The sequence below is a fragment of the Actinotalea lenta genome, from assembly GCF_030586465.1.
Lineage (GTDB): Bacteria > Actinomycetota > Actinomycetes > Actinomycetales > Cellulomonadaceae > Actinotalea > Actinotalea lenta.
Map to the genome: position 1 here is coordinate 113,707 of NZ_JAUQYP010000001.1, position 55,685 is coordinate 169,391.

Here is a 55,685-nt window from a genome sequence, read left to right on the forward strand (position 1 = left end):
GTGGGCCGCGAGCACGGCGCGGGCCACCGGGTCGGGGCCGAGGTACCGCACCATCCCGGTGCCCGCGCCCTGCGCGCCTGCGACGCACAGCACCGCCGCGCCCGGGTAGCCCACCGACCCCGCGAGGACTCCGAGCACGCCGCGGCTGTACTTGTGGTCCGTCTCGCCCGGCACGGGCCAGAGCGCCGCGACGTCGGCCGCCTCGGGGCGGCGCACGGCAGGGCTCGCGCCGTGCACGGCGAGCATCGGGGTCAGACCCAGGTCCACGACGGTGGGCTGACCGGCCAGGTGGGCGGCGGGCGGCAGCAGCAGGCCGGGCTTGGCGACCCCGAACGACACCGTGCGGTCCGCCGGGAGCACCGGGCCGGGCAGCGCGCCGTCGTCCACCCCGATACCGCTGGGCACGTCGACCGCGATCACCGTGGGGCCACCCGTGCCGGCCTCGTCCAGCAGGCCGGTCAACAGCTCCACGAGCCCCGCGGCGGGCTCCCGCAGACCACCCCTGGCACCGATGCCCAGCAGCCCGTCCATCAGCACGTCGGCGGCGAACGCCTCGGCGACCGCGTCGCCGACCCACACCGGCTCACCGGGCGCGTCGTCGCCCACGGCGAGCACCCGGCCACCGGCCGCCCGCAGCGCGCCGACCCCGGCCTCGTGCACCGGCCCGAGCGCGACGGCCACGGCCGCGGCACCGCGCTGCGCCAGGGCGGCGAGGGCGAAGAGCGCGTCGCCCCCGTTGTTGCCGCGCCCGACCAGCGCCACGACGCTGCTGCCCGCGACCCGGACGCCTCGGGCCCGCAGCTCCTCGCGTACGACCCCGGCCAGCGCGGTCGCGGCGCGGTGCATGAGGCCGCCATGGAACCCCCGCTCGGCGGCGAGCAGCGGCTCCTCGGCGGCACGGACGTCGGCGGCGGTATAGGCGTCGATCACGGGTCCATCCTGCCGCGCACGTCGCGCGGGCGCCGTCTCGCGCACCGCACACCGGACACCGGCAGCACCCGGGCTCCGTAGCATGGGATGACCGGAGGGCGGGATGGCCCAGCCCTGCCCAGCCACGCACCCGAGGTGAGCACCATCACGAGCATCCGCGAAGCCGCCACGCAGCGCATCCTCGTCCTGGACGGCGCCTACGGCACGATGCTCCAGCACGAGAGCCTCACCGAGGACGACTTCCGGTTCGACGGCGCCGACCCCGACCGGTCCTACGCCGGCAACTTCGACCTCGTCCAGCTGACCCGGCCCGACGTTCTCGCGCGCATCCATGCCGAGTACCTCGCAGCGGGCGCCGACATCCTCAAGACCAACACCTTCAACGCCCAGGCGATCTCCCAGGCGGACTACGGCACGCAGGGGCTCGTGCGCGAGATGAACCTCGCTGCGGCCCGCCTGGCGCGCGAAGCCGTGGACGCGGCCGTGGCGCGCGACGGTCGTCCCCGCTGGGTCGCGGGTTCGGTGGGCCCCACCAACCGCACCGCGTCGCTGTCCCCCGATGTCGAGCGCCCCGGGTTCCGCGCGGTCACCTACGACGACCTCCTTGCGGCCTACCTCGAGCAGGTCACCGCGCTGCTCACCGGCGGCGTCGACGCACTCCTGGTGGAGACGGTGTTCGACACCCTCAACGCCAAGGCCGCGCTCGAGGCGTGCGCGGAGGCGTTCGAGGTGACCGGTCGGCGCGTGCCGATCATGCTCTCGGGCACCATCACCGACGCCAGCGGCCGCACACTGTCCGGGCAGACGCCCGAGGCCTTCGTGGTGTCGACCGAGCATGCGGACCTGTTCTCGGTGGGCCTGAACTGCGCGCTGGGCCCCGAGCCGATGCACCCGTACCTGCGGGAGATCGCCGAGGCCACGGGCACGCTCGTGTCCACGCACCCGAACGCGGGCCTGCCCAATGCGTTCGGCGAGTACGACGAGACGCCGGAGCAGATGGCCCGGGTGCTCGGCGGCTTCGCGCGCGAGGGCCTGCTCAACGTGGTGGGCGGCTGCTGCGGCACGACGCCCGAGCACATCGCGGCGTTCGTCGCGGCGGTGGACGGCATCGCGCCGCGCGCCACCCACCCGACCCCGGACCGCCTGCGCACCTCCGGTCTGGAGGTACTCGACCTGACCCCCGAGGTCGGGTTCATCAACGTCGGCGAGCGCACCAACGTCACGGGCAGCCCCCGCTTCAAGCGTGCGATCGTCGACGGCGACGACGCCGCAGCGGTCGCGATCGCCGCGCAGCAGGTCGCCGGCGGCGCACAGATGATCGACGTCAACGTGGACGAGGGCATGCTCGACGGCCCGTCGACCATGGCGCGGTTCCTGGACCTGCTGGCCGCCGAGCCGGACATCGCGCGTGTGCCGGTGATGATCGACTCCTCGGACTGGGCGGTCATCGAGACCGGCCTGCGGCACGTGCAGGGCAAGGCGGTGGTCAACTCGCTGTCGCTCAAGGACGGCGAGGAGACCTTCCTGGCTCGTGCCCGCACCGTGCGCCGCTACGGGGCCGCGGCCGTGGTCATGGCGTTCGACGAGCACGGCCAGGCCGACACGCTCGAGCGGCGGATCGCCGTGTGCGAGCGCGCCTACCGCCTGCTGGTCGACGAGGCGGGTTTCCCGCCGCACGACATCGTCTTCGACCCGAACGTGCTCACCGTCGGAACCGGGATCGAGGAGCACGCGACCTACGCGCGCGACTTCATCGAGGCCGTCCGCTGGATCAAGGCGCACCTGCCCGGGGCCCTGACGTCCGGCGGGATCTCCAACGTGTCCTTCGCGTTCCGGGGCAACAACACCGTGCGCGAGGCGATGCACGCGGTGTTCCTGTCCCACGCCATCGAGGCGGGGCTGGACATGGGCATCGTCAACGCCGGGATGCTCACGGTGGACGCGGACCTCGATCCGGAGCTGCGGGAGGCGGTCGAGGACGTGCTCCTGGCGCGCCGCCCCGACGCGACCGAGCGCCTGGTCACCCTGGCCGAACGGTTCACCGGCCAGGAGACCCAGACGGCCCGGACCGAGGCGTGGCGCGACCTGCCGGTGGCGGAGCGGCTGCGGCACGCGCTGGTGCACGGCATCGTCGAGCACGTCGTCGACGACGCCGAGGAGGCCTACCACGAGCTCGGCTCGCCTCTGGGGGTCATCGAGGGGCCGCTCATGGACGGCATGGGCGTGGTGGGCGACCTGTTCGGCGCCGGCAAGATGTTCCTCCCCCAGGTGGTCAAGTCGGCCCGCGTCATGAAGGTCGCCGTCGCGCACCTGACGCCCTACATCGAGGCCGAGCAGGCCGCGGCGGAGGCAGCCGGGGAGGTCGCCGCGTCCGGCAAGGGCACCGTGGTGCTCGCCACGGTCAAGGGCGATGTGCACGACATCGGCAAGAACATCGTCGGCGTCGTGCTGGGCTGCAACGGCTACGTCGTGCACGACCTGGGCGTCATGGTGCCGAGCGAGAAGGTCCTCGCGGCCGCGGCCGAGCTGGGCGCCGACGTGATCGGCGTCTCGGGCCTCATCACTCCCTCGCTGCACGAGATGGTCGCGCTCGCGGGTGAGATGACCCGGCGGGGCCTGACAACGCCGCTGCTGATCGGCGGCGCGACCACCAGCAAGGCGCACACCGCCGTCAAGATCGACCCCGCGTACACCGGGACCGTGGTGCACGTGCCCGACGCGTCGCGCGCCGTGGGGGTCGTGTCCGACCTGCTGGCCCGGCCGGCTGTCGTCGCCGAGCGCACGAGCGCGGACTACGACGCGGTGCGCGCGCGCCACACCGAGCGCAACCACGTCCTGGTGCCGTTGGCCGCGGCCCGCGAGCGCGGTCACGCCCTGTCCGGCCTGCCCGTGCCGGCGCCGCTCGCCCCGGGCCGGCACGTGCTCCGGCCGTCGATCGCCGAGCTCGTGGAGATCGTCGACTGGACGCCGCTGTTCACCGCGTGGGAGCTGCGCGGCACCTACCCGCAGATCCTGGACGACCCGCGCCAGGGCGAGCAGGCGCGGTCGCTCTTCGCCGACGCGCGTGCGCTGCTCGGCCAGGTGATCGCGGACGGGTCGCTGCGCGCCGAGGGCGTCGTCGGCCTGTGGCCCGCCCGGCGGCGCGGGGACGACGTCGACGTCCTGCGCGAGGGTCCGGACGGTGCGGCGGAGGTCGTGGCGACCCTGCACACCCTGCGCCAGCAGCGCGAACGCTCCGGCGAGTACCGCGCGTTGGCGGACTTCGTCGCCGAGCAGGGTGACCACCTGGGCGCGTTCGCGGTCGCCGTGCACGGCGCCGAGGAGCTCGCGGCCCGCTACCAGGCCGGGCACGACGACTACACGGCGATCCTGGTCAAGGCCCTCGCCGACCGGCTCGCCGAGGCGTTCGCCGAGTGGGCGCACCGCGAGGTCCGCACCCGGCTGTGGGGCTACGCGCCCGACGAGCAGCTGGAGGTGACCGACCTGATCCGCGAGCGCTACCAGGGGATCCGCCCGGCCCCCGGCTACCCCGCCCAGCCGGACCACACCGAGAAGGCCACTCTGGACGACCTGCTGGACCTCGCCGACGTCGGCATCACGCTCACCGAGTCCTTCGCCATGACACCAGGTTCCGCGGTCTCGGGACTGTACTTCGCACACCCGGACGCCACGTACCTCGCCGTCGGCCGGCTGGCGCGCGACCAGGTCGTCGACTACGCCGACCGCAAGGGCTGGACCCTGGCGCAGGCCGAGCGCTGGCTCGCACCCAACCTCGGGTACGACCCGGACTGAGCCGGAGCGGTCAGAGGGTTCAGTTGTCGCTCGCTCAGGCGAGGAACGCAGCCCGCACGCGGCAGGACGTATGCCTGCTGCCGCTCCACGTGCGGACGAAGGGCTCCCGGCTGCACCGCGCGTCTTGCCAGCAGTACCGTGTCGTCCTATGTTTGTACTGACCGGTCAGTCTAGAGAACCGAGAGCACCATGACCGCCCAGCAGCAGCCGACCCCTACCGCCGTGCGCGCCCGCGGCCTGAGCCTGCACGGCAAGCGCGGCGTCGTGTACGGACCCGTGGATCTCGACATCGAGGCCGGCGAGCTCGCCGTGGTGCACGGCCCCCAGGGCGGCGGGCGCTCGAGCCTCCTGCTGACCTTGGCGGGCCGGATGAAGCCGGACGCGGGTGCGGACCTGCTGGTGCTCGGCGAGCCGCTGCCCCGGTGCCGGCGCGCCGTGCAGCGCCGCGCAGCCATCGCGGGCTTCGCGGGCATCGACGACCTGGACGAGTCCGTCACGGTCGGCGTGCTGGTGCGCGAGCGGCTCGCCTGGCTCGCTCCGTGGTACCGGCGCGTGCCGCGCGTCACGCAGGCGACCTTCGAGCGCCTCGTCGGCCCGGTCTACGGGCCGCGCCCGGTGCCGCGCGTGGACTCCGTGGTGTGGGACCTCGACGAGGTCGACGTCATGCTGCTGCGGCTCGCGCTCGCGACCCTGCAGGCCCCCGAGCTCGTCGTGGTGGACGACGTCGACCAGGTGCACGACTCGGTGCGGCGCCAGCTGGTCTGGTCCCGGCTCGAGGCGCTGACCGGGGCCGGGACGACCGTCGTCGCATCCGTCGCGTCCCTCGACGAGGTCCGCCGGTTCACGTGGACCCGAGCGCCGCGCCAGGTGTTCCTGGCGACCGGGCCGCACGCCACCGCGGAGCTCGCCGCGCCCGACTCGGTGTCCGCCGCAACGCCTGCCCACGCCCGCTGACCCCTGCACCTTCGCCTCCGAACGGACCCACCATGCCCGCCCTGACCTCCACCGGCGCCGAGCTGCGCCGGTTCCGCCGTGGCCCGCTGCCGCGCGTCGCGATCCTCGCCCTCGTCCTCATCCCGCTGCTGTACGGCGCGCTGTACCTGTGGGCGTTCTGGGACCCGACCGGTCGGATGAACCACCTCCCCGTCGCGCTCGTCAACGCCGATCGCCCGGCGACGACCGCCGACGGGAGCACGCTCGCCGCGGGCGACCAGGTGACCGACCAGCTCGTCACCGACGGGAGCCTGGACTGGGTCACGACGTCCGCAGCCGACGCGGCCGCGGGCGTGCAGGACGGCACCTACTACTTCGCGGTCACCATCCCGACGGGCTTCTCCGCCGCGGTCGCGTCCGCCGGCGGGTCCGACCCGCACCAGGCCCGGATCGACGTCACCTACAACGACGCGAACTCGTTCCTGGCCTCCACGCTCGGGCACAGCGCGATGGTGCAGGTGGACGACGCGGTCCGCGCCACCATCGGCGACCGCGCGGTGGACTCCCTCCTGGTCGGGCTCGGCTCCGCGCGGGACGGCTTCGCGACCGCGGCGGACGGCGCCATGACGCTGCGGCAGGCCACCGAGCAGCTCGCCTCCGGTGCGGACCGGGTCGCCGCTGGGGCCGACTCGGCGCACGCCGGAGCAGCTCGGCTCGCCACCGGCGCGAGCACCGCGGCCGACGGCGCATCACGGCTCGCCACCGGCGCGACCACGACGGCCGACGGCGCGACGTCGCTCGCCGGCGGCGCGAAGCAGGCCGCGAGCGGCGCGGCCGGCCTGTCCAGCGGCGCCACCACGCTCGCGGCCGGGCTGTCCCGGGCCGCGGCCGGTGCCGCGACGCTGGACAGCGGCGCGACCACCCTCGCCTCGGGCGTCGACCAGGCGGTGGGTCAGGTCGACGCACTGTCGCAGGCGCTCGCCGCGGCGCCGGGCGCGCTGCAGGACGTCGCCACGTACCTCGGGGCCCGGGCGGCCGCCGGCGACACCGCAGCCCTCGCGCCGCTGCGGGAGGTGTCCGACCTGGCGACCTCCCTCGGCGACCTCGACCCGCGGGCGACGGCCACAAAGCTCGCCGCCCTCCAGGCGGGCGCGCACGACCTCGCCGACGGGGCCGCGACGTTGGACACCTCGATGGGCGCCGTGACCGGCGGCGCGTCCGACCTCGCCGACGGAGCCCACCGCCTCGCCGGCGGCACGGCAGCCGTCGCGGCCGGCGCGTCCCGGCTGGCGGGGGCGACCACCGACCTCGCGGACGGGGCGCACACCCTCGCCACCGGCACCGCGGCACTCGCGGACGGGGCCACCACCCTGGCGGCCGGCACCGCGACGCTCGCCGACGGTGCGCACGGCGTGGCCGACGGCAGCGCGAAGGTCGGCGACGGCACCGCGACGCTCGCCGCGGGCCTCACGGACGGAGCCGCCGCCATCCCCGTGGACGGCGCCGCCACCGCACGCGCCGACGTGATCGCCACCCCCGTCGCGCTCGACGAGCAGCACCTGACCGAGGCGCAGGGCTTCGGCGAGGGCTTCGCACCGTTCTTCATCTCGCTCGCGCTGTTCGTCGGCTCGCTGATCACCTGGCTGCTGCTGCGGCCGCTGCCGACCCGCGCCCTGGCGACACCCGCCGGCGGTCTGCGCGCGGCGCTCGCGGGCTACTGGCCCGCGGCGACCATCGGCCTGGCCCAGGTCCTCGTCATGCTGGGCGTCATCCACTGGGGCCTGGGCATGGACCTCGCCTCCGCCGTCGGCACGGCCGCGTTCACCGCCCTCGTCGCGCTGTCCTTCCTCGCCCTGCAGCAGATGCTCAACGCCGTCCTGGGCCCGGCTGCGGGCAAGGTCACGATCCTCGCCCTGCTCATGCTGCAGCTCGCGTCCTCCGGCGGCACCTACCCGGTGGAGACCACCCCGGCGTTCTTCCGCGCCGTACACCCGTTGCTGCCGATGAGCTACGCGGTCACGGGGCTGCGTGAGGTGATCACCGGCGGCGTCGACGCGCGGCTGTGGTCGAGCGTCGCGGTGCTCGCGACGCTCCTGGTCGGTTCCCTCGCGCTCACGGCGTGGCGCGCGGGGCGGATGCGGACGTGGACGCTGCGTCGGCTGCACCCGGCCCTGTCGATCTGACGGCCGGCCGCGCGTGGTCTCTGGGAGGCTGGTGCCATGAGCGAGCTGCCCGTCGGCGCCACCCGCCGCCAGATCATCGACGCGGCCGTGCGGCTCATCGCCGACCACGGGTTCTCCGCCACCTCGGTGGACCAGATCGCGGAGGCGGCGGGCGTCGCGAAGGGATCCGTCTACTACAACTTCGGGTCCAAGGCCGACCTGTTCACCTCGATCCTCACCGAGGGCATCACCCGGCTGACCGCCAACCTGCGCACGGCCTTGGAGACGGGCCCCGAGCCCACCCCGCTCGAGCGCCTCGTCACCGCGCTGCTCCGGCAGATCCGCGACAACCCCGCGTTCGCCAAGGTCGTCGCGGCCGAGGTGTTCCGCACCGGCCGGGACTGGCAGGAGTCGATCGGTCTCATCCACGACCAGGCGATGGCGGTGTTCGCCGAGGCGGTGGGGCTCGGCGACCCCGACCTCGACCCGCTCGACGCGCGCGTGATGGGCAGCGCAGCCTTCGGGGCGACCCTCGTCGCAGGCCTCGAGTGGCTCACGTACCAGCCGGACCGCAGCCCCACGGATGTCCTCGCCGCCATCCTGCGGATGGTGCGTCGGGCATAGGTTGGTCCGTATGCGATTCGGACTCTTCCTCCCGCAAGGCTGGCGACTCGACCTCGTCGGCATCGACCCCGCGGACCAGTGGTCCACCATGCACGGGCTGGCCCAGCACGCCGACGACGGCGACGTGTGGGAGTCGGTGTGGGTGTACGACCACTTCCACACCGTCCCCGAGCCCACCGAGGAGGCCACGCACGAGGCGTGGACCCTGATGGCCGCGCTGGCGTCCTCGACGAGCCGCGTGAGACTCGGCCAGATGTGCACGTGCATGGGCTACCGCAACCCCGCCTACCTCGCGAAGGTCGCCGCGACGGTCGACCTGATCTCGGGCGGTCGCGTCGAGATGGGCATCGGCGCCGGGTGGTACGAGCACGAGTGGAACGCCTACGGTTACGGCTTCCCCGCCGTCGGCGACCGGCTCGGCATGCTCGACGAGGGCGTGCAGATCATGGAGCAGGCCTGGCGGACCGGGTACGCGACCCTCGACGGGCGCTACTACCAGGTCGACGGTGCCCGGGTCTTCCCCAGGCCCCTCCAGGAGGGCGGCATCCCGATGTGGATCGCCGGCGGCGGCGAGAAGCGCACCCTGAAGTACGTCGCGCGCTCGGGCCGGTACGCCAACCTCGGCGGCGACCCGGAGACCTTCGCGCACAAGTCCGAGGTGCTGCGCGGCCACTGCGAGAACCTGGGCCGCGACTTCGACTCGATCACCCGCTCGGCCAACTACAACGTCGTCATCGGCGCTACCCAGGACGAGGTCGACGAGCGCATCGCGTGGATCGAGGAGCAGTACGCCAGGACGCTGCCCGACAAGGCCCCGCAGATCGCCGAGGAGTTCCGCAACGGTCCCCTGGTGGGCACGCCGGACCAGATCGTCGCGAAGCTGCGTGAGCTGGAGGAGCTGGGCATGACCTACGCGATCTGCTACTTCTCCGAGGCTGCGCACGACCGGTCCGGTATCGAGCTCTTCGAGCGCGAGGTGGCACCGGCCCTGCGCGGCTGACCGCCCCCGCGACGCCGGTCAGTCGCGCTCGGCGACCACCATCGCCGAGGCGATGCCGGCGTCGTGGGAGATCGACAGGTGGAACCGGTCGACGCCGAGCTCGGCCGCGCGCGCCGCGACGGTCCCCACGACCTCCACCTGCGGCGGGCCGCCCGTCACGCGATGCACGGTCGCGTCCTGCCAGCTCATGGTGCCCGGCGCGCCCAGGGCCTTGGCGATCGCCTCCTTGGCAGCGAACCGGGCAGCGAGCGAGGACGCCGGCAGGTCTCGCTCGACAGGCGTGAACAAGCGCTCGCGCAACCCGGGCGAGCGCCGCAGGGTGGCCATGAACCGCGCCACGTCGACCACGTCGATCCCGACCCCGACGATCATGCGACCACCCTAGGGTGCAGCGGAGCCCCGGCGGTCAGGCGAGCGCCGCGAGCAACCCGAAGTACCACGCGGCCACCACCGCCGCGGCGACGAGGGTGAGGTAACCCAGCACCAGGCCGGTGACCGCCAGGCCCCGACCGCGCTGTCCGGAGACCGCGATCCGGCGCAGGGCGACATGCCCCGCGATCACGCCGCCCAGGCACACGCCCAGGAGGCTGAGGACCAGGGACGCGATCGCCCAACGGTTCGTCCCGAGCAGCTGCCCCGGGAGGTAGCTGGGGGCGTACGCGGCCGCGGCATAGGCGTCCCCTGCGGCTTGCCCGCCGGCCGGGGCGACGTGTGGCGGTGTGGGCGCGAGCTGGCCCGAGAACGAGGGCGGCGCAGACAGGCCCGAGGGGGGTGGGCCCGGCTGGAAGGTGTCATGGCTGGTCACTGGGGGGACTCCTCGGGTTGGACCGTCATCGAGTCCCTCGGCTCAGGATCGCCGCGGCGTGAGCCCTCCCCTGGCCACGCCACCCGATCGGAGGAGGGTGAAAAGACCCCGCTCGGGCACGCAGCCCGTGACTCACTCCACGGTGACCGACTTGGCCAGGTTGCGCGGCTGGTCCACGTCCAGACCCTTGGCCGACGCCAGCTCGCACGCGAAGATCTGCAGCGGCACCACCGCCAGCAGCGGCGCCAGCAACGACGCGGTGCGCGGCACGAAGAACACCTGGTCCGCGAAGGGCAGCACGTCCTCGTCGCCTTCCTCGGCCACCACCAGGGTGCGGGCACCGCGGGCGCGGATCTCCTGGATGTTCGAGACCACCTTCGCGTGCAACGAGTCCCGACCCCTGGGGCTCGGCACGATGATGAAGACCGGTTGGTCGGTCTCGATCAGAGCGATGGGGCCGTGCTTGAGCTCTCCCGCGGCGAAGCCCTCGGCGTGGATGTAGGCGATCTCCTTGAGCTTGAGCGCGCCCTCCATGGCCACGGGGTAGCCCACGTGCCGACCCAGGAACAGCACGGACGGCACGTCCTTCATGGCGACAGCGACCTCCCGGATGGCCCCTGCCGCGTCGAGCACCGCCTGGATCTTGTCGGGGATCTCGCGCAGGTCGTCCAGGATCTCCGCGATCTCGTCCGGGTACTTGGTGCCGCGCAGCTGCGCGAGGTACAGCCCGAGGAGGTAGGCGGCGGTGATCTGGGCGAGGAACGCCTTGGTGGACGCCACCGCGACCTCCGGCCCGGCGTGCGTGTACAGCACCGCGTCGGACTCGCGCGGGATCGTCGACCCGTGCGTGTTGACGATCGCGAGCACCGTGGCGCCCTGCTCGCGGGCGTGCCGGACCGCCATGAGGGTGTCCATCGTCTCCCCGGACTGCGACACCGCGACCACGAGCGTCCTGGCGTCCACCACCGGGTCGCGGTACCGGAACTCGTGCGCGAGCTCGACCTCGACCGGGATCCGGCACCAGTGCTCGATCGCGTACTTCGCCACCTGCCCGGCGTACGCTGCGGTCCCGCACGCGACCACGATGATCTTGTCGACCCGTCGCAGCACCGCCTCGTCGACGCGGATCTCGTCCAGCACGAGGTGACCCGCAGTGTCCGTCCGCCCGAGCAGCGTGTCGGCGACCGCGTGCGGCTGGTCGTGGATCTCCTTGTCCATGAACGAGCGGAAGCCGCCCTTCTCGGCCGCGGAGGCGTCCCAGTCCACCGTGTAGCGCCGCGGCGAGACGGGGGCACCGTCGAAGTCCACGACGTGCACCGAGTCCGGCGTCAGGGTGACGACCTGGTCCTGGCCCAGCTCCATCGCCTCCCGGGTGTGCGCGATGAAGGCCGCCACGTCGGAGCCCAGGAAGTTCTCCCCGTCGCCCAGTCCGACGACCAACGGCGAGTCGTGGCGCGTGCCCACCACGACGTCCGGGGCGTCGGCGTGCACCGCGAGCAGGGTGAACGTGCCACGCAACCGCCGGGCCACAGCGCGCATCGCCGCGGTCAGGTCACCGTCGTAGGCACGGCCGAGCAGGTGCGCGACCACCTCGGTGTCGGTCTCGCTGCGCAATGCGACGCCGTCCTCGGTGAGCTCCCGACGCAGCTGCGCGAAGTTCTCGATGATGCCGTTGTGGATGACCGCGACCTGCTGGTCCGCGGACAGGTGCGGGTGTGCGTTGACGTCGGTCGGCGCCCCGTGCGTGGCCCAGCGGGTGTGGCCGATCGCGGCCGTGGCCGGGGGCAGCGGCGTGCGCTCGAGCTCACCGGCCAGGTTCGCGAGCTTGCCGGCCTTCTTGGCCGTCGCCAGACCGCCCGGCGTGACGAGCGCGACGCCCGCCGAGTCGTAGCCCCGGTACTCGAGCCGGGCCAGGCCACCCATCACCACGTCCAGCGGCCGAGCATTCGGCGACTGCGCCCCCACGTACCCCACGATTCCGCACATGGCCGCGAGTCTAGGTGGTGCCGCCCGGCGCATGCCCCGCACGGCCGCTCGAGCGGTCGGCGCACGAGCCCGGCAGGATCCGGCAGACTGGCCACCGTGCCGACGCTGGAGACGCCCACCCCGTACGTGGACCTGGACCGTCGCCAGTGGAGCCGACTGTCCGCGAGCACGCCGCTGCCCCTGACCAGCACGGACCTGGAGCGGCTGCGCGGGCTCGGAGACCCGATCGACCTCGCGGAGGTGGACGCGGTCTACCGGCCGATCTCCCGGCTCCTGGCGCTGTACGTGCAGGCCACCCGGCAGCTGCACTCGGCCTCCTCGACCTTCCTCGGCGAGGGCACGGCCCGCACGCCGTACGTGATCGGGATCGCGGGCTCGGTCGCCGTGGGCAAGTCCACCACCGCGCGCGTGCTGCGCGAGCTGCTGGCCCGCTGGCCCGAGACCCCGCGGGTCGAGCTGGTGACCACGGACGGGTTCCTGCTGCCCAACGCGGAGCTCGAGCGCCGCGGGCTGATGCAGCGCAAGGGCTTCCCGGAGTCCTACGACCGGCGCGCGCTGCTGCGGTTCCTGGCAGCGGTCAAGGCCGGTAGCGCGGAGGCGCACGCGCCGGTCTACTCGCACCAGTCCTACGACATCATCCCGGGTGCCCGCGTGACCGTGCACCGGCCCGACGTGCTCATCGTCGAGGGGCTCAACGTGCTCCAGCCCGCCCGACCGGCCGCCGCCGGCGAGTCCAGCCTCGCGGTGAGCGACTTCTTCGACTTCTCGATCTACGTCGACGCGCGCACCCGTGACGTGCGGCGCTGGTACGTGGACCGCTTCCTGTCGCTGCGCCACACGGCGTTCTCCCGACCGGACTCCTACTTCCACCGCTACGCGGCCCTCGACGACGCTGCTGCTACCGCGCGCGCCGAGGAGATCTGGGACGCCATCAACGAGCCGAACCTGGTGGCGAACATCCTGCCCACCCGGGGGCGGGCCACCCTGGTGCTGCGCAAGGGCCCGGACCACGCCGTCCAGCGGGTCCGGCTGCGCAAGCTCTGACGGCCGCCCGCCCCGGGCGAGGTGCGTCAGCCCGCCAGACCCCCGCGAGGTCCGTCGCACGGGTCGACCACGGCGGGGCCCTGCGAAGCGATCGGCGGCACGGACGGGTCCACCGGCTCAGGAGCCGCCTGCGGGGTCACCGTGGTCCACCCCAGGCGACGCCCCAAGCGGGACAGCAGGGGGTCGGCGGCCATGCCCAGCAGCACACCACCGGCCACACCCACGAACACCGCGATCCACGGGGTGTCCCGGAAGAGCACCCCTGCGGTCGAGCCGAGCGCGACGGTGTAGACGGCCCAGGAGACGCCGGCGACCGCCGCGAACGCTGTGAACCGCGCCCGTGGGTAGCGCAGGCCACCCGCGGTCATGTTCACGGCGACGCGCCCCACCGGGATGTAGCGCGCCGCGATGATGAAGACCGCGCCCCGCTCGTGCAAGGCGCGCTCCGCCCACGCCATGGCCTCCTGAGCACGGCGGCCGCGCACGAACCGGCGCCGGCGCAGGTCGGCACGCTTGCCGATCGAGTAGGCGACCTGGTCCCCCGTGAAGGCGCCGAGTGCCGCGACGATCGCGACCAGCCACCACGCGGGCGACCCGGTCGAGACCGCGAGCGAGGCGAGCGCGATCACCACGGTCTCGCTCGGTACGGGCGGGAAGAAGCCGTCGATGACCGCGAGCGCCCACAGCGCGAGGAAGACCCACGGCGTCCCCGTCAGGCCGAGCACCCAGTCCCCGAGTGTGCTCACCCAGCCACCCATGCAGCCTCCTCCATCGGCCTGACCACCGTACGGTCACGTCGACCCGGCCGGTATCGGGGATCACCCTGAGGCTCCCATGGTCATCGTGCCGTGTCGCAGGGCCCGCGCGCATCATCCGTGAGGCGGACGTGAGACGGCCGAAGGTCAGGGCAGCGGGAAGCCGAGCTCGGTGGCGGCGCGCGCCGGGGTGGGGTCGCCGAGGTAGCGCGTGGCCTCGCTCGGCGCGACCAGGGACCGCAGCTCTGCCCCGTCGAGGTACAGGCGACCGTTCAGGTGATCGGTCTCGTGCTGCACGATCCGGGCCGGCCAGCCGGTGAGCACCTCGTCCAGCGCCGCCCCGGTCTCGTCCTGCCCGGTCAGTCGCACCGCGTGCCAGCGCGGCGTGACGGCCTGGTAGCCGGCGACGCTCAGGCAGCCTTCGAAGAACGCGACCCGCCGCTCGCCGACCGGCTCGTAGCGCGGGTTGACCAGGACGCGGAACGGCAGTGCGGTGCGCTCCCGCGCCTCGGCGATCGCGCCTGCGACCCAGGTGTCCTCCAGCACGGCCAGGGCCAGGGACAACCCGACCTGCGGGGCCGCGAGGCCCACCCCCGGAGCGGCGTGCATCGTCTCGCGCATGGCCTCGATGAGCTCACCCAGCAGTGGCCCCGGGAGCTGGCCCGTCCACGGCTCGGCCACGCGCCGGAGCACGGGGTGGCCGGCCTGGACGATCGGCAACGGCCGCGGTCCGGCCAGGAGCTCGCCGACCTGATCGGCGAGCGTCACAGCGCCAGCCGCTCGCGCACCACTCCCGCGAGCCGGTCCGCGAGGCGCTCGGCCTCGACGAGCGCGGCGGCCTCGACCATGACCCGCACCAGGGGCTCGGTCCCGGAAGGCCGCAGCAGCACCCGTCCCGTGCGCCCGAGCTCGCTCTCCGCAGCGGCCACCGCGGCCTGCACGGCGGGGTCGGCCACCCTGTTGCGATCCACGCCGGCGACGTTCACCAGGACCTGCGGAAGGCGCGGCACGGCCGCCGCCAGCTCAGCCAGCGGACGGCCTGCGGCGGCGACCGTCGCGGCCAGGTGCAACGCGGTCAGCGTGCCGTCCCCGGTCGTCGCGTACCGCGACATGATCACGTGCCCGGACTGCTCGCCGCCCAGGCCGAAGCCGCGTGCGCGCATCTCCTCCAGGACGTACCGGTCGCCGACGGCCGTCTGCACCGTGGCGATCCCGGCCTCGGCCATCGCGAGCTGCAGGCCGAGGTTGCTCATGACGGTGGTCACCAGGGTGTCCCCCGGCAGCTCGCCGCGGTCCCGCAGCGCGACCGCGAGGATGCCCATGATCTGGTCGCCGTCCACGAGCGACCCGGCGGCGTCCACGGCCAGGCACCGGTCGGCGTCCCCGTCGAACGCCACGCCGAGGTCCGCCTCCGCGGCCACCACGGACGCCTGGAGCTGCTCGGGGTGCGTGGAGCCGCACTTCTCGTTGATGTTGCGCCCGTCCGGAGAGGCGTTGATGACCACGACATCAGCGCCGGCGGCCCGCAGCGCAGCAGGTCCGACCTCGCTGGCGGCGCCGTTCGCACAGTCCACCACCACGCGCAGCCCACCCAACGGGGAGTCGCCGGCACCCGGCACCGTGCTGACCAGATGGTCGACGTACCGGTCGGCCGCCAGACCCAGGTCGCTGGACACCCGGCCCACGGCCGCCCCCACCGGCCGCTCCCAGGACTCGCCCATCTGTCGCTCGATGGCGTCCTCGAGCTCGTCGGCGAGCTTGTGCCCGCCGCGCGCGAAGAACTTGATGCCGTTGTCCGGCATCGGGTTGTGGGAGGCGGAGAGCATCACGCCCAGGTCCACGGCCAGCGCCCCGGTCAGGTGCGCCACCCCTGGGGTGGGCAGCACCCCGAGGTCGACGACGTCGACGCCGGCACTCGCCAGGCCGGCCATGACGGCGGATGCGAGGAACTCCCCCGACGCGCGCGGATCGCGGCCGACCACAGCGCGCGGGCGGTGCCCCTCGAACTCTCCGATGGACCCCAGCACGTGCGCTGCCGCCACGGACAGGTCCAGCGCCAGCTCAGCCGTGACCTCCCGGTTCGCGAGCCCCCGTACGCCGTCGGTTCCGAACAGCCGACCCATCTGACCTCCTCGTCCTGCCCCGACACTGCCACATCCGCCTGGCCGCTCCCGCATCGCGCTGCGCGCGTCAGGGGCGATACACCCGCTCGCCGGGCCGGCGAGCACGACGGCCCCGATGGAGACCATCGGGGCCGTCGGAGCGACTGGGTCAGCGCTTGGAGTACTGAGGGGCCTTGCGGGCCTTCTTCAGGCCGGCCTTCTTGCGCTCGACGGTGCGAGCGTCACGCGTGAGGAAACCGGCCTTCTTGAGCGCCGGACGGTTGTGCTCGGCGTCGATCGCGTTGAGCGCACGGGCGATGCCCAGTCGCAGCGCACCGGCCTGCCCGCTCACGCCGCCACCGGAGATCCGGGCGATCACGTCGAAGCGCCCCTCGACGTCGACGAGGGCCAGCGGCGAGTTCACCAGCTGCTGGTGCACCTTGTTGGGGAAGTAGTCCTCCAGGGTGCGGCCGTTGATGGTCCACGTCCCGGTGCCCGGCACGAGGCGGACGCGGGCGATGGCCTCCTTGCGGCGGCCGAGCGCCTGGCCGGGAGCCGTCAGGCTCTGGCCGCGGCCGGTGGGGGCCGCGCTCTCGGAGGTGTAGCTGGTGGGCGTCTCGCCCTCGAACTCGGTGGTCTCTGCCACGGGTGCTGTCCTTCGCGGTGGGTGGGCTGAGGGAGCCGGCGCTACTGCGCGACCTGGCTGATCTCGAACGGCTGGGGCTGCTGGGCGGCGTGCGGGTGCTCGGCGCCGGCGTAGACCTTGAGCTTGCGCAGCTGCTGCCGCGCGAGGGAGGTCTTGGGGAGCATGCCGCGCACGGCCTTCTCCACGGCGCGCTCGGGCCGCGTGGAGAGCAGCTGCTCGTAGGAGACCGACCGGAGGCCGCCCGGGTAGCCGGAGTGCCGGTAGGCCAGCTTCTGCTCGCGCTTGGCACCCGTGAGGACGACCTTGTCGGCGTTGATCACGATGACGAAGTCGCCCGTGTCCACGTGGGGGGCGAAGGTCGCCTTGTGCTTGCCGCGCAGCAGCGTCGCGACCTGGGTGGCCAGGCGGCCCAGGACGACGCCGTCGGCGTCGATGACGTGCCAGGTCCGCTGGACGTCGCCGGGCTTCGGGGTGTACGTGCGCACGGTCGTACCTTCGTCTCGCTCGGTGAGGTGTCGACCCCCACGCGGTACCGTGAGGGCCGGGTCGGCGTCGTGGCGTGCCGGGGCACGACGATGACGCACAACGACGTATCAGGGTACCTGGGCAGGTGCGCCACGGCAAAACTCGCCTTGGCCACCCGGCGGCCGCACTCCCGGGCGGCTGGTCCTCATCGGCGCCGGAGCCCTAGCGTGCGGTCCGTGCCGACCCTCGCCACGCTCGTCGCCGGGCTGCTCACCGGGCTCTCCCTGATCGTCGTGATCGGGGCGCAGAACGCCTTCGTGCTGCGCCAGGGGCTGCGGCGCGAGCACGTCGGCGTGGTGGTGGCCGTGTGCACGGCGTCCGACGCGGTCCTGATCGGCGCAGGGGTGGCGGGGCTGGGCGCCGTGGTGCGGGCCGCGCCGGTCGCGCTGACGGTCGCACGATGGGGTGGCGCTGCGTTCCTCACCGTGCTCGCGGTGGCCGCACTGCGCCGCGCTGCGGGCCGCGAGCAGCTCACGCCCTCGGCCGACGGGCCGGTACGGCTGCGCTCCGTCCTCGCGACCACGCTCGCGCTGACGTGGCTCAACCCGCACGTCTACCTGGACACCGTCGTGCTCCTCGGCGGCCTGTCCACCCAGCACGATCCGCGCTGGGCGTTCGCGGCCGGGGCGGCGACCGGCAGCCTCGTGTGGTTCACGCTCCTGGGCTTCGGGGCAAGGAGGCTCGCGCCGCTCTTCGCACGCCCGACCGCGTGGCGTCTGCTGGACCTCGGGGTCGCCGCGGTGATGGTGACGGTCGCACTCCGCCTCGTGCTGTCCGGCTGAGCGGATGCGGGCTCGGCGACCCGGTGCAACCGTGGACGGATGAGCAGCGACACACCTGGCACCCGCCCGGAGCCGGAAGGCGTCGCCGAGGGTGACACCGACCAGCTCACCAAGGAGGACGAGCTCGTCCAGCGCGGCGTGGACGACCTCGCGGACGAGGGTTGGTCGCCCCCGGACCGGCCCAACCGTCACCTGGAGACCACCGAGGCCGAGGAGCTGGCCGGCGACTCCCTCGACGAGCGTCTGACCCAGGAGGAGCCCGAGGAGGGGACGGCGCCGGACCCCGCGCGCGAACCCGGTCGGGTCGGGCGCCTGGCCTCCGCCTCGTCGGACGCCGAGGGCGAGAGCAGCTGGAGTACCGCGGCGGTCGACGAGGGGGTGGCCGGAGGAGCCGCGAGCGCCGAAGAGGCCGCCATGCACCTCGACGACGACGAGCTGTAGGCCCCGCTCCGCCCGCCGCCACCGGCGGCCCGGCATCTAGCGGTCGGACTCCGGCGCGGCGCGGCGGGCCCGCGTCTGCTCCGCCCGCGAGGCCAGCTCCGCGTCCGGTGGGTAGACGACCTCCTCGAGCGTCAGGCCGTGCGCGGGCGCGACGTGCGCGGCCGGGTCGCGGCGCCGCGCCGCGAGCAGCTCCTCCGGCCACGACGGGGCGCGACGCCCCTCGCCCACGGCCAGCAGGGCACCGACGAGCGCCCGCACCATCGAGTGGCAGAACGCGTCCGCGCGCACCTCGACGACCACCAGGCCCGCGTCGGCACCACCCCCCGGACGCGACACGTCGAGCAGCTCGAGCGTCCGCACCGTGGTTGCGTCCGGCCGGGCCTTGCAGAACGCCGCGAAGTCGTGCAGCCCCACGAGCGGCCGGGCGGCTCTGGCCATCGCGTCGACGGCGAGCGGCAGCCGGTGGCGCACCACGTGACCGCGGCGCAACGGGTCCGCCAGGTGCGGCGCGTCGGCGAGCCGGTAGACGTAGCGGCGGCGCAGAGCGCCGAACCGAGCGTCGAACCCGGGGGCCGCGACACCCACGCGGTGCACCACGACATCCGGGGGTAGCACCCCGGCCAGCCGGCGCACCAGCGCCCCCGCCGGGTCGTCGAGGCGGCCGCGCACGGCCTGCCACGCGTCGTCGTCGACGTCCAGGTGGGCGACCTGCCCGCGCGCGTGCACACCGGCGTCCGTCCGGCCCGCGACCGTCAGCCGGGGCGGCTCGCACCGCAGCACCGTGCCCAACGCCGCCTCCAGCGTGCCCTGCACGGTGCGCAGACCGGGCTGTGTCGCCCAGCCCGCGAAGCCGGTCCCGTCATAGGACAGGTCCAGGCGTAGGCGCACGGTCACCACCCCACGCTACCGGCGGCCGAGGCGGGCTACGGTGCACCCATGGCCGCACCCCCCTCGGAGCCGCACGTCCGGACCCTGGCGGTGGACTGCGGCGGCGGAGGGATCAAGGCGTCCGTGCTGGACGCGCAGGGCACCATGCACGTCCCGCCGATGCGCGTCCCCACGCCCTACCCCCTGCCTCCCGATCGCCTGGTGGCCACCATCGCGGATCTCGCCGCGCAGCTGCCGCCTGCGGACCGCGGAACGGTCGGCATGCCGGGGATGCTGCGGCACGGCGTGGTCATCGCCACCCCGCACTACGTCACACGGTCCGGCCCAGGCACCCGGGTGCTCCCTGAGCTCCTCGCCGCGTGGGCCGGGACGGACATGGCAGCACTCGTCGGGCGGGCGCTCGGCTACCCGGTGCTCGTGCTCAACGACGCCGAGGTGCACGGCGCGGGCGTCATCTCCGGCGGCGGTCTCGAGCTCGTGCTCACGCTCGGCACCGGGCTCGGCAGTGCCGTGTTCGACGGCGGCGTGCTGGCCCCGCACCTGGAGCTCTCCCACGCCCCGGTGCGCCGCGGCGTCACGTACGACATGTACCTCGGGGAGGCCGAGCGTCGACGGCTGGGCGACGCCGCCTGGTCACGTCGCGTCCGACGGGCGCTGGAAGGCCTCCGCCCGGTCTTCCGCTGGGACAGACTCTACGTCGGAGGTGGTAACTCCCGACGGATCCGCCCCGCCGTCCTCGAGGCCCTGGGCGACGACGTCGTCATCGTGCCCAACTCGGCCGGCATCGTCGGCGGCGTGCGCGCCTGGGGGCTGCGACGCACCGGCGAGTGAGCCGCCTGCGCACGAGACGTCCGACGGCGAGGCATGGCCGTCGACCTCGGCAAGCATCTCCAGCATGACCCGGGTGAAGGCGACCGGTCGGACGACGCTGACCAGGTGGGTCGCACCCGGGATCAGGACGCGCCTGGCATGCGGGGCCGCGCGCCGCGCCGCCCGCTCGCCGAGGCGGAAGTGGTCCCACCGTCCGTTGACCAGCCAGACCGGAACCCGCACGGAGTCGACGTCGGCCAGGTCCGCCCGCGAGTCGACCCGGGCCATCTCGCGCAGGGCGTCGACCATGACGTCCAGGGCGTAGCCCCCTGCTCCCAGGTCCGTGGCCCCGGGCTCGGGAACCGTCGCGGCCACTGCGGCGCGATTCAGCCACGCCCCACGGTCCGGCAGCCGGGCGATCGCCCGGGCGAGCGCGAGCCACGCGGTGGTCAGCGGGCCGCCGGGACGCGCGCTGCACCCGGCGGCCAGCACGCCCGCCACCCGAGGACCACGCCGTGCTGCCCAGTGCAGCGCGAGGTACCCACCGAGCGACAGACCGACCACGGCGACCCGCCCACCCGGGCCGGCGAGCTCGTCGGCCGCCGCGTCCACGGCGGCCATCGCCGCCGCCACGGAGAAGCGCTGGGCCCTCCGGACGCCGTGCCCGGGCAGGTCGATCGCACGCACCGGCCGGCTGCCGGCCATGGCAGCCACCTGGGCGCGCCACATCGTCGACGACGTGCGCAACCCGTGCAGGAGCACGACCGGGACAGGGGCTGCCTCGCTCACCGTCCCACGCTACGTCGCCCGGATACGGCCCTTCGACGTTCGGCGTCAGGCCTTGTCGTCGGCGTCCTCGACGGGTGCGCCCTGCTCGGCGGCGTCCGCGACGTCGGCCTCCTCGGCGGCGGCCTCGTCAGCGGTGACCTCCTCCGGCTCCGCCTCGTCCACGACCGGGGTGGCCTGCTCGGCGGCGTCCGCCTCCGGGACCTCGGCCTCGACGGGCTCGGCCGTGGGCGCGGCCTTCGCAGCGGCCCTCTTGGTGGCCTTCTCCGCCTCGCGGACCGTGGCCTGCTTGGGGCTCACCGGCTCCAGCACCAGCTCGATGACCGCCATCGGGGCGTTGTCGCCCTTGCGCGGACCGATCTTGGTGATCCGGGTGTAGCCGCCGTGCCGCTCGGCCATCGCCGGCGCGATCTCGGTGAAGAGCTCGTGCACCACGGCCTTGTCCCGGACCACGGTCAGCACGCGGCGCCGGGCGTGCAGGTCACCGCGCTTGGCGAAGGTGATCATGCGCTCGGCGAGCGGGCGCAGGCGCTTGGCCTTGGCCTCCGTCGTGGTGATCCGCCGGTGCTCGAACAGGCTGGTCGCCAGGTTGGCGAGGATCCGGCGCTCGTGGGCCGGGCCGCCGCCGAGCCGCGGGCCCTTGGTGGGCGTGGGCATCTCGTACTCCTTGGTTCTCCGCCGGCCGCCGCACGGCGACCGTCACACGTCAGGACAGGTCGTCGTCGGCGTAGTCGCCGTCGTAGTAGGAGCTCGGGTCGAAGTCGAGCGGGCTGTCCTTGAGGTTCAGACCCAGGCCGCTGAGCTTCTCCTTGACCTCCGTGATGGACTTCGCACCGAAGTTGCGGATGTCCAGCAGGTCCGCCTCGGACCGCGCCACGAGCTCGCCCACGGTGTGGATGCCCTCACGCTTGAGGCAGTTGTAGGACCGGATGGTCAGCTGGAGCTCCTCGATGGGCAGCGCCAGGTCCGCCGCGAGCGCCGCATCCGTCGGCGACGGGCCGATCTCGATGCCCTCCGCCTCGACGTTGAGCTCGCGGGCCAGCCCGAACAGCTCGACCAGGGTCTTGCCGGCCGAGGCCAGCGCGTCCCGCGGCGCGATCGCCGGCTTGGTCTCGACGTCGACGATCAGCCGGTCGAAGTCGGTGCGCTGCTCGACACGCGTCGCCTCGACCTTGTACGTCACCTTGAGCACAGGCGAGTAGATCGAGTCGACGGGGATGCGACCGATCTCGGCGTCGAACGGCTTGTTCTGCGCCGCAGAGACGTAGCCGCGGCCGCGCTCGACCGTGAGCTCGACCTCGAGCTTGCCCTTGCCGTTCAGCGTGGCGATGTGCAGGTCGGGGTTGTGCACCTCGACGCCCGCCGGTGGCGTGATGTCGGCCGCGGTCACCTCGCCCGGGCCCTGCTTGCGCAGGTACATCACCACGGGCTCGTCGTTCTCCGAGGAGACCACGAGGTCCTTGATGTTCAGGATGAGCTCGGTGACGTCCTCCTTCACACCGACGATGGTGCTGAACTCGTGCAGCACGCCGTCGATGCGCAGGCTGGTCACCGCAGCCCCGGGGATCGAGGACAACAGGGTCCGGCGCAGCGAGTTGCCGAGCGTGTAACCGAACCCGGGCTCGAGCGGCTCGATGACGAACCGCGAGCGGTACTCCGAGATGACCTCTTCGGTCAGGGTGGGGCGCTGTGCGATGAGCACGTCAGGATTCCTCTCAGTGTGCGTCCGCCATATGACGCATCACGAACGAACCCGTCGGACCTCGGTCCGCCCGACGGGGACAAACCAGGGTCAGACGCGGCGACGCTTGGGGGGTCGGCAGCCGTTGTGCGCCTGCGGGGTGACGTCGGAGATCGAGCCGACCTCCAGACCGGTGGCCTGGAGCGAGCGGATCGCGGTCTCGCGACCCGAGCCGGGGCCCTTCACCAGGACGTCGACCTTCTTCATCCCGTGCTCCTGGGCGCGCCGCGCGGCCGCTTCCGCCGCGAGCTGCGCGGCGAACGGGGTCGACTTGCGCGAGCCCTTGAACCCGACCTGACCCGAGGAGGCCCACGCCACGACGGCGCCGGAGGGGTCGGTGATCGACACGATCGTGTTGTTGAAGGTGGACTTGATGTGGGCGACACCCACGGCGATGTTCTTCTTCTCCTTGCGGCGCGGCTTGCGCGCGGCGCCGGCGGAGCGGGTCTTGGGAGGCATCTACTGTCCTTCGCTGGGTCGTCGAGGTCTGGGGCCGGCGGCCGGACGGGCCGCCAGGCGGGGCTGCTACTTCTTGCCGGCCTTCTTCTTGCCGGCCACGGTGCGCTTCGGACCCTTGCGGGTGCGGGCGTTGGTCTTGGTCCGCTGACCGCGCACCGGGAGGCCGCGGCGGTGCCGCAGGCCCTCGTAGCTGCCGATCTCGACCTTGCGGCGGATGTCCGCGGCAACCTCCCGGCGCAGGTCACCTTCGAGCTTGTAGCTGCCCTCGAGGTGGTCGCGCAGCGCGACCAGCTCGGCGTCACCGAGGTCGCGCACACGAAGGTCGCCGCTGATGCCGGTGGCCTCGAGCGTCTGGCGCGCGCGGGTGCGGCCGACGCCGTAGATGTAGGTGAGCGCAACCTCGAGCCGCTTCTCGCGGGGGAGGTCGACGCCGACGAGACGTGCCATCTGGGTACTCCTGGTCCTGCTCGGAGGTCGTCCGCACGGCCCTCCCTTGCGGGCCCCGGCCTCCGACCGGGGGTTGGCGCCCGGGCTCCTGCCGGAGCCGTGACGCTGGCCGTACGCTGATCCGGTCGCCCCTACGGGGCGCCGGGTGCCGACAGGCCGAGGCCCGACGGCTGTCCGACGCGAGGCCGGACGGCAGGGCTCAGCCCTGGCGCTGCTTGTGCCGCTGGTTCTCGCAGATGACCATGACGCGGCCGTGCCGCCGGATCACCTTGCACTTGTCGCAGACCTTCTTGACGCTGGGCTTGACCTTCATGCTCGTTCCTCCGCCGCCGCACGCGCGGATGCGACGGGCGGCCGTTGTCGTCGTCCGGACCGACCTGGCTGGCCACCCCGGTGCTGGTGGGACTTACTTGTAGCGGTAGACGATCCGACCGCGAGACAGGTCGTACGGGCTCAGCTCGACCACCACCCGGTCCTCGGGGAGGATCCGGATGTAGTGCTGTCGCATCTTGCCCGAGATGTGGGCGAGCACCTTGTGCCCGTTGGCCAGCTCCACGCGGAACATCGCGTTCGGCAGAGCCTCGACCACGCTGCCCTCGATCTCGATGACGCCGTCCTTCTTGGCCATGTCCTCCGCTAACGTCGTGCTGCTCGGCGCCCCCACAACCCGCGCGCGGTCGCGGACCGCGGTCGGACGGGGACGGGACGCGGAGCTCAGCCGGAGCACACGCACCCGACGGACGATCCTACGCCATCGACCGCCCTTGTGCGAAACCGCCCCCGCCCCGCTGTGATCAAGGAACTCGCGCTCGCGTCGCGCGGGCACGACGTCCTTGATCACCACTCAGGAGGTGGGGTGGGGGTGGGGGCGAGGTTGAAGGGGGCCAGGCCCGCCGCGCCGCCGTCCTCCGCCGTCAGGACCCACACGCCGTCGGGACCGATCGCGACGGTGTGCTCCCAGTGCGCTGCTCGCTGCCCGTCCTCGGTGACCACTGTCCAGTCGTCGTCCAGCACCCGAGTGGTGCGAGCCCCGCGGGTCAGCATCGGCTCGATCGCCACGCACATCCCCGGCTTCAGTCGCGCGCCGCGGTCCCGGGTGCGGTAGTTGAGCACGTCCGGCGGCTGGTGCATCGCGGTACCGATGCCGTGACCCACGTACTCCTGGACGATGCCGTACGGCACCGGCTCCCCCTCGACCACCTGCTCCACGGCATCGCCGACCACCCCGACGCGATCGCCGCCGGCGAGCGCGGCGATCGCCGCCCACATCGCCCGCTCGGTCGTCGCGGACAGCGCCAGGTCGGCAGGGTCCGCGTCGTCGACCACCATGGTGAAGGCAGCATCCCCGTGCCAACCGTCCACGATCGCACCCGCGTCCACGGAGACCACGTCCCCGGGCCGGATCACGCGGGGTCCTGGGATGCCGTGCACGATCTCCTCGTTGACGGACACGCAGACCACCGCCGGATACCCGTGGTACCCGAGGAACGAGGAGGTCGCGCCGGCCTCGTCCAGCACCTGCGCCGCGACAGCGTCGAGGTCCGCCGTGGTCACGCCCGGCGCGACAGCCTCGCGCACGGCGCGGTGCATCCGGGCGACGACCAGCCCGGCGGCGCGCATCGCTGCCACCTGCTCGGGTGTCTTGATCTCGATCCGCTCGCGCCCGAGCATCACTGCCGCACGCCGGTGACGGCGACGGCTACCCGCTCGGCGATCTCCTCGATCTCTCCTGTGCCGTCGACCGTGATCAGCAGTCCGCGGTCGGCGTACGCAGCAGTGAGCGGCGCGGTGCGCTCGGCGTAGATGTCCAGGCGACGGGCGATCGCGTCCGCGGTGTCGTCCTCGCGGCCCTCGAGCTCGGCCCGGCGTGTCATGCGCGCCATCAGCTCTTCACGGTCCGCCGTCAGCTCGATCACCGCGTCCAGCCGCGCACCGTGGTCCGCCAGGATGCGGTCCAGCTCGGCGACCTGGGCCGCATTGCGGGGGTAACCGTCCAGGATGAAGCCGTCGGCGACGTCGGGATGGTCGAGCCGGCGCCGCACCATGGCGTTGGTGACGTCGTCGGGCACCAGCTCGCCACGCGCGGTGTACCCGCGCGCGAGCTGACCGAGGTCGTCGCCCGCGCTCATGTGCGAACGGAACAGGTCCCCCGTCGAGATCGTCGGGACCCCGAGTCGATCCGCGAGGAGGGACGCCTGCGTGCCCTTGCCGGAGCCCTGCGGGCCCATGATGACCAGACGAAGACTCATCTCAAGAAACCTTCGTAGTGCCGCTGCTGGAGCTGTGCCTCGATCTGCTTCACAGTCTCCATGCCGACACCGACGACGATCAGGATGGAAGTCCCACCGAACGGGATGTTCGTGCCCACGTTGAGCAAGATGAACGTCACGACCGGGATCAGCGCCACCAGCGCCAGGTACACCGAGCCGGGTGCCGTGATTCGGGAGATCACGTAGTCGAGGTACTCCGCGGTCGGCCGGCCCGCCCGGATGCCCGGGATGAAGCCGCCGTACTTCTTCATGTTGTCCGCGACCTCGTCAGGGTTGAACGTGATCGCGGTGTAGAAGTACGCGAAGAAGATGATCAGGCCGATGTACAGCGTGATGTGCAGCGGCGCGCTCGCCGGGACGATGTAGTTGGAGACCCAGATCACCCAGCCGGAACGGGCGTCGCCGAACTGCGCCAGCAGGCCCGGCACGGCCAGCAGCGAGGACGCGAAGATCACGGGGATCACGCCGGACATGTTGATCTTGATCGGGATGTAGGTGCTCGATCCCCCGTACATCCGTCTGCCGACCATCCGCTTGGCGTACTGCACGGGCACGCGCCGCTGGGACTGCTCGACGAACACGACCAGCCCGATCACCAGGACCACGACCGCGAGCACCACGATGAACTTGCTCACGCCGTTGTCGCCGCCGGCGATCGACCACATGGCGGTCGGGAAGCGCGCCGCGATCTGCGTGAAGATCAGCAGCGACATGCCGTTGCCGATGCCCCGCTCCGTGATGAGCTCGCCGAGCCACATGATCAGCGCGGTCCCGGCCGTCATCGTGATCACCATGATGAGGATCGTGATGATGCTGGGGTTCGGGATCACCTTGACCGAGCAGCTGGGGAACAAGGCCCCGTTGCGCGCGATCGTCACGATGGTGGTCGACTGCAGGATCGCCAGCCCGATCGTGAGGTAGCGCGTGTACTGCGTGAGCTTCGCGGTTCCGGACTGGCCCTCCTGGTGCAGGGCCTCGAACCGCGGGATGACCACCCGCAGCAGCTGGATGATGATGCTCGCCGTGATGTACGGCATGATCCCGAGCGCGAACACGGCCAGCTGGAGCAACGCTCCACCGCTGAACAGGTTCACCAGGCCGAGCAGGTCGTTCGCGCCCTGGCTCTGGTTCACACAGGTCTGGACGTTGCCGTAGTCGACACCGGGCGTCGGCAGGAACGACCCGACCCGGAACACGATCATGATGCCGATCGTGAAGAGCAGCTTGCGCCGCAGATCGGGCGTCCGGAAGGCCCGGGCGAATGCGCTGAGCACCTGTCCTCCTGCTCCGCACGTGGCGTGGTCGGCCACGCGGCGGGGTCGAGCGGGGCGTGGCCCCTCGGCGATCGTGCCGAGGGGCCACCCTAGCCGAGTTGTGGGGGTGGTGGGGTGGACCTACCGTGCGGCGGTCCGCCCCGGGTCACGCCTGCTCGACCGAACCGCCCGCGGCGACGATCTTCTGTGCGGCCGATGCCGAGACCTTCTGCACGGCGACGCTGAGCTTGACGTTCACGTCACCGGTCCCCAGGACCTTCACCGGCGCACCCTTGCGAACCGCGCCCTTGGCCACCAGGTCCGCCACCGTGACCTCGCCGCCCTCGGGGTACAGCGTGGCGAGCTTGTCCAGGTTGACCACCTGGTACTCGACACGGAACGGGTTGGTGAACCCGCGCAGCTTCGGGAGCCGCATGTGCATCGGCATCTGGCCGCCCTCGAAGCGCTCGGGGACCTGGTACCGCGCCTTGGTGCCCTTGGTGCCGCGACCCGCAGTCTTGCCCTTGGACGCCTCACCGCGACCCACGCGGGTCTTGGCGGTGTGCGAGCCGGGCGCCGGACGCAGGTGGTGCACCTTGAGCATGCCGATGCCGGACTCCGCCGCCGGCTCGGAAGCCTTGGACGCCGAGGCCTTCGCAGCCGGCTTCTTGGTGGCGGGCTTCTTGGCGGCAGCCTCCGCAACGGGCTCGTCGCCGGCGGCCTTCGGCGCAGCGGGCTCGTCCGCAGCGGCCTTCCGCGCGGCGGGCTTCTTCGCCGCGGGCTTCTTGGCAGCCGGCTTCTCGGTCGTCGCCGGCTTGTCCGCAGCAGCCTTGGCGGTGCTGCGGCGCGCCGGCGCCTTCTTCTCCGGGGTCTGCTCCTCGGCGGCCTGGGCCGCCTCGTCCTTGTCAGCCATGGTCAGTCGACCTCCTCGACGGTGACGAGGTGCGTCACCGTAGTGACCATGCCGCGGATCTCCGGACGGTCCTCCTTGACGACGATGTCGCCGATGCGCTTGAGGCCGAGGCTCCGCAGCGTGTCACGCTGGTTCTGCTTGCCGCCGATGGCGGACTTGGTCTGGGTCACCTTGAGACGCGGCATCATGCACCAGCCTTCGCCTCGAGCCCGGCGGCCTTCGCACGAAGCATCGCCGCCGGGGCCACGTGGTCCAGCGGCAGACCGCGGCGCGCGGCCACGGCCTCCGGCTCCTCGAGCGAGCGCAGGGCCTCCACGGTGGCGTGCACGATGTTGATCGCGTTGGACGACCCCATCGACTTGCTGAGCACGTCGTGGATCCCGGCGCACTCGAGCACGGCGCGGACGGGGCCACCCGCGATCACACCGGTACCGGGCGACGCGGGGCGCAGGAACACGACGCCTGCGGCGGCCTCGCCGGTGATCGGGTGCGGGATCGTGCCCTGGATGCGCGGCACGCGGAAGAAGCTCTTCTTGGCCTCCTCCACGCCCTTGGCGATCGCCGAGGGCACCTCCTTGGCCTTGCCGTAGCCGACACCCACGGTCCCGTCACCGTCGCCCACGACGACGAGCGCCGTGAAGCTGAAGCGCCGGCCGCCCTTGACGACCTTGGACACGCGGTTGATCGTGACGACGCGCTCGACGAAGGCGCTCTTCTCGGCCTGGTCGCGGCGGTTGTCGCGACGGTCGCCGCCGCGCTCGCGACGGTCGCCGCCGGACTGTGCGCCGGCGTTGCTGCGCTGCGGTGCAGCCATCAGTGCTTCCTCTGCTTCCGAACGGTCTCGAACATCACAGGGCCAGACCACCCTCCCGGGCTCCCTCGGCCACCGCGGCGACCCGGCCGTGGTACTTGTTGCCACCACGGTCGAAGACCACGGCGCTGATCCCGGCGGCCTTGGCCCGCTCCGCGACCAGCTCGCCGACCCGGCGGGCCTTGGCCGTCTTGTCGCCGTCCAGCGCGCGCAGGTCGGCCTCCAGCGTGGAGGCCGACGCCAACGTATGACCGAGGGCGTCGTCGACGACCTGGACGACCATGTGCCGGCTGGACCGGGTGACCACGAGTCGCGGCCGCGCGGCGGTGCCGACGACCTTCTTGCGCAGCCGCTGGTGACGGCGTGCGCGGGCAATGGCCTTGCCCTTGCCACGAACGGTGATAGCCACGACTACTTCCCAGCCTTTCCGGCCTTGCGACGGACCTGCTCGCCCGCGTACCGCACGCCCTTGCCCTTGTACGGCTCGGGCTTGCGGATCTTGCGGATGTTCGCGGCGGTCTCGCCGACCTGCTGCTTGTCGATGCCGCTGACCGAGAACTTGGTCGGCGACTCGACCGTGAACGTGATGCCCTCGGGGGCCGCGACGACCACCGGGTGGCTGAACCCGAGCGCGAACTCCAGGTCGCTGCCCTTCGCCGTCACGCGGTACCCGGTGCCGACGATCTCGAGGCGCTTGGTGTAGCCCTCGGTCACGCCGGTGACCAGGTTCGCCAGCAGCGTTCGGGTCAGGCCGTGCAGCGAGCGCGACATGCGCTCGTCGTCCGGCCGGGTCACCACGAGGGTGCCCTCGTTCTGGGCGACCTTGATGGGCGCCGGGACGGTGTGGCTCAGGGTGCCCCTGGGCCCCTTCACCGTCACCGTGGCACCGTCGATCGCGACGTCCACGCCGGTCGGAACCGGGACCGGGACCTTGCCGATTCGAGACATGGGCTGGCTCCTCTCCTGGTTCTCAGATCACCAGACGTAGGCGAGGACTTCCCCACCCACGCCCTTCGTGGCGGCCTGCCGGTCGGTGAGCAGCCCGGACGACGTGGACAGGATCGCCACGCCCAGGCCGCCCAGCACGCGCGGCAGATTGGTCGACTTGGCATACACGCGCAGTCCGGGCTTCGACACCCGGCGCACGCCCGCGAGCGAACGCTCGCGGCTCGGGCCGTACTTCAGGCTGATGGTGAGCGTCTTGCCCACCGGCGCGTCCGCCACGCTCCAGCCGGCGATGTACCCCTCGGCCTTGAGGATCTCCGCGATGTTCCCCTTCAGCTTGGAGTAGGGCATCGACACGGAGTCGTGGTACGCCGAGTTCGCGTTACGCAGACGTGTGAGCATGTCTGCGATCGGGTCGGTCATGGTCATCGGGCTCGTGCCCTTCCTCGCCGCGGTATCCCCCCAGGGACCAACGGCGTCGTTGTTACCAGCTGCTCTTGGTGACGCCGGGCAGCTCGCCGCGGTGCGCCATCTCGCGCACACAGATGCGGCAGAGCCCGAACTTGCGGTACACGGCGCGCGGACGACCGCAACGCTGGCACCTGCTGTAGGAGCGGACGCCGAACTTCTGCTTGCCGGCCGCCTTGTTGATGAGCGCAGTCTTGGCCATCTCAGTCCTCCTTGAAGGGGAAGCCCAGCCTGCGCAGCAGCGAGCGGCCCTCGTCGTCGGTGGTCGCCGAGGTGACGACGGTGATGTCCATCCCGCGCACCCGGTCGGTCTTGTCGGGGTCGATCTCGTGGAACATCAGCTGCTCGTTCAGGCCGAACGTGTAGTTCCCGCGGCCGTCGAACTGCTTGGCCGACAGTCCCCGGAAGTCCCGGATCCGGGGCAGCGCGAGCGAGATCAACCGGTCGCAGAACTCCCACATCCGGTCGCCACGCAGCGTGACGTGCGCACCGATCGGCATGCCCTCGCGCAGCTTGAACTGGGCGATCGACTTTCGGGCCTTGGTCACCTGGGGCTTCTGGCCCGTGATCGCCGCGAGGTCGCGCACGGCCCCGTCGATGAGCTTGGAGTCCTTGGCGGCCTCCCCCACACCCATGTTGACCACGATCTTGACGAGCGTGGGGGTCTGGTTGACGTTGGCGTACCCGAACTCCTCGCGCAGCGCCGGAGCGATCTCGCCGGAGTAGCGGGCCTTGAGCCGGGGAGCCGGAGCGGTGTCGGTCGTGGTGCTCATCAGATGTCCTTACCGGAGCGCTTGGCGACGCGGACCCGCACGGTCCGCATGCGACCGTCGCGCTCGATCTCCTCGGTGCGGTACCCGACCCGGGTGCCCTTCTTCGTCTCCGGGTCGACCACCATGACGTTGCTGACGTGGACCGGTGCCTCGACGGTCTCGATGCCCCCGGTCTGCGTGCCGCGGTTGGACTGACCGGCCTTGACGTGCCTGGTCACCCGCTGCACGCCCTCGACGACCACGCGGTCGCTGTCCGTGAGGACCTCGAGCACCCGCCCGGTCTTGCCCTTGTCGCGGCCGGCGATGACGACGACCTGGTCGCCCTTCTTGATCTTCGCCATGGTCAGAGCACCTCCGGCGCCAGCGAGATGATCTTCATGAACTTCTTGTCGCGCAGCTCTCGGCCCACCGGGCCGAAGATGCGGGTGCCGCGCGGCTCACCGTCGTTCCGAAGGATCACTGCGGCGTTCTCGTCGAACTTGATGTACGAGCCGTCCGGCCGGCGGCGCTCCTTGGTGGTGCGCACGACCACGGCCTTGACCACGTCGCCCCGCTTGACGTTGCCGCCGGGGATCGCGTCCTTGACCGTCGCGACGATCACGTCGCCGATACCGGCGTAGCGGCGGCCCGAGCCGCCGAGCACACGGATGCAGAGGATCTGCTTGGCACCCGTGTTGTCGGCGACCTTGAGTCGCGACTCCTGCTGGATCATTGCTTCTGCTCCTGTTGTCTGCCGGTTCTCGCCGCGTGGGCCGCGAGCCTTGCCGAACGGATGGGGTGGGCTACTTGGCCTTCTCGATGATCTCCACCACGCGCCAGCGCTTGGTCGCCGACAGCGGGCGGGTCTCCATGATCAGGACGAGGTCGCCCGACCCGGCCGCGTTGGCCTCGTCGTGCGCCTTCACCTTGCTGGTCCGGCGCATGACCTTGCCGTAGAGCGGGTGCTTGACCCGGTCCTCGACCTCGACCACGACCGTCTTGTCCATCTTGTCGCTGACCACGTAGCCCCGCCGCGTCTTGCGGTACGGGCGGTGCTCAGCGGCCACCTTCTCTGCGCTCATCGTTGACCTCTCGCTCACTGCGCGCTCGAGCCGGGCGCGGTGCGGATGCCGAGCTCGCGCTCGCGCAGGATCGTGTAGATCCGCGCGATGTCGCGCCGGACGGCCTTGAGGCGCCCGTGGCTCTCCAGCTGGCCGGTGGCCGACTGGAACCGGAGGTTGAACAGCTCCTCCTTGGCCTTCTTCAGCTCCGCGACGAGGGTGTCCTCGTCCATGGCGTCCAGCTCCGAGGGAGCCAGCGCCTTCGTCCCGATTGCCATCAGTTGCCACCACCCTCGCGGACCACGAACCGGCACTTCATCGGGAGCTTGTGCATCGCGCGGCGCATCGCCTCGCGTGCCAGGGGCTCCGGGACACCGGCCAGCTCGAACATGACACGGCCCGGCTTGACGTTCGCGACCCACCACTCGGGCGAGCCCTTGCCGGAACCCATCCGGGTCTCCGCCGGCTTCTTGGTCAGCGGCCGGTCGGGGTAGATGTTGATCCAGACCTTCCCGCCACGCTTGACGTGACGGGTCATCGCGATACGAGCAGCCTCGATCTGGCGGTTCGTGACGTAGGCCGGCTCGAGCGCCTGGATGCCGAAGTCGCCGAACGCGATCGTGGTGCCACCCTTGGCCATGCCGGAGCGCTTCGGGTGGTGCTGCTTGCGGTGCTTGAGCCTGCGTGGGATCAGCATGACTCAGGCCTCCGTTCCGGACTCGGTGGACGCCGGAGCGTCGGCCGCGGGCGCCTGCTCGGCCGGTGCCGAGGCGGCGGCCGGGGCCTCACGGCGCGGACGGCGGTCGCCACGGTCTCCGCGCGGGCCGCGCGAGCGGGGTGCCGCGGAGGCCTGCTCGCGCGCGAACTCGCGCTCGGTCATGTCGCCCTTGTAGATCCAGACCTTCACGCCGATCTGGCCGAAGGTGGTCTTGGCCTCGTAGAGACCGAAGTCGATGTTCGCGCGCAGGGTGTGCAGCGGCACCCGCCCCTCGCGGTAGAACTCCGACCGGCTCATCTCGGCGCCGCCCAGGCGGCCCGAGCACTGCACCCGGACGCCCTTGGCGCCGGCGCGCTGCGCGGACTGCATTCCCTTGCGCATGGCGCGACGGAACGAGACGCGGCTGGCGAGCTGCTCCGCGATGCCCTGGGCGACCAGCTGCGCCTCGAGCTCGGCGTTCTTGACCTCGAGGATGTTCAGCTGGACCTGCTTGCCGGTGAGCTTCTCCAGCTCACCGCGGATCCGGTCCGCCTCGGCGCCGCGGCGGCCGATGACGATGCCGGGGCGCGCGGTGTGGATGTCGACGCGGACCCGGTCGCGGGTGCGCTCGATCTCCACCTTCGCGATGCCGGCACGCTCGAGACCCGTGCCCATCAGCTTGCGGATCGCGACGTCCTCACGGACGTAGTCGCGGTACCTCTGCCCCGGACGGGTGCTGTCGGCGAACCAGCGCGACCGGTGGTCGGTGGTGATGCCGAGGCGGTACCCGTGCGGGTTGACCTTCTGTCCCACTATCGGGTCCTCTCCTTCGTCGGGGCCGGCGCGACGACCACCGTGATGTGGCTCGTGCGCTTGAGGATGCGGGTGGCACGTCCCTGGGCCCGCGGGCGGAACCGCTTGAGCGACGGTCCCTCGTCCACGAACGCCTCGGAGACCACGAGCGACGAGGCGTCGAACGCCTCGCCCGCGCGGTCCGCCTTGACCCGGGCGTTCGCGATGGCCGACTCGACCACCTTGCGCACCGTCTCACCCGCGGCCTGCGGGGCGAACCGCAGCGTCGCCACGGCCTCCTCGGCCTGCTTGCCACGGATGAGGTCCACGACGCGCCGGGCCTTCATGGGCGTGACACGGACGAACCGCGCCTGCGCCTTGGCTTCCATTGCTGTCCTGCTTTCTTCGTCGTCGATCGCGGGCCGTCAGCGACGGCGGCCCTTGCGGTCGTCCTTCTCGTGGCCGCGGAAGGTCCGCGTCGGGGCGAACTCGCCGAGCTTGTGGCCGACCATCGACTCGGTGACGAACACCGGGACGTGCTTGCGGCCGTCGTGCACGGCGAAGGTGTGACCCAGGAAGTCGGGGGTGATCATCGACCGGCGAGACCAGGTCTTGATGACCGTCTTGGAGCCCTTCTCGTTCTGAACGTCCACCTTCTTCTGCAGGTGGTCGTCGACGAAGGGGCCCTTCTTGAGGCTGCGCGGCATCAGTGGACTCCTCAGCGCTTCTTGCCGGTGCGACGGCGACGGACGATGAGCTTGTCGCTCTCCTTGTGCGGGTGGCGCGTGCGACCCTCGGGCTGGCCCCACGGGCTGACCGGGTGCCGGCCGCCGGAGGTCCTGCCCTCACCACCACCGTGCGGGTGGTCCACCGGGTTCATGACGACACCGCGGACGGTCGGGCGCTTGCCCTTCCACCGCATGCGGCCGGCCTTGCCCCAGCTGATGTTGGACTGCTCGGCGTTGCCGACCTCACCGACCGTGGCACGGCACCGGGCGTCGACGTTGCGGATCTCCCCGGAGGGCATCCGCAGCTGCGCGTACGGCCCGTCCTTGGCGACGAGCTGCACGCTCGCGCCCGCGGACCGGGCGATCTTCGCGCCGCCACCGGGCTTGAGCTCGATGGCGTGCACGACGGTGCCCGTGGGGATGTTGCGCAGCGGCAGGTTGTTGCCCGGCTTGATGTCGGCACCCGGGCCGTTCTCCACCGTGTCGCCCTGCGACAGCCGGCTCGGCGCGAGGATGTAGCGCTTCTCGCCGTCGGCGTAGTGCAGGAGCGCGATCCGGGCGGTCCGGTTCGGGTCGTACTCGATGTGCGCGACCTTGGCCGGCACGCCGTCCTTGTCGTGACGACGGAAGTCGATCACCCGGTAGGCGCGCTTGTGGCCACCGCCCTGGTGCCGGACGGTGATCCGGCCCGAGCTGTTGCGACCGCCGTTCTTCGGCAGCGGGCGAACCAGCGACTTCTCCGGGGTCGAGCGGGTGATCTCGGCGAAGTCGGCGACGCTGGAGCCGCGGCGACCCGGTGTCGTCGGCTTGTACTTGCGGATTCCCATGCTTGCGTCCTTGATCTGTGCAGGCCCGGCCTCAGCCGACCGGTCCGCCGAAGATGTCGATGGTGCCCTCGCGCAGGGTGACGACCGCACGCTTGGTGTCCTTGCGCTTGCCGAGCCCGTTGCGGGTGCGGCGCACCTTGCCCTTGCGGTTGATCGTGTTGACCGAGGCGACCTTCACGCCGAACACCTGCTCCACGGCGATCTTGATCTCGGTCTTGTTGGCCTGCGGGTCGACCAGGAAGGTGTACTTCCCCTCGTCGAGCAGGCCGTAGCTCTTCTCGGAGACCACCGGCGCGACGAGCACGTCGCGGGGGTCCTTGTTCAGCGCGGTCACTTGCTCTCCTCCGCCTCGAGCTCGGCGGCCTCGGTGGACGTCGCCACGGCCTTGGCACCACGCCCGGTGGGCCGGGTCAAGAAGGCCTCGAGCGCCGCGCTGGTGAACACGACGTCGTCGCTGACCAGCACGTCGTACGTGTTGAGCTGGTCAGCCGTGAGCAGGTGCACCCGGCCGACGTTGCGCAGCGACTTCCACGACGCCTCGTCGGCGCGGTCCAGGACCACGAGGACGTTGCGGCGCGGGGTCAGCGTGTCCAGCACCGCCAGTGCGTCCTTGGTCGAGGGCGTGTCCTGCACGAACCCGGCGACCACGTGCACGCGCCCGGCGCGCGCCCGGTCGGACAGCGCCCCGCGCAGCGCAGCGGCCTTCATCTTCTTGGGCGTGCGCTGGCTGTAGTCGCGCGGCTGCGGCCCGTGCACCGTGCCACCACCGGCGAACTGCGGCGCGCGGGTCGAGCCCTGGCGCGCCCGTCCGGTGCCCTTCTGGCGGTACGGCTTCTTGCCACCACCGGACACCATGCCGCGGGTCTTCGTCGCGTGCGTACCCTGCCGGGCCGCCGCGAGCTGGGCCACCACGACCTGGTGGATCAGCGGGACGTTGGTCTGGACGTCGAAGACGTCGGCCGGGAGCTCGGCGGTCCCGGACTTCTTGCCCGTGGCGTCCGTGACGTCGACGGTCAGCGTGGTCATCTCACGCCCCCTTCGCAGCGGTGCGCACCAGCACGAGCCCGCCCTTGGGGCCGGGGACGGCGCCCTTGACGAGCACCAGGCCCTTCTCGGCGTCGACGGCGTGCACGGTGAGGTTCTGGGTGGTCTGGCGCACGTGGCCCATCCGGCCGGCCATCCGCAGGCCCTTGAAGACCCGCGACGGCGTCGACGCGCCACCGATCGAGCCGGGCTTGCGGTGGTTGCGGTGCGCGCCGTGCGAGGCGCCGACGCCGGAGAAGCCGTGACGCTTCATCACACCGGCGGTGCCCTTGCCCTTGGTGGTGCCGACGACGTCGACCACCTGACCGGCGCTGAACGCCTCGGCGGTCAGCTCCTGGCCGGCGGTGTACTGCTCGGCGTCCGGGGTGCGCACCTCGACGAGGTGCCGGCGCGGCGTCACGCCGGCCTTCTCGAAGTGGCCCTTGAGCGGCTGCGAGACCTTGCGCGGGTCGATCGCGCCGTAGCCGAGCTGCACGGCCGCATAGCCGTCGGTCTGTGCGTCGCGCACCTGCGTGACGACGTTGGTCCCGACCTGGACGACCGTGACCGGCACGAGCCGGCCGGCCTCGTCCCAGACCTGGGTCATGCCGAGCTTCGTGCCCAGCAGCGCCGTGATCGGCGTGGTGGAAGTCGTGGTCATCGTGATCTCCCGCTCAGAGCTTGATCTCGATGTTCACGTCCGCCGGCAGGTCGAGACGCATGAGCGAGTCGACGGCCTTCGGCGTGGGATCGATGATGTCGATGAGGCGCTTGTGGGTGCGCATCTCGAAGTGCTCGCGGCTGTCCTTGTACTTGTGCGGCGACCGGATGACGCAGAACACGTTCTTCTCCGTCGGCAGCGGCACCGGGCCCACGACCGTCGCGCCGGCACGGGTCACGGTGTCGACGATCTTGCGCGCCGAGCTGTCGATGACCTCGTGGTCGTAGGACTTGAGCCGGATGCGGATCTTCTGTCCCGCCATGGCGTCGTCTGACTCTCTCTCTCGTACCGCTGGAACCCGACCCCCGCACTCGGGCGTGTCGCTCCGGGCGACGCACCTCTGCGCTGCGCACCACCGGTGCGAGGTCGTTGGATGCTGAGCGAGCCGGTGCACCCGCACGAGGCGGGGCTCCATGGCCCACAAGCTGTGTCCCGGGCCGCGCTCCGCGCCCTGCTCCGGATCCTTCCCGGGCAGTTCGCGGCGCACCCGGCGCCGGGCAACCTGAACAGTGTGCCAGACACCGACCGCTTCTGACCAATCCGCGTCCGCACCCGTCCTGGACGGGCGCCGGTCCCGGACCGGCCGCCAGCGGTCAGCGCCGGCGGACGGCAGAGCGAGGGCCCGGGCTCACCGCCCGGGCCCTCGCCCGGCTCACTTGAGGATCTTGGTGACTCGACCCGAGCCGACGGTCCGGCCACCCTCACGGATGGCGAAGCCGAGGCCCTCCTCCATGGCGATCGGCTGGATGAGCTCGACCGTCATCTCGGTGTTGTCGCCGGGCATGACCATCTCGGTGCCCTCGGGCAGCGTGATGACGCCGGTGACGTCGGTCGTCCGGAAGTAGAACTGCGGACGGTAGTTCGAGTAGAACGGGTTGTGCCGGCCGCCCTCGTCCTTGGCCAGGACGTAGACCTGGGCCTCGAAGTTGGTGTGCGGGGTGATGGTGCCCGGCTTGGCGACGACCTGACCGCGCTCCACCTCCTCGCGCTTGATGCCGCGCAGCAGCAGCCCGCAGTTCTCGCCGGCCCACGCCTCGTCCATCGACTTGTGGAACATCTCGATGCCGGTGACCGTGGTCTTCTGCGGCTCGCGGATGCCGAGGATCTCGACCTCCGAGTTGATCGGAAGCTTCCCGCGGTCGACCTTGCCGGTGACCACGGTGCCGCGGCCGGTGATGGTGAAGACGTCCTCGATCGGCATGAGGAACGGCTTGTCCATGTCGCGGACCGGGTCCGGGATGGAGTTGTCGACCGCGTCGAGCAGCTCCTCGACGGACTTGGTCCACTCCGGGTCGCCCTCGAGCGCCTTGAGGCCGGACACCCGGATCACGGGGGCGTTGTCACCGTCGAAGCCCTGCGAGGACAGCAGCTCGCGGACCTCCATCTCGACGAGCTCGAGGATCTCCTCGTCGTCGACCATGTCGGCCTTGTTCAGCGCGACCAGCAGGTAGGGCACGCCCACCTGGCGGGCGAGCAGCACGTGCTCACGCGTCTGGGCCATGGGGCCGTCGGTCGCCGCGACCACGAGGATCGCGCCGTCCATCTGCGCCGCACCGGTGATCATGTTCTTGATGTAGTCGGCGTGACCGGGCGCGTCGACGTGCGCGTAGTGCCGCTTGTCGGTCTCGTACTCGACGTGCGCGATGTTGATCGTGATACCGCGCTGCTTCTCCTCCGGCGCCTTGTCGATCTCGTCGAACGGCGTGAAGGGGTTCAGGTCCGGGTACTTGTCGTGCAGCACCTTCGAGATCGCAGCGGTCAACGTCGTCTTGCCGTGGTCGACGTGACCGATGGTCCCGATGTTCACGTGCGGCTTGGTCCGCTCGAACTTGGCCTTCGCCACTGTTGTCCTCCTCGGACTGGGTAGTTGTGCCGAACGGTGCAGGTGCCCTTCGACGCCTGCGGGGCGTTGCGGTCGCTACAGGTTGATGGGTTGGGTGTGATCGACCTGTGGGACTACTCGCCCCGGGTCTTCTTGATGATCTCCTCCGCGACGTTCCGGGGAACCTCGGCGTAGGAGTCGAACTGCATGGAGTACACCGCGCGACCCTGGGTCTTGGACCGCAGGTCGCCGACGTACCCGAACATCTCCGACAGCGGCACGTGCGCCCGGATGACCTTCACCCCGGTGGCGTCCTCCATCGACTGGATCATGCCGCGCCGGGAGTTGAGGTCCCCGATCACGTCGCCCATGTACTCCTCGGGCGTACGCACCTCGACGGCCATGACCGGCTCCAGCAGCACGGGGTCGGCCCGCTTGACGGCCTCCTTGAGGACCATCGAGCCGGCGATCTTGAACGCCATCTCCGAGGAGTCGACGTCGTGCGACTGGCCGTCGAGCAGGGTGGCCTTGACGCCCACGAGCGGGAAGCCGGCGAGCACGCCGAGCTCCATGGCCGACTGCACGCCCTGGTCCACGCTGGGGATGTACTCGCGCGGCACGCGACCACCGGTCACGGAGTTGACGAACTCGTACATCTCGCCCTCGGCGGAGTCCAGGGGCTCGAAGGTCATCTGCACCTTCGCGTACTGGCCCGACCCACCGGTCTGCTTCTTGTGCGTGTACTCGATCTTCTCGACCGCACGGCGGATGGTCTCGCGGTACGCGACCTGCGGCTTGCCGACGTTCGCCTCGACCTTGAACTCGCGCTTCATGCGGTCGACCAGGATGTCCAGGTGGAGCTCGCCCATGCCGCCGATGACGGTCTGGCCGGTCTCCTCGTCGAGCCGGACCCGGAACGTGGGGTCCTCCTCGGCGAGCTTCTGGATGGCCACGGAGAGCTTCTCCTGGTCACCCTTGGTCTTGGGCTCGATCGCCACGTCGATCACGGGCTCGGGGAACGTCATCGACTCCAGCACGACCTGTGCGCTCGGGTCGCACAGCGTGTCGCCGGTGGTCGTGTCCTTGAGCCCGATGAAGGCGTAGATGTGCCCGGCCGAGGCCTCCTCCACGGGGTTCTCCTTGTTGGAGTGCATCTGGAACATCTTCCCGATGCGCTCCTTCTTCCCCTTGGTGGAGTTGATCACCTGGGTGCCGGAGGCGACCTTGCCGGAGTAGACCCGGACGTAGGTGAGCTTGCCGAAGAACGGGTGCGCAGCGACCTTGAACGCCAGGGCCGAGAACGGCTCCGTGGTCGACGGGCCGCGGTGCATGAGCTCGGCCTCGTCACCCGGCTTGTGACCCTGCACGGCGGGGACGTCCAGCGGGGAGGGCAGGTAGTCGATCACGGCGTCGAGCATGGGCTGCACGCCCTTGTTCTTGAACGCCGAGCCGCACAGGACGGGGTAGATCTCGCCCGCGATCGTCATCTTGCGGATCGCCGCCTTGATCTCGTCCTCGGTGAGCTCCTCGCCACCGAGGTACTTCTCGAGCAGCTCCTCGTCGGACTCCGCGACCGTCTCGATGAGCTGGTGCCGGTACTCGGCAACCTTCTCGACGAGGTCCGCAGGGATCTCCTCGATCGTGTAGTCCTCGCCCTTCTGGACCTCACCGCGCCACGTCAGCGCGCGGTTGTAGATCAGGTCGACGACACCGATGAAGCCGGACTCCGCGCCGATCGGCAGCTGGAGGACCAGCGGCGTGGCCTTCAGGCGGTTCACGATGGTGTCGACGGTGTAGTAGAAGTCCGCGCCGAGCTTGTCCATCTTGTTGACGAAGCAGATCCGCGGGACGTTGTACTTGTCCGCCTGGCGCCACACGGTCTCCGACTGGGGCTCCACGCCCTCCTTGCCGTCGAACACCGCGACCGCACCGTCCAGCACCCGCAGCGAGCGCTCCACCTCGACGGTGAAGTCGACGTGGCCGGGGGTGTCGATGATGTTGATCTGGTTGTTCTGCCAGAAGCACGTCGTCGCGGCGGACGTGATCGTGATGCCGCGCTCCTGCTCCTGCTCCATCCAGTCCATCGTGGCAGCGCCGTCGTGGACCTCGCCGATCTTGTAGTTGATCCCGGTGTAGAACAGGATCCGCTCGGTCGTCGTGGTCTTGCCGGCATCGATGTGCGCCATGATGCCGATGTTGCGGACCTTCGTGAGGTCGGTGAGCACGTCAAGTGCCACGGTGTGGGGCCCTTCCTGGGTCAACCCGCCGGACTTACCAGCGGTAGTGCGCGAACGCCTTGTTCGACTCGGCCATCTTGTGCATGTCCTCGCGGCGCTTGACCGCAGCGCCCAGGCCGTTGGAGGCGTCGAGGATCTCGTTCATGAGCCGCTCGGTCATGGTCTTCTCGCGACGGGCGCGGGAGAAGTCCACCAGCCAGCGCAGCGCGAGCGTGGTCTGCCGGGAGGCGCGAACCTCGACCGGGACCTGGTACGTCGCACCGCCGACTCGGCGGGAGCGGACCTCGAGGGACGGCCGGACGTTGTCCAGCGCACGCTTGAGGATCGTCACCGGGTCCTGACCGGTCTTCTCCCGCGCACCCTCGAGGGCGCCGTACACGGTCGCCTCCGCCACGGACTTCTTGCCGTCCAGCAGCACCTTGTTGATGAGCTGGGTGACGAGCGGCGACCCGTACACCGGGTCGATGATGAGCGGCCGCTTCGGGGCCGGGCCCTTGCGAGGCATCAGCTCTGTCCCTTCTTGGCGCCGTAACGGCTGCGAGCCTGCTGGCGGCCCTTGACACCCTGGGTGTCGAGCGCGCCGCGGATGATCTTGTAGCGGACACCCGGCAGGTCCTTCACACGACCGCCGCGCACCAGCACGATCGAGTGCTCCTGCAGGTTGTGTCCGACACCGGGGATGTAGGCGGTGACCTCGATCCCGCTGGACAGCTTCACGCGGGCCACCTTGCGCAGCGCCGAGTTCGGCTTCTTCGGGGTCGTGGTGTAGACGCGGGTGCACACACCGCGCCGCTGCGGGCTGCCCTTGAGGGCCGGCGTCTTGGACGACGCCTTCTTGGTTGCCCGTCCCTTGCGCACGAGCTGCTGGATCGTGGGCACTACGTCTCCGTCTTCTTGGCTGTCATGACCGGTGGCCCGGCCTGGTCCGAGGATTCCCGGACCTGTGGTCGGCTATACCCGCTCCCTGACCCCCGCACCCGGGCGTGTCGGGCCACCTGAGCGCGGCGCCGTCCACCGGAATTCCGGGGCGGTGGGCCGCGCGGTGGTGGATCGACCACCCGGCACCGTCCCGACGCCCGGTGGATCTGGCGATCCGGTGGCGCCGTGCCGATGCACGCGCGAGGGCCCGACGACGCGGGCACAGGGACTCAAGATACCGGGTGCCCTCAGGACCGTCAAAGCGGGCCGGGCGCGGTCCGTGCCCGCGCACGGCGGAGGGGCCGCACCGGATCCGGTGCGACCCCTCCGCGACGTCAGCGCAGGTCGCCGAAGTCGATGTCCTCGAGCGGGATCGCCTCGCCGCTGCCCATGCCGAGCGGCGGGAAGTCGATCTCGTCGTAGCCGAAGCTCGGGTAGAGCTCCGCCTTGGCCTCCTCGGTGGGCTCCACCTCGACGTTGCGGTACCGGGACAGGCCGGTCCCCGCCGGGATGAGCTTTCCGATGATGACGTTCTCCTTCAGACCCATCAGGGCGTCGCTGCGGCCGCTCATCGCCGCCTCGGTCAGCACCCGGGTCGTCTCCTGGAAGGAGGCGGCCGAGAGCCACGAGTCGGTGGCGAGCGACGCCTTGGTGATGCCCATCAGCTCGGGGCGGCCCGAGGCCGGCTGCCCGCCCTCGGCCACCGCCTTGCGGTTGGCGTCCTCGAACCGGCCGCGCTCGGCCAGCTCGCCGGGGAGCAGGTCGGTGCTGCCGGAGTCCAGCACGGTCACGCGCCGCAGCATCTGCCGCACGATGACCTCGATGTGCTTGTCGTGGATGTCCACACCCTGCGACCGGTAGGTCTCCTGGACCTCGTCCACCAGGTGCTTCTGGGTCGCGCGCGGCCCGAGGATGCGGAGCACCTTCTTGGGGTCCACCGCGCCCTGCACCAGGAGCTGCCCGACCTCGACGTGGTCACCGTCCTCGATCAGCAGCCGGGACCGCTTGGTGAGCGGGTAGGCCACCTCGTCGGTGCCGTCGTCCGGGGTGAGCACGATGCGGCGGGTGCGCTCGTCCTCCTCGATCGCCACCCGACCGGAGTACTCCGCGATGGTGCCCTCACCCTTGGGGGTGCGGGCCTCGAAGAGCTCCTGGACACGCGGCAGACCCTGCGTGATGTCGTCGGCCGAGGCCACCCCACCGGTGTGGAAGGTCCGCATCGTCAGCTGCGTACCCGGCTCGCCGATCGACTGGGCCGCGATGATGCCCACGGCCTCGCCGATGTCGACCAGCTTGCCGGTGGCCAGCGACCGCCCGTAGCACCGCGAGCACGTCCCGACGCGGGACTCGCACGTGAGCACGGACCGCACCTTGACCTCCGTCACGCCCGCGGCGATGGCCGCGTCGATCAGCAGGTCGCCGGCGTCGTCCCCGGCACGGGCCACCACGGTCCCGTCCTCGGCGACCACGTCGCTGGCCAGCGTGCGTGCGTACACGCTCGTCTCGACCTTCTCGTGACGCACCAGGGTGCCGTCGGGCAGCGTGGTCGCGACCGGCAGCACGAGGCCGCGCTCCGTCCCGCAGTCCTCCTCGCGGACGATGACGTCCTGGGACACGTCCACCAGACGACGGGTCAGGTACCCGGAGTCGGCGGTCCGCAGCGCGGTGTCCGCCAGACCCTTCCGCGCGCCGTGCGTCGCGATGAAGTACTCCAGGACCGACAGGCCCTCGCGGTAGTTGGACTTGATCGGGCGGGGCATGATCTCGCCCTTCGGGTTGGCCACCAGGCCACGCATACCGGCGATCTGCCGCACCTGCATCCAGTTGCCTCGGGCGCCCGAGCCGACCATCCGGTACAGCGTGTTGCGCACCGGGAAGTTCGACTGCATCGCCTTGGCGACCTCGTCGGTGGCCTGGGTCCAGATCTCGATGAGCTCCTGCCGACGCTCGTCGTCCGTGATCAGGCCCTTGTCGAACTGGCCCTGGATCTTTGCGGCGCGAGCCTCGTAGTCCTCGAGGATCTGCTGCTTGGTCGGCGGGATCGGCACGTCGGAGATCGCGATGGTCACACCCGAGCGGGTGGCCCAGCGGTAGCCGGCGTCCTTGAGCGCGTCCAGGCTCGCCGCGACCTCGACCTTGGGGTACCGCTCGGCCAGGTCGTTGACGATGCCCGACAGCCGCTTCTTGTCGACGGCCGTGTTGACGTACGGGTAGTCCACGGGCAGCAGCTCGTTGAACAACGCGCGGCCCAGCGTGGTCTTGACCAGCGCCGACTCCCCCGGGGCCCAGTCCTCCGGCAGGCCGAAGTCCTGCTCGCCCGGCACGAGGTCGCTCATCCGCAGCGTGATCTCGGCGTTCAGGTCCAGGGTTCCCTGGTCGAACGCCATCATCGCCTCGGACACCGAGCCGAACGCCCGGCCCTCGCCGGTCGCCTCGGGCCGGTCCGCCGTGAGGTGGAACAGGCCGATGATCATGTCCTGCGAGGGCATGGTCACGGGCCGGCCGTCGGACGGCTTGAGGATGTTGTTGGACGAGAGCATGAGGATGCGAGCCTCGGCCTGCGCCTCGGCGGACAGCGGCAGGTGGACCGCCATCTGGTCGCCGTCGAAGTCCGCGTTGAACGCGCCGCACACCAGCGGGTGCAGGTGGATGGCCTTGCCCTCTACGAGCACCGGCTCGAAGGCCTGGATGCCGAGGCGGTGCAGCGTGGGTGCACGGTTCAGCAGCACCGGGTGCTCGGTGATGACCTCCTCGAGCACGTCCCACACCTGCGGGCGGGCCCGCTCGACCATCCGCTTGGCCGACTTGATGTTCTGCGCGTGGTTGAGGTCCACCAGCCGCTTCATCACGAACGGCTTGAACAGCTCCAGGGCCATCTGCTTGGGCAGGCCGCACTGGTGCAGCTTGAGCTCGGGGCCCACCACGATGACCGAACGGCCCGAGTAGTCCACCCGCTTGCCGAGCAGGTTCTGCCGGAACCGGCCCTGCTTGCCCTTGAGCATGTCGGAGATCGACTTCAGCGGCCGGTTGCCCGGGCCGGTGACCGGGCGCCCGCGGCGACCGTTGTCGAACAGCGCGTCGACGGCCTCCTGGAGCATCCGCTTCTCGTTGTTGACGATGATCTCCGGCGCGCCCAGGTCCAGCAGGCGCTTGAGCCGGTTGTTCCGGTTGATCACGCGGCGGTACAGGTCGTTCAGGTCCGAGGTGGCGAACCGGCCGCCGTCGAGCTGGACCATCGGACGCAGGTCCGGCGGGATGACCGGCACGGCGTCCAGCACCATGGCCTGGGGCGAGTTGGTGGTGGTGAGGAAGGCGTTGACCACCTTGAGGCGCTTGAGGGCGCGGGTCTTGCGCTGGCCCCGGCCGTTGCGGATGACGTCGCGCAGCGACTCGGCCTCGGCCTCCAGGTCGAAGCTCTCCAGGCGCTTCTGGATCGCCGCGGCGCCCATCGAGCCCTTGAAGTAGTTGCCGTAGCGGTCCACCAGCTGGCGGTACAGCAGCTCGTCGCCCTCGAGGTCGGCGACCTTCAGGTTCTTGAAGCGGTCCCACACCTGGTCGACACGGTCCAGCTCGGCGTCGGCACGCTTGCGGATCTGCGCCATCTCGCGCTCGGCCGAGTCGCGCACCTTGCGGCGCGCGTCCGCCTTGGCGCCCTCCGCCTCGAGCTCGGCCAGGTCGGACTCGAGCACCTGGGCACGCGCGTCGATGTCGGCGTCGCGACGCTTGGCGATCTCCTGCTTCTCCAGGTCGATCTCGTTCTGGAGGTTCGGCAGGTCCTCGGTGCGGCCCTCCTCATCGATCTCGGTGATCATGTAGGCCGCGAAGTAGATGACCTTCTCCAGGTCCTTCGGGGCCAGGTCGAGCAGGTAGCCCAGGCGCGAGGGGACGCCCTTGAAGAACCAGATGTGGGTCACCGGGGCGGCGAGCTCGATGTGGCCCATCCGCTCACGGCGGACCTTCGAGCGCGTCACCTCGACGCCGCAGCGCTCGCAGATGATGCCCTTGAAGCGCACCCGCTTGTACTTGCCGCAGTAGCACTCCCAGTCCCGGGTGGGACCGAAGATCTTCTCGCAGAACAGCCCGTCCTTCTCCGGCTTCAGGGTCCGGTAGTTGATGGTCTCGGGCTTCTTGACCTCGCCGTGCGACCACGCGCGGATGTCCTCCGCGGTGGCCAGGCCGATGCGCAGCTCGTCGAAGACGTTGACGTCGAGCAAGGTGTCCTACTTCCTTCGTGTGAAGTTCACGCAGTCTGTGTCCTGCGGTCACGCACGTGACCGCGAAGGGAACCGCCGAGCGGCTCCGACGAGCTCAGATCTCCTCGATGCTCGAGGCGTTCGGACGGCGGGACAGGTCGATGCCCAGCTCCTCGGCCGCCCGGTACACCTCGTCGTCGTTCTCCTTCATGTCGATGGACACACCGTCCGCGGACAGCACCTCGACGTTCAGGCACAGCGACTGCATCTCCTTGAGGAGCACCTTGAAGGACTCCGGGATGCCCGAGTCAGGGATGTTCTCGCCCTTGACGATCGCCTCGTACACCTTGACGCGACCGGGCACGTCGTCGGACTTGATGGTGAGCAGCTCCTGGAGCGTGTAGGCGGCGCCGTACGCCTCCAGGGCCCACACCTCCATCTCGCCGAACCGCTGACCGCCGAACTGCGCCTTACCACCGAGCGGCTGCTGGGTGATCATCGAGTACGGGCCGGTCGAGCGCGCGTGGATCTTGTCGTCGACCAGGTGGTGCAGCTTGAGGATGTACATGTAGCCGATGGCGATCGGGTCCGGGAACGGCTCCCCCGAGCGACCGTCGAACAGCCGCGCCTTGCCCGTGGAGTCCACCAGCCGGTCGCCGTCGCGGTTCGGGTGGGTGGCCCCGAGCAGCCCGGTGAGCACGTCCTCGGGCACGCCGTCGAAGACCGGCGTGGCGACCGGGGTGCCCGGCTCGCTCGACGACGCGACGGCTGGCACCTTCTTGAGCCAGTCCGCGGTCTCCTGCAGCGCCGAGACGTCCCAGCCCTGCTTGGCGATCCAGCCCAGGTGCACCTCGAGGACCTGTCCCACGTTCATCCGGCCCGGCACGCCGAGCGGGTTGAGCACGATGTCGACCGGGGTGCCGTCGGCCAGGAACGGCATGTCCTCGACCGGCAGGATCTTGGAGATGACGCCCTTGTTGCCGTGCCGCCCGGCGAGCTTGTCGCCGTCGGTGATCTTGCGACGCTGAGCGATGTAGACCCGGACCAGCTCGTTGACCCCGGCGGGCAGCTCGTCGCCGTCCTCCCGGTTGAAGGTGCGCACCTCGATGACGGTGCCGGCCTCGCCGTGCGGGACCTTGAGGGACGTGTCGCGCACCTCGCGGGCCTTCTCACCGAAGATCGCGCGCAGCAGGCGCTCCTCCGGGGTCAGCTCGGTCTCGCCCTTGGGGGTGACCTTGCCCACCAGGATGTCGCCCGCGGAGACCTCGGCACCGATGCGCACGATGCCGCGCTCGTCGAGGTCCGCGAGGACCTCCTCGGACACGTTCGGGATGTCCCGCGTGATCTCCTCGGGCCCGAGCTTGGTGTCGCGCGCGTCGACCTCGTGCTCCTCGATGTGGATCGAGGAGAGCACGTCGTCCTGCACCAGGCGCTGGCTCAGGATGATCGCGTCCTCGTAGTTGTAGCCCTCCCACGACATGAACGCGACGAGCAGGTTGCGGCCCAGGGCCAGCTCGCCCTCGTCCGTGGCCGGACCGTCCGCCAGCGCCGAGCCGATCTCGACGCGGTCGCCCTCGTCGACCAGGACCCGCTGGTTGTAGCAGGTGCCCTGGTTGGACCGGCGGAACTTCTGCGCGCGGTAGGTCGAGGTGGTCCCGTCGTCATTGGCGACCGTGATGAGATCGGCCGAGACCTCGGAGACCACGCCGGGCTTGGTCGCCACGATGACGTCACCCGCGTCGACCGCGGCACGCCGCTCCATGCCGGTGCCGACCAGCGGCGCCTCGGAGCGCACCAGCGGCACGGCCTGGCGCTGCATGTTCGCGCCCATGAGCGCACGGTTCGCGTCGTCGTGCTCGAGGAACGGGATCATCGCGGTCGCGACGGACACCATCTGGCGCGGCGAGACGTCCATGTAGTCCACCGCGTGCGGCGGCACGAGCTCGACCTCGCCGCCCTTGACGCGCACCAGCACCGCGTCCTCGACGAACGTGCCGTCGTCGTGCACCTTGGCGTTCGCCTGCGCGATGACGTGCCGGTCCTCGTCGTCGGCCGTGAGGTAGTGCACCTCGTCGGTGACGCGACCGTCGGTGACCTTGCGGTACGGCGTCTCGACGAACCCGAAGGAGTTGATCCGACCGTAGGTGGCCAGCGACCCGATCAGACCGATGTTCGGACCCTCGGGGGTCTCGATCGGGCACATCCGGCCGTAGTGCGACGGGTGGACGTCACGGACGTCCATGCCGGCACGGTCGCGCGACAGACCGCCGGGGCCCAGGGCCGACAGGCGGCGCTTGTGGGTCAGGCCCGCGAGCGGGTTGTTCTGGTCCATGAACTGCGAGAGCTGCGAGGTCCCGAAGAACTCGCGGATGCTCGCCACCACCGGGCGGATGTTGATCAGGGTCTGCGGCGTGATCGCCTCGACGTCCTGGGTGGTCATCCGCTCCCGGACCACGCGCTCCATCCGGGACAGACCCGTGCGGACCTGGTTCTGGATGAGCTCGCCGACCGCGCGGATACGGCGGTTGCCGAAGTGGTCGATGTCGTCGGTCTCGACCCGCACCTCGACCTGCTCGCCGCCGCGCGTGCCGGGCAGGGTGGTCATGTCGACGTGCAGGGCGGCCAGGTACTTGATCGTCGCGACGACGTCGGACACCGACAGGACGGAGTCGGAGAGCGGCGCGTCCTGACCCAGCTTCTTGTTCAGCTTGTAGCGACCGACCTTGGCCAGGTCGTACCGCTTGGCGTTGAAGTAGAAGTTGTCCAGCAGCGCGCGGCCGGCCTCGACCGTCGGCGGCTCACCCGGGCGGATCTTGCGGTAGATGTCCAGCAGCGCCTCGTCCTGGGTCTGGACGTGGTCCTTCTCGAGCGTGTCGAGCACGGCCGGGAAGTCGGCGAACTCCTCGCGGATCTCCGACTCGGTCAGCCCGAGCGCCTTGAGGAACACGGTGACCGACTGCTTGCGCTTGCGGTCCACGCGCACGCCCACGGCGTCACGCTTGTCGATCTCGAACTCGAGCCACGCACCACGGCTCGGGATGATCTTGGCGGTGAAGACGTCCTTGTCGGAGGTCTTGTCCGCGGTGCGCTCGAAATAGACGCCGGGCGAGCGGACCAGCTGGGAGACGACGACGCGCTCCGTGCCGTTGATGATGAACGTGCCGCGCTCCGACATCAGCGGGAACTCGCCCATGAACACCGTCTGGCTCTTGATCTCGCCGGTGGTGTAGTTGACGAACTCCGCGGTGACGAACAGCGGGGCGGCGTAGGTGAAGTCCTTCTCCTTGCACTCCTCGACCGTGTACTTCGGGGGCTCGAAGCGGTGGTCGCGGAACGACAGGGACATGCTGCCGCCGAAGTCCTCGATCGGGGAGATCTCCTCGAAGATCTCCTCCAGGCCGGACGTCTCCGGGACGTCGGTGCGGCCGGCCTCCCGGGCGGCGGCCACCCTGGCCTGCCAGGCTTCGTTGCCGAGCAGCCAGTCGAAGTTCTCGGTCTGCAGACCCAGGAGGTCGGGGACCTCGAGCGGCTCGTGGATCGAGGCGAAGGAGATGCGGCGCGAGGCGGTGCGGTTGTCAGCGGTCGGAGCAACAGGGGTGCGCGAGGCAGCCAAGAGGGGTCCTTCCCGGATCGAGGTGCGGCGCATGGCCCGGCAGGCACGACCCCCCGGCCGCTGAGCCTTCGGCACCGCTCAGGCACGGTGACGGACGCTCGGGTTATACGGGGTCGCGGACACAGGTCAGCGCAAAGCGCTAGCATACTCAGTTCCGCCAGGATGTCCAGCCCGCCACGCTGTAGGTGCGCTACGATGCGCGCCCGCGCGCGGCCTCCTCGCCGCAGGGGGCCCCTCGACCGGCGAGGCCCGCACCCCGGGGGCGGGGTGCGGGCCTCGTGTCCCGGCCGGCTCAGCGGCCGGCCGGGGCGGTGATCACTTGACGGTGACCGTGGCGCCGGCGCCCTCGAGGGCGGCCTTGGCCTTGTCCGCGGCCTCCTTGTTGACGGCCTCCAGGACCGGCTTCGGGGCCCCGTCGACGAGGTCCTTCGCCTCCTTCAGGCCCAGGCTGGTCAGCGCACGGACCTCCTTGATGACCTGGATCTTCTTGTCGCCGGCGGCCTCGAGGATGACGTCGAACTCCGACTTCTCCTCCTCCTCCTCGACAGCGGCGGCGCCGCCGGCGGCGGCCGGGGCGGCGGCGGCGACCGGAGCGGCCGCGGTGACCTCGAAGGTCTCCTCGAAGGCCTTCACGAACTCGTTGAGCTCGATGAGGGTGAGCTCCTTGAACGCGTCGATGAGCTCGGCGGTGGTGAGCTTCGCCATGGTGGCGTGTCCTTCCGTTGTGCCCTGCTCGCGCGAGCAGGTGGGTGGGGTGGGATGGAGGGGCGGCTCAGGCCGCCGACTCCTCGGTGGCCCGCTTCTCGCGCAGGGCATCGATGGTGCGCACGGCCTGGGAGGTCGGCGCGGTGAACAGGTAGGCGGCCTGGTACAGCTTGGCCTTCATGGCGCCGGCCGCCTTGGCCAGCAGGACCTCGCGGGACTCGAGGTCCGCGAGCGTGGTGATCTCGTCCGCGGTCATCGGGCGGCCGTCCATGACGCCCCCCTTGACCACGAGCTGAGGGTGGGCCTTGGCGAAGTCACGCAGCCCCTTCGCGACGGCGACCGCGTCACCGTCGACGAACGCGATCGCTGACGGCCCCTTGAGCTGGACGTCGAGACCCTCGACGCCCGCCTCACGGGCCGCGATCGCGGACAGCGTGTTCTTCACCACGGCGTAGGTGGCGTTCCCGCGCAGCGCCGTGCGCAGCTCCTTGAGCTGGGACACGGTGAGCCCGCGGTACTCGGTCAGCACGACCGCGCTGGACTCGCGGAACCTGTCCGCGAGCTCGGCGACGGCGGCCGCCTTGTCCGGCCTCGCCATGGCACTCCTTCCGATGAGTGGAGCCGCAGGCGAGGCCTCGCATGAGAAGAGCCCCGTGCGCAGGCACGGGGCTCGCATCATCCGGGAGCACATGGCTCCGGACCGGAGTCTCTCACCTGCGCGGGCCTCCGCTCGGAGCGGGACTTCGGTCTGCCGCCACGGGGACGGCCGACGACCTGCGGTCTTGGGCAGCGGTCAGGGTACGCGACCGTGCGGGCCCGCGACAACTCGCGGACCGCCGCCGGGCCCGCCAGCGCGACGCAGGCGGATCGTCGGTACACGTCACACGGGGGTCTCGGCTGACTCTAGGAGGGATGAAGGCCGCGTAGCGCCGCGGAAGACGACCACCGGGAGCCCCGTCATGACCGCCCTGTCGCACCACCGCCCTGGCCCCACCGAGGAACGCCCCGGCGAGACGCCGGACACGGTGAGGGCCGGGCCGGTGGACCTGCGCGCCTGGCTCGGGGGGACGGGGCGCCCACAGCTCGACGTCCCGCTGGCCCCGACGCCGCCACGCCTCGCCGGGGCTCGTACCCCGCGGGTGGCGCTCGTCGGTGGTGGGGTGGACCGGCAGCACCCGGACCTGGCCGGCGCGCACGTGGTGGTGTGGCCGGGCGGCCGCGGGCTCGCGCCGGACGTCACCGCGACGGCGTACGCGTCACTCCTGGTCGGCCAGGGTGTGGCGCACGCGCGTGGCCTGGTGCCCGACGCCGTGCTGCTGGTCGCAGCGGTGGAGCACCCGGACGAGCCGAGCACGGACGCGGCGACCGCCCGGGCCGTCCGATGGTGCGTCGGTGCGGGCGCCGAGGTGATCGTCCTGCCCTATGGGCGCAGGCGACTGGGCCGCCGCCTGACAGTCACGCTGCACGCGGCGATGGCGCACGGCACGCGGGTGTTTGCAGCGGCGGGCGACCTGGGCCCCGACATCCTGACGTTCCCCGGCTCCGTCACGGGCGTGGTCGCGGTGACCGCCCACGACGGTTCCCGGCTGCTCGCGGGGTGCTCCGCGTGCGCCGACATCGCCGCCCCCGGGGCCGACGTCCCGGCGGCCGGGCCCCGCTCCCGGACGAGGCTGCGTGGGTCGGGGGCGGCGACCGTGCTCGCCGCCGGGGCCCACCTCACGGCCGTCGCGGCCGAGCCCGACACCGCGCCCCTCCTGCTGCGTTGAGCTCGTCAGCGCCGATCCGGCGCACTCAGGGGCGCGTCGCGAAGCAGGCGAGAGGTACGGGGTCACCGGGGTCCACCGCCGCGAGCGCCTGCGACGCTGTCGCCCCGGTCCGCAGCGCCCGGTGGACGGTCGGCATGAGGTGCGCCGCGACGTCGTCCCGCAGCGGGGCCAACGCGGCAACCACGGCGTCGGCGCCGAGCCGCAGCAGGACGCTCGCCAGCCCGAGCACCTCGCCGCCAGGTCGCACCGTGGCTCGGCCCACCTCGCACGCGGACAGCACGACGACGGACCCGCACAGGTCGATCCCTTCGAGCTCGTGGGCGAACAGCGGTCCATCGACCAGCCGGAGCCAGGAGAACAGCGGGTTGTCGGGCTCGTGGCGGCCGTGGGCCGCCAGGTGCACGACACCGGCTCCGGCCAGCCCCGCCGCGGTCGCGCGCGCAGTGGCAGCGGTCCCGGTCAGGGCCTCGGTCCCCCAGATCCGGGCCACCGCCTCGACCTCCTGCGCCGCGTCCACCAGCCCCGGGCCTGCGACGACGAACGCTCCCGCGTGCCGCCGGGGCGGTGCCCCCACCCCGAGTCTGGTGCCCACGCTGGTGGGCAGCCCGCGACGCGACGGCAGCAGTCCCCACGGTAGGGTCACGAGCTCGCCGCCCACCGCGAGGTGCATGGGGCCGTCCACACCGAGCGGAGCCAGCAGGGTCGCGTCCGCCCAGGCGAGCCCGCGGTCCAGAGAGCCGCGGACCACCTGGCGCATCGGTACCGGCAGGTGGGCCGCCGAGAGCGCGTGCAGGTCCGCGCCGATCCGACGCGCGACGCGGCTCACCTCGTCGGCCTCAGCGAGATGGTGCAGGCGCGCACCGCTGGCGTCGACCACCACCGCGTGCACGGCACCGTCGAGCGTCACCACGTCCACCACAGCGCCCTCGGTGCCCGCACGCCCGGCGATCAGTGCCTCCGCGGTCGGCGCCTCGGGCGGACCGAGCTCGCCGTCCAGGTGCCACGACCGCTGGCGGGCGGCCGCGCGCAGGCGGACGATCTCGCGCTGCGTTGCGCGCTCGGCCGCGGCATCCGGCGGCAGGGCTCGTTCGCGCTCGACGGCGAACCGCAGCTCGGCGAGCAGGTCGGCGAGCACGGGATCCGCCGGGGGACGAACCCTCGCAGGGCCGGCGAAGGTCGCCCGCCCGCGCTCCGTCGCCTCGAGCACCGCGCGCGGGTCCTGGGCACGCAGCGCGGCCCTGAGCTCGACCGCGGCCAGGCGCTCACCGATCACCGCTGCTGCGGTCACCGCCTCGACCGAGCCGAACTGGCGTCGGTGCTCGGCGAGCAAGGCCTGCCCTGCCGCGACCTGTCGGCGGCCGGCCGCGGCGAGGCCCGAGTCGAAGTCGAGCTGGGCGGCGACCGCGCGCCATCCGAGCGCCAGGGTGAGGGGCTCGCGGCCGGTCAGGCGGCCGGCGGCCGCCAGAGCGTCACGCGCCTCGCGAGACCGACCCGCCGATGCCAGGGCGGCCGCCCGTACGAGCCGGGCCTGGCGGGCACTCGTGCGATCACCACCGGCCCGCTCGGTCCGGTCCGCGAGGTCAGCCGCGCGGCGCGCGAGGCGAAGGCGCACCCCGGGGCCGGCCCCGTCCCGCAGGGCGAGCTCGAGCCCGGCTCGCAGCTCCGCGAGCTCGGCCCGCGCCAGCCATGGCAGGTTCCCGCGCCGCGCCAGCCGCCGCCGGGCCTGCTGGGCCCAGCGGCGGCCCTCGTCCGGACGGCGCAGCAGCACCGCGCACGCCGAGCGCGAGATCTCCACCTGGGCCAGGTCCAGCGCCAGTCGCTGGTCGGCGAAGATGCGCCCCGCGCGCGCGAGCGTCTCGTCCGCCTCCGTCACGAGGCCGGCCTCGAGCAGCACCTGGGCGCGGTCCAGCAACGGGATGGCTTCCGACCCGCCCTCGCTGTCCTCGGCAGCGGCCGCCATCGTGGCCAGCGCGCGCGGAAGGTCCCCGGCCAGGAACTGCGCGTAACCCAGGTTGTGCCGCGCCTTGAACGCGAGGCGACCGTCACCGATGGTCTCGGCGCGCTCCGCGCACTGCACGAGGTCCGCCTGTGCCCGGCCGATCTCGCCCCGCTCGAGGAGGAGGGTGCTGCGGTTGAGGAGGATGCAGCACGCATCCACCGGATCGGCCAGGTCCAGCCGGGCCACCGCGGCGTCATGGTCGGCCAGAGACCTCCCTGCGTCCCCCGCACGCAGCCAGAGCAGGCCGCGCTGGCCGAGCACCGCCACCGCCGTGCCCGCGTCACGTGCGTCGGCGGCGTCACGTTCTGCCTCGTCGAGCATGGCCAGGGCCTCGTGGATGTCGGCACGCAGCTCGAAGTCGCTCATCACGAGCCCGAGGAGCGCCCGGGCCCGCACCCGTCGCGCCTGAGTCGACCGCTCACCCGCAGTCGGGCCCCCGTCGCCCAGCGCCTCGAGGCGGCGCAGCGCCGCACGGAACCGCGCCGACGCAGCCGCCGGACGCCCGTCGGCGTTCGCGGCGAGACCGGCGGCGAGTGCTCGCTGCGCCTCGGCCAGCGGGTCAGGTCCGGCGGCCATCAGTGCGGGGTGAGCCCCGTGGTCTCGGTGATCGCCCGCCATGCTGCCGCGCAGCGCCGCTCGGTCGACTCCCCCCAGGCCGCGGGCTCGGCCGGTGACTGCTCCTCGCGCTCGCGCAGCAACGCCTCGGCGAGGTCGCCGCCCAGCACCGGCGCGCTGAACGAGGTCCCGCTCCAGATCCCGAAACCGCCGGCGAACGAGTCCGGGTCGACGGTCCGCCGGATCTCACCGCGGTGGCCGCCCGCCAGGTCCCGGGTCGCGCTGAGCGCGCCGGTGAGCTCGACCGGCATGGTGCTCACCACATCGGCGCCAGGCCGGACGCACGTGACCCATGGACCGTCGTTGCTGAACAGCGCCGTGCTGCCGTCCGGGTTCTGGGCGCCCACCGCGAGCAGGGGCGGCACGGTCGGGTCGAGCGGCGCGGCCGGGGTCGGCGGGTGCCAGTGCGCCAGCCGCGGGGCGAAGGCTGCGGGGTGCATCGGCCGGGTTGTGCCGTCGTTGCCTGCCGAGGCGACGATCGCGACCCCGGCCCTGGCCAGACCGAGCAGCACCCTGCCGAGTGGACCGTCGAAGTCCACGTCCTCCGGCCGCTCGTGGTAGTACCCGAACGAGAGCACGAGCACGTCGATCGGCAGGTAGCCCTTGCGGCCGCTGACCCCGAGCAGGTGGTACGTGAGCAGCCGGCGCAGGCTGCGCATCAGGTCGTGCTCCTCGATGGCACCCGAGCCGCCGTACAGCGCCGCGGAGACGATCACCGCGTCGGGGCAGCGCTGGTGCACGAGCCCGCTGATGAACGTGCCGTGCCCGGTGGCGGCGTCCAGGGGTCCCGTGAGCGGGGCCACGGTCATCCCGCGTCCCTCGGTCGCGCCGGGCGTCCCCACCGGCACGCCGAGCACCTGCGGGTCGCGCACCACGACGGAGTCGGGGAACCACGGGT

The 55,685-nt window shown here is 71.6% G+C and carries 60 protein-coding genes and 1 pseudogene (2 of these 61 only partly in view); 10 read left to right on the plus strand and 51 right to left on the minus strand.

Annotated elements, in window-relative coordinates:
• Positions 1–930 carry the 5' portion of a bifunctional ADP-dependent NAD(P)H-hydrate dehydratase/NAD(P)H-hydrate epimerase gene (locus Q6348_RS00525; protein ID WP_304599389.1) on the minus strand. The gene continues 612 nt to the left of window position 1, outside the view, so 930 of the gene's 1,542 nt are visible here — the first part of the coding sequence; it begins with the start codon at positions 928–930; the stop codon falls past the left edge of the window.
• 135 nt (positions 931–1,065) lie between these two features.
• Here Q6348_RS00525 and metH point away from each other — a divergent pair, with 135 nt between their 5' ends.
• The 5 genes from metH (at position 1,066) to Q6348_RS00550 (ending at position 9,441) form a co-directional block, all read left to right on the plus strand.
• Complete coding sequence (metH, locus tag Q6348_RS00530) at positions 1,066–4,722, plus strand: methionine synthase (protein ID WP_304599390.1); 3,657 nt, start codon at positions 1,066–1,068, stop codon at positions 4,720–4,722.
• Between the two features lie 189 nt (positions 4,723–4,911).
• Positions 4,912–5,676, plus strand: a complete 765-nt coding sequence (locus tag Q6348_RS00535) for an ATP-binding cassette domain-containing protein (RefSeq protein WP_304599391.1) — start codon at positions 4,912–4,914, stop codon at positions 5,674–5,676.
• 32 nt (positions 5,677–5,708) lie between these two features.
• Positions 5,709–7,838, plus strand: coding sequence for a YhgE/Pip domain-containing protein (locus Q6348_RS00540; protein WP_304599392.1), 2,130 nt, complete (start codon positions 5,709–5,711; stop codon positions 7,836–7,838).
• Between the two features lie 36 nt (positions 7,839–7,874).
• Positions 7,875–8,441: a TetR/AcrR family transcriptional regulator gene (locus Q6348_RS00545; RefSeq protein WP_304599393.1), complete on the plus strand. Its 567-nt coding sequence runs from the start codon at positions 7,875–7,877 to the stop codon at positions 8,439–8,441.
• Positions 8,442–8,451: 10 nt separating this feature from the next.
• On the plus strand, positions 8,452–9,441 hold the full coding sequence (locus Q6348_RS00550) for an LLM class F420-dependent oxidoreductase (protein ID WP_304599394.1): 990 nt from the start codon (positions 8,452–8,454) through the stop codon (positions 9,439–9,441).
• A gap of 18 nt (positions 9,442–9,459) precedes the next feature.
• Here Q6348_RS00550 and Q6348_RS00555 read toward each other — a convergent pair whose 3' ends face one another.
• The 3 genes from Q6348_RS00555 to glmS all read right to left on the minus strand — a co-directional run bounded on the left by Q6348_RS00555 (position 9,460) and on the right by glmS (position 12,232).
• Positions 9,460–9,813 (minus strand): holo-ACP synthase, encoded by a 354-nt coding sequence (locus Q6348_RS00555; protein WP_304599395.1) that lies wholly within the window; start codon positions 9,811–9,813, stop codon positions 9,460–9,462.
• A gap of 34 nt (positions 9,814–9,847) precedes the next feature.
• Complete coding sequence (locus Q6348_RS00560) at positions 9,848–10,246, minus strand: DUF4190 domain-containing protein (protein WP_304599396.1); 399 nt, start codon at positions 10,244–10,246, stop codon at positions 9,848–9,850.
• A gap of 132 nt (positions 10,247–10,378) precedes the next feature.
• A complete protein-coding gene (gene glmS, locus Q6348_RS00565) occupies positions 10,379–12,232 on the minus strand; it encodes a glutamine--fructose-6-phosphate transaminase (isomerizing) (RefSeq protein ID WP_304599397.1) in 1,854 nt (617 codons plus the stop codon).
• An 87-nt stretch (positions 12,233–12,319) separates the two neighbouring features.
• On the opposite strand from glmS, the gene coaA reads away from it, so the two are divergent.
• Positions 12,320–13,276: a type I pantothenate kinase gene (coaA, locus tag Q6348_RS00570; protein ID WP_434062032.1), complete on the plus strand. Its 957-nt coding sequence runs from the start codon at positions 12,320–12,322 to the stop codon at positions 13,274–13,276.
• Between the two features lie 26 nt (positions 13,277–13,302).
• On the opposite strand, the gene Q6348_RS00575 is transcribed toward coaA, so the two are convergent.
• From Q6348_RS00575 to rplM, 5 genes are all read right to left on the minus strand, one after another.
• The gene (locus Q6348_RS00575) at positions 13,303–14,022 is read right to left on the minus strand and encodes a DedA family protein (protein ID WP_304599399.1); all 720 of its coding nucleotides are present in this window, start codon (positions 14,020–14,022) and stop codon (positions 13,303–13,305) included.
• A gap of 156 nt (positions 14,023–14,178) precedes the next feature.
• A complete protein-coding gene (locus tag Q6348_RS00580; protein WP_304599400.1) occupies positions 14,179–14,799 on the minus strand; it encodes a peptide deformylase in 621 nt (206 codons plus the stop codon).
• On the minus strand, positions 14,796–16,154 hold the full coding sequence (gene glmM / locus Q6348_RS00585; protein ID WP_304599401.1) for a phosphoglucosamine mutase: 1,359 nt from the start codon (positions 16,152–16,154) through the stop codon (positions 14,796–14,798). Before glmM ends, Q6348_RS00580 begins: the two co-directional genes overlap by 4 nt.
• Before the next feature lie 148 nt (positions 16,155–16,302).
• Positions 16,303–16,779: a 30S ribosomal protein S9 gene (gene rpsI / locus Q6348_RS00590; RefSeq protein WP_304599402.1), complete on the minus strand. Its 477-nt coding sequence runs from the start codon at positions 16,777–16,779 to the stop codon at positions 16,303–16,305.
• A 41-nt stretch (positions 16,780–16,820) separates the two neighbouring features.
• Positions 16,821–17,264 (minus strand): 50S ribosomal protein L13, encoded by a 444-nt coding sequence (gene rplM, locus Q6348_RS00595; RefSeq protein WP_304599403.1) that lies wholly within the window; start codon positions 17,262–17,264, stop codon positions 16,821–16,823.
• Between the two features lie 216 nt (positions 17,265–17,480).
• Between rplM and Q6348_RS00600 the strand changes: the two genes are divergently transcribed.
• Together Q6348_RS00600 and Q6348_RS00605 are read left to right on the plus strand one after the other, a co-directional pair.
• Positions 17,481–18,086: a LysE/ArgO family amino acid transporter gene (locus tag Q6348_RS00600; protein WP_304599404.1), complete on the plus strand. Its 606-nt coding sequence runs from the start codon at positions 17,481–17,483 to the stop codon at positions 18,084–18,086.
• A 39-nt stretch (positions 18,087–18,125) separates the two neighbouring features.
• Positions 18,126–18,527 (plus strand): DUF5709 domain-containing protein, encoded by a 402-nt coding sequence (locus tag Q6348_RS00605; RefSeq protein ID WP_304599405.1) that lies wholly within the window; start codon positions 18,126–18,128, stop codon positions 18,525–18,527.
• A 36-nt stretch (positions 18,528–18,563) separates the two neighbouring features.
• Here the strand turns inward: Q6348_RS00605 and truA are convergent, their stop codons facing one another.
• Positions 18,564–19,424, minus strand: coding sequence for a tRNA pseudouridine(38-40) synthase TruA (gene truA / locus Q6348_RS00610; RefSeq protein WP_304599406.1), 861 nt, complete (start codon positions 19,422–19,424; stop codon positions 18,564–18,566).
• Positions 19,425–19,463: 39 nt separating this feature from the next.
• Between truA and Q6348_RS00615 the strand changes: the two genes are divergently transcribed.
• Positions 19,464–20,246 carry an ROK family protein gene (locus tag Q6348_RS00615; RefSeq protein ID WP_304599407.1) on the plus strand — a complete coding sequence of 261 codons (783 nt, stop codon included), beginning with the start codon at positions 19,464–19,466 and terminating at the stop codon, positions 20,244–20,246.
• A gap of 135 nt (positions 20,247–20,381) precedes the next feature.
• Here the strand turns inward: Q6348_RS00615 and Q6348_RS00620 are convergent.
• From Q6348_RS00620 to rplJ, 39 genes and pseudogenes are all read right to left on the minus strand, one after another.
• Positions 20,382–20,954, minus strand: a pseudogene (locus tag Q6348_RS00620) (alpha/beta fold hydrolase); the annotation flags it as partial.
• Between the two features lie 105 nt (positions 20,955–21,059).
• On the minus strand, positions 21,060–21,668 hold the full coding sequence (rplQ, locus tag Q6348_RS00625) for a 50S ribosomal protein L17 (protein WP_304599408.1): 609 nt from the start codon (positions 21,666–21,668) through the stop codon (positions 21,060–21,062).
• Positions 21,669–21,717: 49 nt separating this feature from the next.
• Positions 21,718–22,713, minus strand: coding sequence for a DNA-directed RNA polymerase subunit alpha (locus Q6348_RS00630; RefSeq protein WP_304599409.1), 996 nt, complete (start codon positions 22,711–22,713; stop codon positions 21,718–21,720).
• Positions 22,714–22,803: 90 nt separating this feature from the next.
• Positions 22,804–23,211, minus strand: a complete 408-nt coding sequence (rpsK, locus tag Q6348_RS00635) for a 30S ribosomal protein S11 (protein ID WP_304599410.1) — start codon at positions 23,209–23,211, stop codon at positions 22,804–22,806.
• A gap of 66 nt (positions 23,212–23,277) precedes the next feature.
• Positions 23,278–23,658 (minus strand): 30S ribosomal protein S13, encoded by a 381-nt coding sequence (rpsM, locus tag Q6348_RS00640; protein ID WP_304599411.1) that lies wholly within the window; start codon positions 23,656–23,658, stop codon positions 23,278–23,280.
• Between the two features lie 199 nt (positions 23,659–23,857).
• A complete protein-coding gene (rpmJ, locus tag Q6348_RS00645; protein WP_304599412.1) occupies positions 23,858–23,971 on the minus strand; it encodes a 50S ribosomal protein L36 in 114 nt (37 codons plus the stop codon).
• Between the two features lie 93 nt (positions 23,972–24,064).
• Positions 24,065–24,286 (minus strand): translation initiation factor IF-1, encoded by a 222-nt coding sequence (gene infA, locus Q6348_RS00650; protein WP_012867920.1) that lies wholly within the window; start codon positions 24,284–24,286, stop codon positions 24,065–24,067.
• 209 nt (positions 24,287–24,495) lie between these two features.
• Positions 24,496–25,329, minus strand: coding sequence for a type I methionyl aminopeptidase (gene map, locus Q6348_RS00655; RefSeq protein ID WP_304601875.1), 834 nt, complete (start codon positions 25,327–25,329; stop codon positions 24,496–24,498).
• Entirely contained in the window at positions 25,329–25,907 is a 579-nt protein-coding gene (locus Q6348_RS00660) for an adenylate kinase (protein ID WP_304599413.1), read from the minus strand. The genes map and Q6348_RS00660 overlap by 1 nt, the downstream gene beginning before the upstream one ends.
• On the minus strand, positions 25,904–27,202 hold the full coding sequence (gene secY, locus Q6348_RS00665; protein ID WP_304599414.1) for a preprotein translocase subunit SecY: 1,299 nt from the start codon (positions 27,200–27,202) through the stop codon (positions 25,904–25,906). Before secY ends, Q6348_RS00660 begins: the two co-directional genes overlap by 4 nt.
• Positions 27,203–27,347: 145 nt before the next feature.
• Positions 27,348–28,094 carry a 50S ribosomal protein L15 gene (gene rplO, locus Q6348_RS00670; protein WP_304599415.1) on the minus strand — a complete coding sequence of 249 codons (747 nt, stop codon included), beginning with the start codon at positions 28,092–28,094 and terminating at the stop codon, positions 27,348–27,350.
• Between the two features lie 2 nt (positions 28,095–28,096).
• On the minus strand, positions 28,097–28,279 hold the full coding sequence (gene rpmD / locus Q6348_RS00675) for a 50S ribosomal protein L30 (protein ID WP_304599416.1): 183 nt from the start codon (positions 28,277–28,279) through the stop codon (positions 28,097–28,099).
• Positions 28,279–28,908 (minus strand): 30S ribosomal protein S5, encoded by a 630-nt coding sequence (gene rpsE / locus Q6348_RS00680; RefSeq protein WP_304599417.1) that lies wholly within the window; start codon positions 28,906–28,908, stop codon positions 28,279–28,281. The genes rpmD and rpsE overlap by 1 nt, the downstream gene beginning before the upstream one ends.
• A gap of 34 nt (positions 28,909–28,942) precedes the next feature.
• Positions 28,943–29,314 (minus strand): 50S ribosomal protein L18, encoded by a 372-nt coding sequence (rplR, locus tag Q6348_RS00685; protein ID WP_304599418.1) that lies wholly within the window; start codon positions 29,312–29,314, stop codon positions 28,943–28,945.
• A gap of 2 nt (positions 29,315–29,316) precedes the next feature.
• On the minus strand, positions 29,317–29,853 hold the full coding sequence (rplF, locus tag Q6348_RS00690) for a 50S ribosomal protein L6 (RefSeq protein ID WP_304599419.1): 537 nt from the start codon (positions 29,851–29,853) through the stop codon (positions 29,317–29,319).
• Positions 29,854–29,880: 27 nt separating this feature from the next.
• Entirely contained in the window at positions 29,881–30,279 is a 399-nt protein-coding gene (gene rpsH / locus Q6348_RS00695) for a 30S ribosomal protein S8 (RefSeq protein WP_304599420.1), read from the minus strand.
• A gap of 55 nt (positions 30,280–30,334) precedes the next feature.
• Positions 30,335–30,520 carry a type Z 30S ribosomal protein S14 gene (locus Q6348_RS00700; protein ID WP_304599422.1) on the minus strand — a complete coding sequence of 62 codons (186 nt, stop codon included), beginning with the start codon at positions 30,518–30,520 and terminating at the stop codon, positions 30,335–30,337.
• Position 30,521: 1 nt separating this feature from the next.
• Positions 30,522–31,091 carry a 50S ribosomal protein L5 gene (gene rplE, locus Q6348_RS00705; protein ID WP_304599423.1) on the minus strand — a complete coding sequence of 190 codons (570 nt, stop codon included), beginning with the start codon at positions 31,089–31,091 and terminating at the stop codon, positions 30,522–30,524.
• Positions 31,091–31,432: a 50S ribosomal protein L24 gene (gene rplX / locus Q6348_RS00710; RefSeq protein ID WP_304599424.1), complete on the minus strand. Its 342-nt coding sequence runs from the start codon at positions 31,430–31,432 to the stop codon at positions 31,091–31,093. The genes rplE and rplX overlap by 1 nt, the downstream gene beginning before the upstream one ends.
• 2 nt (positions 31,433–31,434) lie before the next feature.
• Entirely contained in the window at positions 31,435–31,803 is a 369-nt protein-coding gene (gene rplN, locus Q6348_RS00715; protein ID WP_304599425.1) for a 50S ribosomal protein L14, read from the minus strand.
• 70 nt (positions 31,804–31,873) lie between these two features.
• The gene (rpsQ, locus tag Q6348_RS00720) at positions 31,874–32,152 is read right to left on the minus strand and encodes a 30S ribosomal protein S17 (RefSeq protein ID WP_304599426.1); all 279 of its coding nucleotides are present in this window, start codon (positions 32,150–32,152) and stop codon (positions 31,874–31,876) included.
• 14 nt (positions 32,153–32,166) lie between these two features.
• On the minus strand, positions 32,167–32,409 hold the full coding sequence (gene rpmC / locus Q6348_RS00725) for a 50S ribosomal protein L29 (RefSeq protein ID WP_304599427.1): 243 nt from the start codon (positions 32,407–32,409) through the stop codon (positions 32,167–32,169).
• A complete protein-coding gene (gene rplP, locus Q6348_RS00730) occupies positions 32,409–32,828 on the minus strand; it encodes a 50S ribosomal protein L16 (RefSeq protein WP_304599428.1) in 420 nt (139 codons plus the stop codon). The genes rpmC and rplP overlap by 1 nt, the downstream gene beginning before the upstream one ends.
• A gap of 3 nt (positions 32,829–32,831) precedes the next feature.
• The gene (gene rpsC / locus Q6348_RS00735; RefSeq protein ID WP_304599429.1) at positions 32,832–33,641 is read right to left on the minus strand and encodes a 30S ribosomal protein S3; all 810 of its coding nucleotides are present in this window, start codon (positions 33,639–33,641) and stop codon (positions 32,832–32,834) included.
• A complete protein-coding gene (gene rplV / locus Q6348_RS00740; protein ID WP_304599430.1) occupies positions 33,641–34,009 on the minus strand; it encodes a 50S ribosomal protein L22 in 369 nt (122 codons plus the stop codon). Before rplV ends, rpsC begins: the two co-directional genes overlap by 1 nt.
• Positions 34,010–34,045: 36 nt before the next feature.
• On the minus strand, positions 34,046–34,327 hold the full coding sequence (gene rpsS / locus Q6348_RS00745) for a 30S ribosomal protein S19 (protein ID WP_304599431.1): 282 nt from the start codon (positions 34,325–34,327) through the stop codon (positions 34,046–34,048).
• Between the two features lie 11 nt (positions 34,328–34,338).
• Entirely contained in the window at positions 34,339–35,175 is an 837-nt protein-coding gene (gene rplB, locus Q6348_RS00750; RefSeq protein WP_304599432.1) for a 50S ribosomal protein L2, read from the minus strand.
• Positions 35,176–35,206: 31 nt separating this feature from the next.
• Positions 35,207–35,509 (minus strand): 50S ribosomal protein L23, encoded by a 303-nt coding sequence (gene rplW, locus Q6348_RS00755; RefSeq protein ID WP_304599433.1) that lies wholly within the window; start codon positions 35,507–35,509, stop codon positions 35,207–35,209.
• Positions 35,506–36,201, minus strand: coding sequence for a 50S ribosomal protein L4 (gene rplD / locus Q6348_RS00760; RefSeq protein ID WP_304599434.1), 696 nt, complete (start codon positions 36,199–36,201; stop codon positions 35,506–35,508). The genes rplW and rplD overlap by 4 nt, the downstream gene beginning before the upstream one ends.
• Position 36,202: 1 nt before the next feature.
• Positions 36,203–36,859 (minus strand): 50S ribosomal protein L3, encoded by a 657-nt coding sequence (gene rplC / locus Q6348_RS00765; RefSeq protein WP_304599435.1) that lies wholly within the window; start codon positions 36,857–36,859, stop codon positions 36,203–36,205.
• A 13-nt stretch (positions 36,860–36,872) separates the two neighbouring features.
• Positions 36,873–37,181 (minus strand): 30S ribosomal protein S10, encoded by a 309-nt coding sequence (gene rpsJ / locus Q6348_RS00770; protein ID WP_012867945.1) that lies wholly within the window; start codon positions 37,179–37,181, stop codon positions 36,873–36,875.
• Positions 37,182–37,571: 390 nt separating this feature from the next.
• Positions 37,572–38,762, minus strand: coding sequence for an elongation factor Tu (gene tuf, locus Q6348_RS00775; protein ID WP_304599436.1), 1,191 nt, complete (start codon positions 38,760–38,762; stop codon positions 37,572–37,574).
• Positions 38,763–38,875: 113 nt separating this feature from the next.
• Positions 38,876–40,978, minus strand: coding sequence for an elongation factor G (gene fusA, locus Q6348_RS00780; protein WP_304599437.1), 2,103 nt, complete (start codon positions 40,976–40,978; stop codon positions 38,876–38,878).
• 34 nt (positions 40,979–41,012) lie between these two features.
• Positions 41,013–41,483 (minus strand): 30S ribosomal protein S7, encoded by a 471-nt coding sequence (gene rpsG, locus Q6348_RS00785; protein WP_304599438.1) that lies wholly within the window; start codon positions 41,481–41,483, stop codon positions 41,013–41,015.
• Positions 41,483–41,857, minus strand: a complete 375-nt coding sequence (gene rpsL, locus Q6348_RS00790) for a 30S ribosomal protein S12 (RefSeq protein WP_304599439.1) — start codon at positions 41,855–41,857, stop codon at positions 41,483–41,485. The genes rpsG and rpsL overlap by 1 nt, the downstream gene beginning before the upstream one ends.
• Before the next feature lie 374 nt (positions 41,858–42,231).
• Entirely contained in the window at positions 42,232–46,110 is a 3,879-nt protein-coding gene (locus Q6348_RS00795) for a DNA-directed RNA polymerase subunit beta' (RefSeq protein ID WP_304599440.1), read from the minus strand.
• Between the two features lie 94 nt (positions 46,111–46,204).
• Entirely contained in the window at positions 46,205–49,702 is a 3,498-nt protein-coding gene (rpoB, locus tag Q6348_RS00800; RefSeq protein ID WP_304599441.1) for a DNA-directed RNA polymerase subunit beta, read from the minus strand.
• A 315-nt stretch (positions 49,703–50,017) separates the two neighbouring features.
• Positions 50,018–50,407 (minus strand): 50S ribosomal protein L7/L12, encoded by a 390-nt coding sequence (gene rplL / locus Q6348_RS00805; protein ID WP_304599442.1) that lies wholly within the window; start codon positions 50,405–50,407, stop codon positions 50,018–50,020.
• 67 nt (positions 50,408–50,474) lie between these two features.
• Positions 50,475–51,005 (minus strand): 50S ribosomal protein L10, encoded by a 531-nt coding sequence (rplJ, locus tag Q6348_RS00810; RefSeq protein WP_304599443.1) that lies wholly within the window; start codon positions 51,003–51,005, stop codon positions 50,475–50,477.
• A gap of 361 nt (positions 51,006–51,366) precedes the next feature.
• Between rplJ and Q6348_RS00815 the strand changes: the two genes are divergently transcribed.
• Positions 51,367–52,173: a S8/S53 family peptidase gene (locus tag Q6348_RS00815; RefSeq protein WP_304599444.1), complete on the plus strand. Its 807-nt coding sequence runs from the start codon at positions 51,367–51,369 to the stop codon at positions 52,171–52,173.
• A gap of 25 nt (positions 52,174–52,198) precedes the next feature.
• On the opposite strand, the gene Q6348_RS00820 is transcribed toward Q6348_RS00815, so the two are convergent.
• Together Q6348_RS00820 and Q6348_RS00825 are read right to left on the minus strand one after the other, a co-directional pair.
• Positions 52,199–54,748 carry a CHAT domain-containing protein gene (locus Q6348_RS00820; protein WP_304599445.1) on the minus strand — a complete coding sequence of 850 codons (2,550 nt, stop codon included), beginning with the start codon at positions 54,746–54,748 and terminating at the stop codon, positions 52,199–52,201.
• Positions 54,748–55,685, minus strand: partial view of a S8 family serine peptidase gene (locus tag Q6348_RS00825; protein ID WP_304599446.1) — the 3' portion only. Its footprint extends 751 nt past the window's final position; 938 of the gene's 1,689 nt are visible here — the last part of the coding sequence; its start codon lies off the right edge, out of view — the gene reads right to left on this strand; its stop codon occupies positions 54,748–54,750. The genes Q6348_RS00820 and Q6348_RS00825 overlap by 1 nt, the downstream gene beginning before the upstream one ends.

Bases quoted from the DNA above. Each gene is read 5' to 3' on its own strand.
- Q6348_RS00535 (WP_304599391.1), top strand. From the start codon at position 4,912: ATGACCGCCCAGCAGCAGCCGACCCCTACCGCCGTGCGCGCCCGCGGC.
- Q6348_RS00540 (WP_304599392.1), top strand. From the start codon at position 5,709: ATGCCCGCCCTGACCTCCACCGGCGCCGAGCTGCGCCGGTTCCGCCGT.
- Q6348_RS00545 (WP_304599393.1), top strand. From the start codon at position 7,875: ATGAGCGAGCTGCCCGTCGGCGCCACCCGCCGCCAGATCATCGACGCG.
- Q6348_RS00550 (WP_304599394.1), top strand. From the start codon at position 8,452: ATGCGATTCGGACTCTTCCTCCCGCAAGGCTGGCGACTCGACCTCGTC.
- Q6348_RS00555 (WP_304599395.1), bottom strand. From the start codon at position 9,813: ATGATCGTCGGGGTCGGGATCGACGTGGTCGACGTGGCGCGGTTCATG.
- glmS (WP_304599397.1), bottom strand. From the start codon at position 12,232: ATGTGCGGAATCGTGGGGTACGTGGGGGCGCAGTCGCCGAATGCTCGG.
- glmM (WP_304599401.1), bottom strand. From the start codon at position 16,154: ATGGGTCGGCTGTTCGGAACCGACGGCGTACGGGGGCTCGCGAACCGG.
- Q6348_RS00605 (WP_304599405.1), top strand. From the start codon at position 18,126: ATGAGCAGCGACACACCTGGCACCCGCCCGGAGCCGGAAGGCGTCGCC.
- Q6348_RS00615 (WP_304599407.1), top strand. From the start codon at position 19,464: ATGGCCGCACCCCCCTCGGAGCCGCACGTCCGGACCCTGGCGGTGGAC.
- rplQ (WP_304599408.1), bottom strand. From the start codon at position 21,668: ATGCCCACGCCCACCAAGGGCCCGCGGCTCGGCGGCGGCCCGGCCCAC.
- rpsK (WP_304599410.1), bottom strand. From the start codon at position 23,211: ATGCCTCCCAAGACCCGCTCCGCCGGCGCCGCGCGCAAGCCGCGCCGC.
- rpsM (WP_304599411.1), bottom strand. From the start codon at position 23,658: ATGGCACGTCTCGTCGGCGTCGACCTCCCCCGCGAGAAGCGGCTCGAG.
- rpmJ (WP_304599412.1), bottom strand. From the start codon at position 23,971: ATGAAGGTCAAGCCCAGCGTCAAGAAGGTCTGCGACAAGTGCAAGGTG.
- infA (WP_012867920.1), bottom strand. From the start codon at position 24,286: ATGGCCAAGAAGGACGGCGTCATCGAGATCGAGGGCAGCGTGGTCGAG.
- map (WP_304601875.1), bottom strand. From the start codon at position 25,329: ATGCTCGGGCGCGAGCGGATCGAGATCAAGACACCCGAGCAGGTGGCA.
- Q6348_RS00660 (WP_304599413.1), bottom strand. From the start codon at position 25,907: ATGAGTCTTCGTCTGGTCATCATGGGCCCGCAGGGCTCCGGCAAGGGC.
- rplO (WP_304599415.1), bottom strand. From the start codon at position 28,094: ATGGCTGACAAGGACGAGGCGGCCCAGGCCGCCGAGGAGCAGACCCCG.
- rpmD (WP_304599416.1), bottom strand. From the start codon at position 28,279: ATGCCGCGTCTCAAGGTGACCCAGACCAAGTCCGCCATCGGCGGCAAG.
- rpsE (WP_304599417.1), bottom strand. From the start codon at position 28,908: ATGGCTGCACCGCAGCGCAGCAACGCCGGCGCACAGTCCGGCGGCGAC.
- rplF (WP_304599419.1), bottom strand. From the start codon at position 29,853: ATGTCTCGAATCGGCAAGGTCCCGGTCCCGGTTCCGACCGGCGTGGAC.
- rpsH (WP_304599420.1), bottom strand. From the start codon at position 30,279: ATGACCATGACCGACCCGATCGCAGACATGCTCACACGTCTGCGTAAC.
- Q6348_RS00700 (WP_304599422.1), bottom strand. From the start codon at position 30,520: ATGGCCAAGACTGCGCTCATCAACAAGGCGGCCGGCAAGCAGAAGTTC.
- rplE (WP_304599423.1), bottom strand. From the start codon at position 31,091: ATGAGCACCACGACCGACACCGCTCCGGCTCCCCGGCTCAAGGCCCGC.
- rplX (WP_304599424.1), bottom strand. From the start codon at position 31,432: ATGGCGAAGATCAAGAAGGGCGACCAGGTCGTCGTCATCGCCGGCCGC.
- rplN (WP_304599425.1), bottom strand. From the start codon at position 31,803: ATGATCCAGCAGGAGTCGCGACTCAAGGTCGCCGACAACACGGGTGCC.
- rpsQ (WP_304599426.1), bottom strand. From the start codon at position 32,152: ATGAGCGCAGAGAAGGTGGCCGCTGAGCACCGCCCGTACCGCAAGACG.
- rpmC (WP_304599427.1), bottom strand. From the start codon at position 32,409: ATGGCAATCGGGACGAAGGCGCTGGCTCCCTCGGAGCTGGACGCCATG.
- rplP (WP_304599428.1), bottom strand. From the start codon at position 32,828: ATGCTGATCCCACGCAGGCTCAAGCACCGCAAGCAGCACCACCCGAAG.
- rplV (WP_304599430.1), bottom strand. From the start codon at position 34,009: ATGGAAGCCAAGGCGCAGGCGCGGTTCGTCCGTGTCACGCCCATGAAG.
- rpsS (WP_304599431.1), bottom strand. From the start codon at position 34,327: ATGCCGCGCAGCCTCAAGAAGGGCCCCTTCGTCGACGACCACCTGCAG.
- rplB (WP_304599432.1), bottom strand. From the start codon at position 35,175: ATGGGAATCCGCAAGTACAAGCCGACGACACCGGGTCGCCGCGGCTCC.
- rplD (WP_304599434.1), bottom strand. From the start codon at position 36,201: ATGACCACGCTGACCGTCGACGTCACGGACGCCACGGGCAAGAAGTCC.
- rplC (WP_304599435.1), bottom strand. From the start codon at position 36,859: ATGACCACGACTTCCACCACGCCGATCACGGCGCTGCTGGGCACGAAG.
- rpsJ (WP_012867945.1), bottom strand. From the start codon at position 37,181: ATGGCGGGACAGAAGATCCGCATCCGGCTCAAGTCCTACGACCACGAG.
- rpsG (WP_304599438.1), bottom strand. From the start codon at position 41,483: ATGCCTCGCAAGGGCCCGGCCCCGAAGCGGCCGCTCATCATCGACCCG.
- rplL (WP_304599442.1), bottom strand. From the start codon at position 50,407: ATGGCGAAGCTCACCACCGCCGAGCTCATCGACGCGTTCAAGGAGCTC.
- rplJ (WP_304599443.1), bottom strand. From the start codon at position 51,005: ATGGCGAGGCCGGACAAGGCGGCCGCCGTCGCCGAGCTCGCGGACAGG.
- Q6348_RS00815 (WP_304599444.1), top strand. From the start codon at position 51,367: ATGACCGCCCTGTCGCACCACCGCCCTGGCCCCACCGAGGAACGCCCC.
- Q6348_RS00820 (WP_304599445.1), bottom strand. From the start codon at position 54,748: ATGGCCGCCGGACCTGACCCGCTGGCCGAGGCGCAGCGAGCACTCGCC.